Consider the following 55,135-nt stretch of genomic DNA (forward strand, 5'->3'; position numbering starts at 1 on the left):
CTGTTGTGGTGCTGTTCTGAGCTGGTGTGGAACATGAGTGAGCAGCGAAGGAAGATCATCGCAGGATGCGACATGTTCGCTCGGCACAGACGGTAGACTCACACCAGGTTCACGGCGGTCGAAGTACCCTGCCCGAGACGTGACTCTGCGTTTTGACCAGGTCGCGGTCCTTAGGTAGGATCCAACTTTGTGCCCGTGATCCCACGGGCACACGTGTGCGTCTTTACGGTCCCTTCCGGCCTTTCGTGCCGAGTGTTGGGGGCTACAGGCGGCATGTGATGCCTTCCTCCCTGGAGAACCGGCTGCGGGGCCGGAGTGAGTAGCCGCCCCCTTGGCGTGGGGAGCAGGCCGACACGCCCGGGTGCGGGGGTCGGGGAAGCAGTCAAGTTTCAGCAGCTCGCGGAAGCGAGATCGCCAAACCGGCGTTGTCAGACGGGAAGACGGAGTCGCGGTGCCCACTATCCAGCAGCTGGTCCGCAAGGGTCGCCAGGACAAGACGACGAAGAACAAGACCCCGGCGCTCAAGGGGAGTCCGCAGCGTCGTGGTGTGTGTACACGTGTTTACACCACCACACCGAAGAAGCCGAACTCCGCCCTGCGCAAGGTCGCGCGTGTGCGACTGAGCAGCGGGATCGAGGTCACGGCCTACATTCCTGGCGTGGGTCACAACCTGCAGGACCACTCCATCGTCCTGGTGCGTGGTGGTCGTGTGAAGGACCTGCCCGGTGTCCGGTACAAGGTGATCCGCGGCGCTCTGGACACCCAGGGTGTCCGTAACCGCAAGCAGGCGCGTAGCCGGTACGGCGCGAAGAAGGAGAAGTAGAGATGCCCCGCAAGGGTCCCGCTCCGAAGCGACAGCTGATCACCGACCCCGTCTACGGCTCGCCGTTGGTCACCGCACTGATCAACAAGGTGCTGCTGGATGGCAAGCGTGCGCTCGCCCAGAACATCGTCTACGGCGCGCTGGAAGGCGCCCGGGACAAGACGGGCCAGGAGCCGCTGGTTCTGCTGAAGCGCGCCCTCGACAACGTGAAGCCCTCCCTCGAGGTGCGCAGCCGCCGTGTCGGTGGCGCCACCTACCAGGTGCCCGTCGAGGTCCGGGCGACCCGCAGCACCACCCTCGCGCTGCGCTGGCTGGTCCAGTACTCGCGTCAGCGTCGCGAGAAGACCATGACCGACCGCCTGATGAACGAGCTCGTCGATGCCAGCAATGGCCTGGGCGCCAGCGTCAAACGTCGGGAAGACACCCACAAGATGGCGGAGTCCAACCGGGCATTCGCTCACTACCGCTGGTGACACCCGGCGGGGACACCTGAGAGAGACCGAGAGAAGCCGAAACCATGGCTACCACAGCTCTTGACCTGGCCAAGGTCCGCAACATCGGGATCATGGCGCACATCGACGCGGGTAAGACCACGACGACCGAGCGGATCCTCTTCTACACCGGCGTGAACTACAAGCTGGGTGAAGTCCACGAGGGCGCGGCCACCATGGACTGGATGAAAGAGGAGCAGCAGCGGGGTATCACCATCACCTCCGCGGCGACCACCACGCAGTGGGACGATCACACGATCAACCTGATCGACACCCCTGGGCACGTGGACTTCACCGTTGAGGTGGAGCGCAACCTCCGAGTGCTCGACGGCGCGGTGGCGGTCTTCGACGCCAAGGAAGGTGTCGAGCCCCAGTCCGAGACGGTGTGGCGCCAGGCCGACCGCTACAACGTCCCGCGGATCTGTTTCGTCAACAAGATGGACAAGATCGGTGCGGAGTTCCAGCGCTGCGTCGACATGATCTCTGACCGTCTCGGGGCCACCCCGCTGGCCGTTCAGCTTCCGATCGGTGCCGAGGCGGACTTCAAGGGCGTCATCGACCTGATCCACATGAAGGCCTACGTCTGGAGCGAGGAGGCGTCCAAGGGCGAGGCGTACGACGTCATCGAGATCCCCGAGACGCACGCGGACGCCGCCCGCGAGGCCCACAGCAAGCTGGTGGAGTCGTTGGCTGAGGTCGACGACGAGATCATGGAGCTGTACCTGGAGGGTGAGGAGCCCACCGCCGAGCAGATGGTCCCCGCCATTCGTCGGGCGACGGTCACCAGTTCCGCCGTGCCGGTGCTGTGCGGAACCGCGTTCAAGAACAAGGGTGTGCAGCCGCTGCTCGACGCGGTCGTGGCGTTCCTTCCCTCGCCGCTGGACATCGAGGGCATCACCGGGCACGACCCCAAGGACGAGTCCGAGGAAGCCTCGCTCGTGCGTAAGCCCAGCGAGTCCGAGCCGTTCTCCGCTCTGGTCTTCAAGATCATGAGCGACCAGCACCTCGGCAAGCTGACCTACCTGCGCGTCTACTCCGGCGTGCTCGAGGCCGGCACCCAGGTGCTCAACAGCGTCAAGGGGCGCAAGGAGCGCATCGGCAAGATCTACCGGATGCACTCCAACAAGCGCACCGAGATCGAGCGGGTGGGCGCGGGCGACATCGTCGCGGTCATGGGTCTGAAGGACACCACGACGGGCGAGACGCTCTGCGACCAGAGCGCCCCGATCGTGCTTGAGTCGATGACCTTCCCGGCGACGGTGATCCAGGTCGCGATCGAGCCCAAGACCAAGAGCGACCAGGAGAAGCTCGGTACGGCGATTCAGCGCCTGGCCGAGGAGGACCCGTCGTTCCAGGTGCAGACCGACGACGAGACCGGTCAGACGGTCATCGCCGGCATGGGCGAACTCCACCTCGAGGTTCTGGTGAACCGCATGCGGGACGAGTTCAAGGTCGAGGCCAACATCGGTAAGCCGCAGGTCGCCTACCGCGAGACCATCCGCAAGAAGGTCACGAAGGTCGAGTACACCCACAAGAAGCAGACGGGTGGATCCGGGCAGTTCGGCCGGGTCATCATCGACCTCGAACCGTTGGCCGCCGACGGTGAGGGTGACACCAGCGGCTACGAGTTCGTCAACAACATCACCGGTGGTCGCATCCCGCGGGAGTACATCCCGTCGGTCGACGCCGGATGCCAAGAGGCGGCCGAGTTCGGCATCATGGCCGGATACCCCATCGTGGGGGTCAAGGTCACGCTTCAGGACGGTCAGTACCACGACGTCGACTCCTCGGAGCTGGCGTTCAAGGTCGCTGGCTCGATGGCGTTCAAGGAAGCGGCCCGCAAGGCGAGTCCCGCCCTGCTGGAGCCGGTGATGGACGTCGAGGTCACGACGCCCGAGGAGTACATGGGCGACGTGATCGGCGACCTGAACTCCCGCCGGGGGCAGGTGCAGTCGATGGGCGAACGTGCCGGTGCACGGATCGTCAAGGCGTTGGTTCCCCTGTCAGAGATGTTCGGCTACGTGGGTGATCTGCGCAGCCGCACGCAGGGACGCGCGCAGTACACCATGCAGTTCGACTCCTACGATGAGGTCCCGTCCAGCATCGCGGAGGAGATCATGGCGAAGGCGCGCGGCGAGTAGCCGACGCCCGCCAGTCAGGGAGCAAGCTCGTACGCCAAACGGCGTTAGATCCAGTAGGAGAAGTGCAGTGGCGAAGGCCAAGTTCGAGCGGACAAAGCCGCACGTAAACATCGGGACCATTGGTCACATCGACCACGGGAAGACGACGCTGACTGCGGCGATCAGCAAGGTCCTGCACGACGCGTACCCGGACCTGAACCCGCAGACGCCCTTCGACGACATTGACAAGGCCCCCGAAGAGCGCGAGCGCGGGATCACGATCTCCATCGCTCACATCGAGTACCAGACCGAGGCGCGGCACTACGCTCACGTGGACTGCCCGGGTCACGCGGACTACGTCAAGAACATGATCACCGGTGCCGCGCAGATGGACGGTGCGATCCTCGTGGTCGCCGCCACTGACGGCCCGATGCCGCAGACCCGTGAGCACGTGCTGCTCGCCCGTCAGGTCGGCGTTCCGTACATCGTTGTCGCCCTGAACAAGGCCGACATGGTGGACGACGAGGAGATCTTCGAGCTCGTCGAGCTCGAGGTGCGGGAGCTGCTCACCGAGCAGGACTTCCCCGGCGACGACCTCCCGGTGGTCAAGGTTTCCGCGCTGAAGGCCCTCGAGGGCGACGCGGACGCGGCCCAGGGTGTCCTGGAGCTGCTCAACGCCGTGGACGAGAACGTCCCGCAGCCCGAGCGTCCCGTGGACCAGCCGTTCCTCATGCCGATCGAGGACGTCTTCTCGATCACCGGCCGCGGCACCGTCGTGACCGGCCGCATCGAGCGCGGTATCGTCAACGTGAACGAGACCGTCGACATCGTCGGCATCAAGGAAGACAAGCAGACCACCACCGTTACCGGTGTTGAGATGTTCCGCAAGCTGCTGGACCAGGGTCAGGCGGGCGACAACGTCGGCCTCCTGCTCCGCGGCACCAAGCGTGAGGACGTCGAGCGCGGCCAGGTCGTGATCAAGCCCGGCACGACCACCCCGCACACCGAGTTCGAGGCCCAGGTTGTCATCCTGTCCAAGGATGAGGGTGGACGGCACACGCCGTTCTTCAACAAGTACCGGCCGCAGTTCTACTTCCGTACCACCGACGTCACCGGCGAGGTCACCCTCCCCGAGGGCACCGAGATGGTCATGCCCGGGGACAACACCTCGATGCACGTCCAGCTCATCCAGCCGGTGGCCATGGAGGAGGGCCTGAAGTTCGCCATCCGTGAGGGTGGTCGGACCGTGGGCGCTGGCCAGGTCACCAAGGTCATCAAGTAAGACGGCGCATTGGCGGTCGGACCGCGTGGACGGTCCGACCGCCCGTCATGAACGACGACATCGGGCTGGGGCCACCGCGAGCCTTAATCACGCGGTGGCACTTAAGACACTGAAGCGAAGGACGGCAAGGCCACCATGGCGGGACAGAAGATCCGCATTCGGCTCAAGGCCTACGACCACGAGGTCATCGACAGCTCGGCGCGCAGGATTGTCGAGACTGTCACGAGGACCGGCGCACAGGTCGCTGGCCCGGTGCCGTTGCCGACGGAGAAGAACGTTTACTGCGTTATCCGCTCACCGCACAAGTACAAGGACTCGCGGGAGCACTTCGAGATGCGCACGCACAAGCGGCTGATCGACATCATCGATCCGACGCCCAAGACCGTGGACTCCCTCATGCGGCTTGATCTCCCGGCGGGCGTCGACATCGAGATCAAGCTGTAGGGGACGCACAGACATGGTCATGACAAAGCAGATCAAGGGCATCGTGGGCGAGAAGCTCGGCATGACCCAGGTCTTTGACGAAGACGGCAAGGTTACGCCCGTGACCGTGCTGAAGGCCGGTCCGTGCGTCGTAAGCCGAATCCGTACGCAGGACGCGGACGGTTACACCGCGGTCCAGCTCGGGTTCGGCAACGTCAACCCGCGCAAGGTCAACAAGCCCCTCGGCGACTACCTGCGTCGGCACGAGCTGACCCCTCGGCGTTACTACGTCGAGGTGCGTACGGGTGACGCGGAGGAGTACAGCCTCGGTCAGGAGCTGACCGCGGACCTGTTCGCCGCCGGCGACAACGTCGACGTCACGGGCAAGAGCAAGGGCAAGGGTTTCGCCGGTGTGATGAAGCGCCACGGCTTCCACGGCCTCGGCGCGTCGCACGGTACCCAGAAGAAGCACCGTTCCCCGGGTTCCATCGGGGGATGCGCGACGCCTGGACGCGTTTTCAAGGGAATGCGGATGGCGGGCCGCGCCGGCAACGAGCGCACGACGGTCCAGAACCTGCAGGTGCACTCGGTGGATCCGGAAAAGGGCCTCATCGTGGTCAAGGGCGCCGTTCCCGGCCCCAACCGCGGTCTGGTCGTGGTTCGCACCGCGGTGAAGGGGGCGAGTAACTGATGGCGGCCATCGAGGTCACGACGCCTGAGGGTGCGGCCGGCCGTACCGTCGAGCTGCCCGCTGGGATTTTCGAGCAGCAGGTGAACATCCCGCTGATCCACCAGGTCGTGGTGGGCCAGCAGGCCGCGGGCCGGCAGGGCACGCACTCCACCAAGACCCGCGGCGAGGTCCGCGGTGGTGGCAAGAAGCCGTACCGGCAGAAGGGCACCGGTCGCGCCCGCCAGGGATCGATCCGCGCACCCCAGTTCACTGGTGGTGGCGTGGTGCACGGTCCCAAGCCGCGCGACTACACCCAGCGGACCCCCAAGAAGATGAAGGCGGCCGCGCTCCGGGGCGCGTTGACGGACCGGGCCAACCACGGCCGGATCCACGTCGTCACCGAGTTCGTCGGCGAGGACGTCACCGCCAAGCGCACGCAGACGGCACTGCGCGTTCTGCGGGAGATCACGCAGAACAAGCGGATCCTGGTGGTGCTCGAGCACGAGGACCAGGTCAACCGGCTCGCGCTGCGTAACCTCCCCGAGGTGCACCTGCTGGACGCCGACCAGGTGAACACGCAGGACGTGCTGCTCTCCGACGACATCGTGTTCACGGAGAAGGCGTACGAGTCGTTCCTGCGCCACTGTGAGAAGCGCGCCGGTGGCGTGCGCGAGGAGGCTGCGCAGTGAGGATCGTCGACCCCCGGGACATCATCATCGAACCGGTGATCTCGGAGAAGAGCTACGGGCTGCTGGACGAGAACAAGTACACGTTCATCGTCCGTCCCGACGCCAACAAGACCCAGATCCGTCTGGCTGTCGAGAAGATCTTCGAGGTCAAGGTCACCAACGTCAACACGCTTAACCGCCCCGGGAAGCGCAAGCGCACCCGGTTCGGGTTCGGGCAGCGTCCCGGTACCAAGCGCGCGATCGTGAGCGTGGCAGAGGGCGACCGAATCGACATCTTCGGCACCTGATCCGTCAGGTCCGACTGAGTGTCCCAGAAAGGAATGCGCGAAGAAGATGGGCATTCGCAAGTTCAAACCAACGACGCCCGGGCGGCGTGGCGGTAGCTCCAGCGATTTCGTGGAGATTACCCGCTCCGAGCCGGAGAAGTCGTTGGTCCGTCCGCTCCACTCCAAGGGTGGGCGTAACAACAACGGCCGTATTACCGCACGGCACCAGGGCGGCGGGCACAAGCGCGCCTACCGCGTCATTGACTTCCGTCGCGACGACAAGGACGGCATCCCGGCGAAGGTCGCTCACATCGAGTACGACCCGAACCGTACCGCGCGGATCGCGCTGCTGCACTACGTCGACGGCGCCAAGCGCTACATCCTCGCTCCGGCCGGGCTCGGCCAGGGCGACAAGATCGAGAACGGCCCCCAGGCTGACATCAAGCCGGGCAACTGCCTGCCGCTGCGCAACATCCCCACCGGCACGATGATCCACGCGGTGGAGCTGAAGCCGGGTGGCGGCGCCAAGCTGGGCCGTTCGGCCGGATCCTCCATCCAGCTCCTCGCCAAGGAAGGCGCGTACGCGACGCTGCGGATGCCCTCCGGCGAGATGCGCCAGGTGGAGATCAAGTGCCGCGCCACCGTGGGACAGGTCGGCAACGCCGAGCAGTCCAACATCAACTGGGGCAAGGCCGGCCGCATGCGGTGGAAGGGCCGTCGGCCCACCGTCCGTGGTGTTGTCATGAACCCGGTGGACCACCCGCTCGGTGGTGGTGAGGGCAAGAGCTCCGGTGGGCGTCACCCAGTGAGCCCGTGGGGTAAGCCCGAAGGCCGTACCCGGAAGAAGGGCAAGCCCAGTGACCGGCTCATCGTGCGTCGGCGTAGCAAGAAGAAGCGGTAAGGAGCACGTCCGATGCCACGTAGCCTAAAGAAGGGACCCTTCGTTGACGAGCACCTTTTGAAGAAGGTGCAGGTTCAGCTTGAGAAGGGCAGCAAGAACGTCATCAAGACCTGGTCACGCAGGTCCATGATCATTCCAGAAATGATCGGTCTGACCATTGCGGTTCACGACGGCCGCAAGCACGTCCCCGTGTTCGTCTCGGAGACCATGGTCGGCCACAAGCTCGGTGAGTTCGCTCCGACGCGCACTTTCCGCAGCCACGTTAAAGAGGACCGCCGCAGCCGCCGATAGGTGGCCGTCGACGGACGTCGAAACAGTTGCCATCCCCCCACGGGGGACGAGTTTTGCGAGGGAAGAGCGATGGAAACGAGGGCACAGGCACGGTTCGTCCGTGTTACGCCCCGAAAGGCCCGCCGTGTGGTGGACCTGATCCGCGGGCTGCCCGCAGACGAGGCACAGGCGGTGCTGCGGTTCGCGCCACAGTCAGCGAGTGAACCGGTGGGCAAGGTGCTCGCGAGCGCCATCGCCAACGCCGAGCACAACGACGAGCAGGACCGCGACAGTCTGGTGGTCAGCCGCGCCTGGGTGGACGAAGGTCCGACCCTGAAGCGGATCCAGCCGCGAGGCTTCGGTCGTGCTTTCCGGGTGACCAAGCGAACGTCACACATCACCGTTGTCGTCGCGTCGCCGGACAGCGAGACCGTCGGGGCCTCGTCCACTACGAGCAAGGGAAGGACCCGATAGTGGGGCAGAAGATCAACCCGCACGGGTTCCGGCTGGGCATCACCACCGACTTCAAGAGCCGGTGGTACGCCGACAAGCTGTACAAGGACTACGTCAAGGAGGACGTGGCGATCCGCCGCCTCCTCACCCGGGGCATGGAGCGCGCCGGAATCTCCAAGGTGGAGATCGAGCGCACCCGCGACCGGGTTCGGGTGGACATTCACACCGCCCGTCCCGGCATCGTGATCGGCCGTCGGGGAGTCGAGGCGGACCGGATCCGCGCCGACCTTGAGAAGCTGACCAAGAAGCAGGTCCAGCTCAACGTCCTTGAGGTGAAGAACCCCGAGATCGACGCTCAGCTCGTCGCTCAGGGTGTCGCGGAGCAGCTGTCAAGCCGGGTCTCGTTCCGACGGGCTATGCGTAAGGCAATCCAGGGCGCGATGAAGGGTGGCGCCAAGGGCATCCGCGTTCAGTGTGGTGGACGCCTGGGTGGGGCTGAGATGTCCCGCTCGGAGTTCTACCGCGAGGGACGCGTGCCCCTGCACACCCTCCGTGCCGACATCGACTACGGCTTCTACGAGGCCCGTACGACCTTCGGGCGTATCGGCGTCAAGGTGTGGATCTACAAGGGCGAGGCCCCGCAGACCCGCGCCGAGCGCGAGGCGGCCCAGGCGGCACAGCGTGCCGCCGGCGGTCCGCCGAGCGGTGGCCAGCAGCGTCGTGAGCGTTCGTCGCAGCGTCGTCGTCGTGGTGGCCAGCAGGGCGGTCAGCAGGGTGGAGCCCCGGCTCAGGCGAGCCAGGGATCCGGCCAGCAGGCGTCCGCTCCTGAGGCCGCGGCGAAGCCGTCCTCCGAGGGAGAGGGGAGCTAGACATGCTGATTCCCCGGAAGGTCAAGTACCGCAAGCAGCACCACCCGAGCCTCAGGGGCCGGGCCAAGGGCGGTACCACCATCAACTTCGGTGAGTTCGGCATTCAGGCGCTGGAGTCGGCGTACGTCACGAACCGCCAGATCGAGGCCGCGCGTATCGCCATGACGCGACACATTCGTCGTGGCGGCAAGGTCTGGATCAACATCTTCCCGGACCGTCCACTGACGAAGAAGCCGGCCGAGACCCGCATGGGTTCCGGTAAGGGTTCTCCCGAGTGGTGGGTCGCGCCGGTCAAGCCCGGACGCGTCATGTTCGAGCTGTCGGGTGTTCCGGAGTCGGTGGCCAAGGAAGCGCTCCGTCGCGCGATGCACAAGTTGCCGATGAAGTGCAAGTTCGTCAAGCGCGACACATGGGAGTGAGTGCAGTTCCCATGAATCGTGAAGCACAGTCAGGCAAGTTCGCACAGTGTGAAGTGGAGGCGTGATGGCCAAGTCCCAGACCGCCGAGGAGCTTCGGGACCAGTCCTTGGAGGACCTGGTCGCCAAGCTCAAGGAGTCGAAGGAGGAGCTGTTCAACCTCCGCTTCCAGGCAGCCACAGGCCAGCTCGACAACCACAGTCGGCTGCGTATCGTGCGCAAGGAGATCGCCCGGATCTACACGGTCATGCGTGAGCACGAACTCGGCATCTTGCGACTGGCCGGCGAGTCGGCTGAGGAGACGAAGGAAGAAGCAGCCGAATGAGTGACACCGGTACCGCCGAGGTTCGCAATTACCGCAAGACGCGTGAAGGCTACGTGGTCAGCGACAAGATGGACAAGACCGTTGTCGTCGAGGTCGAGGACCGTGTGAAGCACGCGCTTTACGGCAAGGTGATCCGGCGCACGAAGAAGTACAAGGCTCACGACGAGGCGAACACCTGCGGCGTGGGCGACCGGGTTCGCCTCATGGAGACCCGCCCGATGTCCGCGACCAAGCGCTGGCGCGTCGTGGAGATCCTGGAGAAGGCCAAGTAGCCCAAAGCAAGCATCAGGAGCAGACGTGATTCAGCAGGAGTCGCGACTCAAGGTCGCCGACAACACGGGTGCCAAGGAGATCTTGACCATCCGTGTCCTCGGCGGCTCGGGCCGGCGCTACGCGGGCATCGGCGACACCGTGGTCGCGACGGTGAAGGACGCCTTGCCCGGCGCCGGAGTCAAAAAGGGCGATGTCGTCAAGGCCGTCGTGGTCCGGGCCGCCAAGGAGCGGCGCCGGCCGGACGGCTCCTACATCCGCTTCGACGAGAACGCCGCAGTCCTCATCAAGGATGGTGGGGACCCGCGGGGAACCCGTATCTTCGGTCCCGTCGGCCGTGAGCTGCGGGACAAGAAGTTCATGCGCATCATCTCGCTAGCGCCGGAGGTGCTCTGACCATGTCGGGTTTGAAGATCAAAAAGGGTGACGAGGTCATCGTCATCGCCGGCAAGGACAAGGGAGCCACGGGGACGGTCGTCAAGGCCCTTCCCCGAGAGGACCGCGTCGTTGTCGAGGGCGTGAACATCATCAAGAAGCACAGGCGAGCGAACCGCGCGGGCGGGCAGCAGGGTGAGGTCATCACCCGCGAGGCCCCGATCCACGTCAGCAATGTCGCGATCGTGGAGGACGGCAAGCCCACGCGCGTCGGTTACCGCTTCGAGGAGGACGGGACCAAGGTCCGTATCTCCCGCCGTACCGGTAAGGACATCTGATGACGGTAACAGCCGACGACAGGGCCGCCCCACCGGTACCGCGGCTCAAGGAGACGTACCGCAACGAGATCGTTCCCGCGCTGCGGGACGAGTTCGGCTACGCCAACGTGATGCAGGTTCCCGGGATCGTCAAGGTCTCGGTGAACATGGGTGTTGGTGAGGCCGCCCGGGACGCGAAGCTGATCCAGGGCGCGGTCGCCGACATCTCCCTGATCACCGGGCAGAAGCCGCGGATTAACCGCGCGCGTAAGTCCATCGCGCAGTTCAAGCTGCGTGAGGGCATGCCGATCGGTGTGAACACCACCATCCGGGGCGACCGGATGTGGGAGTTCCTCGACCGCCTCCTCAGCCTTGCGCTTCCGCGAATCCGGGACTTCCGGGGGTTGTCGCCCAAGCAGTTCGACGGTCAGGGCAACTACACCTTCGGGTTGACCGAGCAGGTCATGTTCCACGAGATCGACCCGGACAAGGTCGACCGTCAGCGGGGCATGGACATCACCGTCGTCACGACGGCGACCACCGACGAGGAGGGGCGCAGCCTGCTCCGGCGGCTCGGATTCCCCTTCAAGGAAGCCTGAGGGGAAGAGTATGGCGAAGAAGTCACTGATCGCGAAGGCGAACCGGAAGCCGAAGTTCTCCGTGCGCGCGTACACTCGTTGCTCGCGGTGCGGACGGCCCCGTGCGGTTTTCCGCAAGTTCGGGCTGTGCCGGATCTGCTTCCGGGAGATGGCCCACCGCGGCGAGCTGCCGGGCATCACCAAGTCCAGCTGGTAGCTGGCAGCCGGCGCCCCAGCCGGACACAGACAGAATCAACCGGGTGTTCACCGCGGTATGGCACGAGCGATCGCTCGCGCCCGAACGCGTGAACATCCATGACTACACCGCAGGTCCGCCTCGTGCTAGCGCGGGGGAACGGTTGTGACCGGGAGTGAGATCCCGCAGCGGAAACCGCGGTGAGGAAGGGCCAATCGGCCATGACGATGACCGACCCGATCGCAGACATGTTGACGCGTCTGCGCAACGCGAACTCGGCGTATCACGAGACCGTGAGCATGCCGTTTTCCAAGATCAAGGCGCACATCGCCGAGATTTTGCAGAAGGAGGGCTACGTCCAAGGGTGGCGGACCGCCGAGGCGCCCGTGGGGCAGAACCTTGTGGTCGACCTGAAGTACGGCCCCACCCGGGAGCGCTCCATCGCCGGACTGCGCCGGGTCTCCAAGCCGGGGCTGCGGGTGTACGCGAAGAAGGACAACCTGCCGCGCGTACTCGGCGGCCTGGGCGTTGCCATCATCTCGACGTCCGGTGGACTGATGACCGACAAGCAGGCGAAGAAGAATGGCGTGGGCGGCGAAGTCCTCGCCTACGTCTGGTGAGGGAGGGATTGTGTCGCGTATAGGTAGGCTGCCGATCCCGGTTCCCTCGGGTGTCGAGGTGACGGTTGACGGGCAGCACGTCAAGGTCAAGGGCTCCAAGGGCGAGCTCTCGCACACGGTTGACCATCCGATCATCGTTGAGGTGGAGGACGGCACCATTCAGGTGAGCCGTCCGGATGATCTTCCGGCCACTCGCTCGCTGCACGGGCTGACCCGTGCGCTGCTGGCGAACCTGATCCAGGGTGTGTCCCAGGGCTTCACCAAGACCCTGGAGATCACCGGCGTGGGTTACCGCGTCGTGTCGAAGGGCTCCGGACTGGAGTTCTCCCTGGGCTACAGTCACACGATCCCGATGCAGCCGCCGGAGGGCATCACCTTCCGGGTGGAGAAGCCGACGCTTCTGCACGTGGACGGGATCGACAAGCAGTTGGTTGGGCAGGTCGCGGCCAACATTCGTGCCCTGCGCAAGCCTGACCCGTACAAGGCGAAGGGCGTGCGCTACCAAGGCGAACGGATCCGCCGCAAGGCCGGGAAGGCTGGTAAGTAGGCATGTCGAAGTCCGTGAAAGTGGGGAGCTCCGCTTCCCGCGACGCAGCCCGGGCACGGCGCCACCGGCGGGTCCGCAAGAAGGTGGCCGGTACGCCGGTCCGTCCGCGTCTGGTTGTCACGCGTTCGCTGAGGCACATGGTGGCCCAGGTCATCGACGACGTTGCCGGCCACACGCTGGCTTCCGCCTCGACGATGGACACCTCCCTTCGTTCTGCGACGGCGGAGAAGACCGACAAGGCCCGGCAGGTTGGGGAGCTCGTCGCCGAGCGCGCCAAGCAGGCCGGAGTCACCACGGTCGTGTTCGACCGTGGAGGCCACAAGTACCACGGCCGGGTCGCCGCAGTCGCCGATGGGGCGCGCAGTGGGGGGCTGGAGCTGTGAGCGGAGTTAGCACCCCCGGGCAGGAACTGCCCGTTGACGAGATGAGGGATCACTGATGGCTGCAGCACCGCGGCGCGGCGCCGGCGGCGAGCGGCGGGAGCGCCGCGACGATCGCCGCGGCGGCTCCGCCGACAAGGGTGTCTCTTACATCGAACGTGTTGTGAAGATCAACCGCGTGGCGAAGGTCGTCAAGGGCGGGCGTCGCTTCAGCTTCACCGCACTCGTGGTGGTGGGCGACGGTGACGGGATGGTCGGTGTCGGTTACGGCAAGGCCAAGGAAGTTCCCGCCGCCATCGCCAAGGGTGTCGAAGAGGCCAAGAAGAACTTCTTCAAGGTCCCGCGGATCCAGGGCACCATCACCCACCGGGTCCAGGGCGAGGACGCCGCCGGAGTCGTGCTCCTGCGGCCGGCCGCTCCCGGTACCGGTGTTATCGCCGGTGGTCCGGTGCGTGCGGTTCTGGAGTGCGCGGGTATCCACGACATCCTCAGCAAGTCGCTGGGGTCGTCCAACCCGATCAACATCGTGCACGCCACCGTCGCCGCCCTGCGGGGTCTGAGCCGTCCGGAGGAGATCGCGGCCCGCCGTGGTCTTCCGCTGGAGGAGGTCGCCCCGGCCGCCATGCTGCGCGCACGCGCGGAAGCGAAGGCGGTCTAGCCATGGCGCAGTTGAAGATTACGCAGGTCCGTTCCTCCATCGGTGGGCGGCACAACCAGCGCGAGACGCTGCGGACGCTCGGCCTCGGGCGTATCGGCAAGTCCGTCACGCGTGAGGACCGTCCCGAGGTGCGCGGACAGATCAACGTCGTGTCACACCTGGTCGACGTCGAGGACGTGGCCGGTGACAGTGCGGAGGGAGGTCGCTAATGAGTGAGAGTCCGCTCGACGAGCCGCTCAAGCTGCACCACCTGCGTCCCGCCGAAGGAGCCAAGAAGGCGCGGATCCGTAAGGGTCGCGGCGAGGCTTCCAAGGGCAAGACCGCTGGCCGCGGAACAAAGGGAACCAAGGCGCGGTCCACCGTGCCGGTCGGTTTCGAGGGTGGCCAGATGCCCCTGATCCGGCGGATCCCGAAGCTCAAGGGGTTCAGCAACCACCTGTTCAAGGTCACCTATCAGGTGGTCAACCTGGACAAGATCGCTGAGCTCTACCCGGACGGTGGCGAGGTCACCGCGGCGGGGCTGGCGGAGCGGGGCGCAGTGCGCAAGAACCACCGCGTGAAGATCCTGGGGACCGGGGACATCTCGGTCGCGGTCCAGGTCAACGTGGACGCTGTGTCGAACTCGGCCCGCGAGAAGATCACCGCTGCGGGTGGCAGCATCGCGGAGTCCTAGGCATGATCCACCCTCTGGACGCCGGCGGCTCACCCTGATTGAAGGGTGCAGAAGCCGGCGTCCAGTCGTATGGGCTGCTAGGGTCGGTTCGATGGTTCCTAACTCCCCCGCACTCGGCACTTCCGGTGCCCGTGGTGTGGGGTGTGGGTGATCCATCGATCCAGCACCCCGGAGGCGTGGGCGGCCACTCACGCTGACCGTGTCCCCATGGCCAGGTAACTCAAGGTAATGAGAGCCCCCGACGATCCCGGATCGGCCGCGATGCCGTCAGGCGATCCCGTAGCCGGTGCCGCACAGGAGGAGACGTGCTAGGTGCGTTCGTCCGTGCGTTCAGCACGCCCGACCTGCGTAACAAGCTGCTGTTCACCCTGTTTATCCTGACGCTGTTCCGGCTCGGCTCCGTGGTGCCGGCCCCTGGGATTGACTCGGTCGCGATCAGCCAGTGTGTGTCCGACGTCCGAGCCGCGGACGAGACGGGGCTGTACTCGCTCCTGCACATGTTCAGCGGTGGGGCGCTACTACAGCTGTCGATCTTCGCGCTGGGCATCATGCCCTACATCACCTCCAGCATCATCCTGAACCTGCTGACGGTGGTGATTCCGCGCCTGGAGGCGCTGAAGAAGGAGGGCCAGAGCGGCCAGGCCAAGATCACGCAGTACACGCGTTATCTGACGCTGGCGCTCGCCGTCCTGCAGTCCACCAGCATCGTGGCGACCGCCCGAACGGGGCAGCTCTTCGGTGGCGCACAGGGGCCCTGTAACCCGCAGGACTACATGCCGTTCCTCGGCACGCCCAACGAGCTGATGGCCACCATCACCATCGTGGTCGTGATGACCGCCGGAACCGCCGTGATCATGTGGTTCGGCGAGCAGATCACCCAGCGTGGGGTCGGCAACGGCATGTCGCTGCTGATCTTCACCGCGATCATCGCGATCTTCCCCGCCGAGATCAGCCGGATGTGGGCGGAGGAAAGCCCCTGGATGTTCGGCATCATCATCGCCGCGGGCCTCGCCCTGATCACCGGTGTGGTGTTCGTCGAGCAGGCGCAGCGCCGGATCCCGGTGCAGTACGCCAAGCGGATGGTCGGGCGCCGGATGTACGGCGGCAGCTCCACCTACATCCCGCTGAAGGTCAACCAGGCGGGTGTGATCCCGGTCATCTTCGCCTCGGCGATCCTCTACCTGCCGCAGCTCTTCCTCGGGTTCGTGGGGCCGGAGTCCGACGGCTGGTTCGCCCGGACCCTGACGACCTACTTCAACCCCGCCGACACGCACCCGGTCTACCTGACGACGTTCTTCGTGCTCATCGTGGGCTTCGCGTTCTTCTACGTGTCGATTATCTTCAACCCCACTGACGTCGCCGACAACATGAAGAAGTACGGTGGATTCATCCCGGGTATTCGTCCGGGGCGACCCACTGCCGAGTACCTGGAGTACGTGCTCGCGCGGCTGACGACCCCTGGTGCGCTGTATCTGGCGTTTATCGGTGTGTTGCCGATGGTGGCTTTGGGGGCGTCGGGAGCGTCCGCCAACTTCCCCTTCGGTGGCACAAGCATCCTGATCATGGTCGTTGTGGGGCTGGACACGGTGAAGCAGATCGAGAGTCACCTCCAGCAGCGGAACTACGAAGGTTTTCTGCGATAGTGCGAGTTGTACTGGTAGGACCTCCAGGGGCCGGCAAAGGCACCCAGGCACAGATCATCGCCGAGCGGTTGGCGATTCCGAAGGTGTCCACCGGCGACATCTTCCGGGCCAACATCAGCGGCGACACCGCGCTTGGGCAGCGGGCGAAGGCGTACATGGACAAAGGAGACCTCGTTCCGGACGAGGTCACCAACGCCATGGTGCGCGATCGCCTCGCGGAGGACGACGCGAAGAACGGGTTTCTGCTCGACGGGTTCCCCCGCAACGTGCAGCAGGCCGAGACGCTGGACACCATGCTCAGCGACCTCGCGACCGAGCTGAACGCCGTGCTGGAGCTCGTCGTCGACGAGGACGAAGTCGTCCGGCGTCTGGAGGGGCGGCGCACGTGCCGTAAGTGTGGGCACGTGCACCATCTCGACTACGACCCGCCGAAGACCGAGGGCGTCTGTGACGTCTGTGGCGGCGAACTCTTCCAGCGCGACGACGACCGTCCCGAGACGATCCGCCGCCGCCTGGAGGTCTACCGGGAGCAGACCGCTCCGCTGGTCGACTTCTACGACCGGCGTGGGCTCCTGGTGCGGATCGACGCGATCGGCGCGGTCGAGGATGTCACGCGTCGCGCGGTGAAGGCGCTGGGCGTGGGCGAGGCCTCCTGATGTTCCGCAAGGGGCGGTCCAAGGTCGAGGTGAAGACCCCAGCGCAGATCGACCTGATGCGGGCCGCTGGGCGGGTCGTCGCCGCCACGCTCGACACCCTGCGGGCCGAGATCCGCCCGGGCATGACCTCACTGGAGCTGGACCGGATCGCCGAGGACTCGATTCGGTCCGCTGGGGCGGTGCCGTCGTTCAAGGGCTACCACGGCTTCACCGGGTCCATCTGCGTCTCGGTGAACGAGGAAGTCGTCCACGGCATCCCCAGCCAGAGCACGGAGTTCCGGGACGGGGACCTGGTCTCCATCGACTGTGGCGCCATCCTGGACGGCTGGCACGGGGACTCGGCGATCACCGTCGCGATCGGCGGCGGAACCGAGGCCGAGCGCGTCGCCATGTCGGTGTGCGAGGAAGCCATGTGGCGCGGTATCGCCGAGATGCGTCCCGGGAAGCGCCTCGGGGACATCGGCCACGCGATCGAGACCTACATCCACTCCCAGGGCGACTTCGGGAACGTGGAGGAGTTCGGCGGGCACGGCATCGGGACGCAGATGCACATGGAGCCGCACGTGCTCAACCACGGCAAGGCCGGCAAGGGGATCAAGCTCCGCGAGGGCATGTGCCTCGCGATCGAGCCGATGGTCACCATGGGCACCGAGGTCGTGGTCCAGCTCGACGACGGCTGGACCGTCGTGACGCAGGACGGTGCGAAGTCCACGCACTTCGAGCACTCCGTCGCCATCACCGCGGACGGACCGCGTGTGCTCACCGCACGCGCGGAGAACCGCCAACGCATCAGCGAGCTCGGGTTCGTCGACTCCGGCTGGTGACGTCACCCTCCACCAAGGTCGTGCGATGTCGTGACTTTGGTGGAATTGCGTGACCCCCTTCCAGCGTTGAAGATGGCGTTATGAACAACCCCGACGTGCGTGCCTCCGACGCCGACCGCGACCAGGTCGCCGAGGTGCTTCGGGAGAACTACGCACAGGGGCGGTTGGACGGCGAGGAGTTGCAGGAGCGCCTCGAGGTCGTCTACGGGGCACGGACGCTGGCGGACCTCGTGCCGCTCACGCGTGACCTTCCCGCCAGCGACCTCAGTACCGTCGGTCGGGAACTGGAACCGCGGCCCGCCGCGGGGCCCCTGGCCCGTCAGGAATCCTCGGTCCTCCGCCACCCCGCCGTGGTGGTCCCGTGGACGGTGTGGGGCGGCGTCAACCTCATCAGCTTCTCGGTGTGGGGGATCCTCGCCCTGTCGCTGGAGGCGTCGCTTCCACTGTGGTGGATCTGGACGCTGGTGCCCGGTGGGATCGCCGTGGCGATCAGCACGGTGCTCTTCGTCGTCATCCGTGGCGCCACCCGCGACAGGCCGGCCGACTGAGGGTGGTCGTGGCGGGTCGAGAGCAGTGGTAAGAGCGGGGTAAACTGGATCCGCTCACACCCGGGTTGTTGGGTCAGCATGCCCAAGTGGCATGCCGTGGAGCCGCGGTCTACTTGCGTCGAACGCCAACGCCCCGCTGTCAAGCCGCTGCCCACCTGTAAGGCCCTGTCGCTGACGGGGGCATGCCGGGGTGCAGCGAAGAGTCGTAACCAGACCAACGAAGCGCGGAGGATATGGCTAAGAAGGACGGCGCCATCGAGATCGAGGGCTCCGTTATCGAGTCCTTGCCCAACGCAATGTTCCGAGTGGAGCTCGACAACGGGCACAAGGTTCTCGCCCACATCAGCGGCAAGATGCGGATGCACTACATCCGGATCCTTCCCGATGACCGTGTGGTCGTGGAACTCAGCCCGTACGACCTCACGCGCGGACGCATCGTGTACCGCTACAAGTAGTGCCCGCAGTCGTCGGCCCGCGAGGGTCCGGCGAGTGCCGGCCTCATCGAGTCCGGAGTGACCATGAAGGTTAAGCCGAGCGTGAAGAAGATCTGCGCGAAGTGCCGCGTGATTACCCGTCATGGGCGGATCCGCGTCGTGTGCTCAGATCCTCGGCACAAGCAGCGTCAGGGCTAGACAGGCCCGTCGGCGCGCAGCGTACGGCGGACACGTCACACGCTGAGGTGTCTGACCGGCGCATCACCGAGATAGACGTTAACCAACGCGCGAGTCCCGTCGAGAGTCCACCACGGACACACCCTCGGTCGGAGGCCGAGGCCCCGCCCTTTGGGCAGCGGGGAACTCGACGGGGAAGACCTCCGCAACGAACCTAAGGAGAACGGCCCATATGGCACGCCTTTCCGGCGTCGATCTCCCTCGCGAGAAGCGAGTCGAGATCGCACTCACCTACATCTTCGGCATCGGGCGTACGCGCTCGGTCGAAACGCTGAAGGGTACCGGGGTTGACCCCGACACGCGGGTGCATCAGCTCACCGAAGACCAGTTGATCGCACTGCGGAACTGGATCGACAGCAACTACCAGGTTGAGGGCGATCTCCGTCGCGAGGTGCAGGCGGACATCCGTCGCAAGATCGAGATCGGCTGCTACCAGGGTGTTCGGCACCGCCGCGGTCTGCCGGTGCACGGGCAGCGTACGCAGACCAACGCTCGCACCCGTAAGGGCAAGAAGAAGACCGTGGCCGGCAAGAAGAAGGTCGGCAAGAAGTAGCAGCCTGATCAGCCCTGGGGTGAGTGAACCCCCGGGCCGGGTACCACATCTTTAGGAGTTTGAGGCAATGCCGCCAAAGGGCCGCCAGGCGACCACCGCGCGTAAGGTGCGCCGCAAGGAAAAGAAGAATGTCGCGCATGGGCACGCGCACATCAAGAGCACCTTCAACAACACCATCGTGAGCATCACCGACCCCAGCGGCGCGGTGATCTCGTGGGCCAGCTCCGGACAGGTTGGCTTCAAGGGCTCGCGTAAGTCCACCCCGTTCGCCGCCCAGCTCGCCGCCGAGGCCGCCGCGCGTCGTGCGCAGGAGCACGGCATGCGCAAGGTCGACGTCTTCGTCAAGGGGCCGGGCTCGGGCCGTGAGACCGCGATCCGTTCGCTGCAGGCGACCGGACTCGAGGTTGGCTCCATCCAGGACGTCACGCCGGTGCCGCACAACGGCTGCCGTCCGCCCAAGCGTCGTCGCGTCTAGGGACGTCGACGCGTCAGTCCCGTTCACGCGGGGCCGATTCATACCAGTGACCGTCATATAGCGGGCGGTCGTGGGAGAGGAAAAGAAACATGCTCATCGCTCAGCGTCCGACTCTGACCGAAGAACTGGTCGGTGACCACCGGTCCCGGTTCGTCGTGGAGCCGCTGGAGCCGGGTTTCGGCTACACCATCGGTAACTCGCTTCGCCGTACGCTGCTGTCCTCGATCCCGGGGGCGGCGGTGACCAGCATCCGCATCGAGGGTGTGGAGCACGAGTTCACCTCCGTCGAGGGCGTCAAAGAGGATGTCACCGAGATCATCCTCAACCTCAAGGGGTTGGTCGTCAGCTCCGAGCACGACGAGCCGGTGCTGATGTACCTGCGCAAGCAGGGGCCGGGCGTCGTGACCGCCGCGGACATCGCTCCTCCGGCCGGGGTCGAGGTCTACAACCCCGAGCTGCCCATCGCCACGTTGAACAGCAAGGGCAAGCTGGAGATGGAGCTGACCGTGGAGCGGGGCCGGGGTTACGTCTCCGCCGCGCAGAACAAGCAGCCCGGGCAGGAGATCGGCCGGATTCCGATCGACTCCATCTACTCGCCGGTGCTGCGCGTCACCTACAAGGTCGAGGCGACCCGTGTCGAGCAGCGGACCGACTTCGACCGGTTGATCCTGGACGTGGAGACCAAGCCGTCGATCCGTCCGCGGGACGCGGTGGCGAGCTCCGGCAAGACGCTGGTCGAGCTGTTCGGTCTGTGCCGGGAACTCAACGTCGACGCCGAGGGCATCGACATGGGACCCTCTCCCACGGATCAGGCTCTCGCGGCGGACCTCGCGCTGCCGATCGAGGACCTCAACCTCACGGTGCGTTCCTACAACTGCCTCAAGCGGGAGGGGATCCACTCCGTCGGGGAGCTGGTCGCTCGCTCCGAGCAGGACTTGTTGGATATAAGGAATTTCGGCGCGAAGTCCATCGAGGAAGTCAAGCAGAAGCTTGTCGACATGGGGCTGTCGCTCAAGGACTCACCCCCCGGGTTCGACCCGGTCAGCGTTGCCGACTCCTACGAGTCCGAGGACGACGAGGACGAGGCGTACGTCGAGACCGAGCAGTACTAACACACCGACACCGCGGGCTCTGCGCCGCGGGATCGTCCCGACCCGGATCGTGTGACCGGGGGCGACGAGCACAAGGAGAACTATGCCCACCCCAACGAAAGGCCCGCGCCTCGGAGGCGGTCCCGATCACGAGCGGCTGATGATGCGCAACCTCGCGACATCGCTGTTCGAGCACGGCCGGATCAAGACGACCGAGGCCAAGGCCAAGCGCCTTCGTCCCTACGCCGAGAAGCTGATCACGCTCGGTAAGCGTGGCGACCTGCACGCTCGCCGGCAGGTCCTGACCAAGATCTCCGACAAGAGCGTCGTGCACGAGCTCTTCACCGAGATCGGGCCGCGTTACGCCAACCGGACCGGTGGCTACACCCGTATCACCAAGGTTGGGCCGCGGAAGGGCGACAACGCCCCGATGGCCGTGATCGAGCTGGTGGAGGCCGGACCGGCCGGTGCGACCGCGGGGGCCCAGGCCGCCGCCCGCGCCGCCGCGGCGGAGACCGCCACCAAGCCGGCCGAGGCTCCCGCGGAGGAGGTCGAGGCCACCGAGGTCGCCGAGTCCACCGACACGGCTCAGGCCGAGGAGCAGGCGGCCGAGAGTGCCGCCGAAGGCGCGGACACCGACGAGGCGCAGAAGGACAAGAGCGACTCCTAGGATCGCGCTGGTCTCAGCGAGTGAATGTGATCGGATGCCCGGTCCCCATGTCGGGGCCGGGCATCCGGCTTGTGTGGGCGGGGAGTTGACGGTGGGAGAGACGACGGAGGCTGGCACGGCCGAGGAGCCGGCTCTGGTGCGCCTGCGGCTGGACATCGCCTACGACGGCGCCGAGTTCTCCGGATGGGCGGCCCAACCGGAACGGCGCACCGTGCAGGGCGTGCTGGAGAAGGCCCTGGCGCGGGTATTGCGCATCGACCGGCCCCAGCTCACCGTGGCGGGGCGGACCGACGCCGGGGTGCACGCCCGGGGCCAGGTCGCGCACGTCGATGTTCCAGCGGAGGTGTGGGACGCTCAGGAGGGCAAGCTGACCCGACGTCTGGCCGGGGTGCTGAAGCCCGACGTGCGGGTCTGGTCCGTCGCTGCCGCACCGGCCGGGTTCGACGCCCGGTTCTCCGCGCTGCGCCGGCGCTACGTGTACCGGGTGGGAGACGCCCCCGGAGGGGTCGATCCCCTGCGCCGCCACGACGTGTTGTGGCATCGGCGCCCGCTGGACCTGGAGCGCATGAACCAGTCCACCACCGCGCTGGTGGGTGAACACGACTTCGCCGCCTTCTGCCGTAAACGAGAGGGCGCGACCACCATCCGGGAACTCCTCCGGTTGGAGTGGCGCGAGGCCGGCCCCCACCGCTACGACGCCACGGTGGCCGCGGACGCGTTCTGCCACAACATGGTGCGCGCCCTCGTCGGTGCGATGCTCATGGTCGGCGATGGCAGGCGTGAGCCGGACTGGCCGGGGGAGGTGCTCCGGGCCGGCGTCCGGAACTCCGGCGTCCACGTCGCCCCGGCGCACGGCCTCACCCTGGAGGAGGTCACCTACCCCGGCCCCGGTGACCTCGCGAGCCGCGCCCAGGAGACCCGCCGGGTCCGTACGTTGGACGCACCGTAGTCGGGCCCGCCGCTCCCACCATCAGGATTTCTCCACCCTCTCCGCTGGAGCGGACCCAATCCGCACCGTTGTCGAGACTCGTGCGTAGCTGAGCGTTCCGATCACCAGGCCGACGCCCCACACCAAGTAGGCGGGCACGGAGACCCAGAAGAAGGGTTCCGGCAGATCCAGTCCGCCGGACGGAGGGAAGGGGTTTCGGCCCTGCAGTCGCTCCAGCACCATCTGCCCGGTCATCACGCCGAAATAAGCGACCATGGTCACGCCGAGCACGGAGCCGCAGCCGATCAGGAGCCGGCGCGGAACCCGGCGGCCTCGCAGCAGAGGGACCCACGCCGGCCAGATCCTTCCCCACCGGTGCACGAGGGCCAGGGGTAGGAGGATGCCGGCGAGCAGGAATCCGACCTCGAACACGATCATGCTCGGGCCGCCGGTGAGCGGGTTGGTGTCCAGGCCGACCACAAGTTGGGCGGCCAGTCGGACCAGGCACGCGGCGACCGCGGCGTAGCCGACGGCGACGACCCAGCCTGGAGTCTCCCGTGGCGGTGGTCGATCTCCGAGGTCCCCGTGGGTGGCGTTCCAGAAGCGCCACGTGTGCAGGGCGACGAGAGACGCGGCGACCACACAGCCCAGCCGGCTCAGTGCGCCCAGCGGTTGGAAGTCCATGCCGAGCCCTGGGAGAACACCGCTGACCAGGTCCAGCAGGATGAGCGCGGCCGCGCCCATGAGTGTTGCCGCGATACCGGCCCCCGCTATGGCGACTGTCAGTCGGGAAACCCGTGCCGGGCGGCCCCGCTGCAGAAGGAACTGCGCCACGACAGCGCCGATGGCGAGAACGAGCACGACGATTCCCGAAGACCCGGTGAGCATCACCAGGTCGGGCCCCATCGCCGACATCGGCACGTCGACCACAGTCAGCCCGAGGCGCGCCACGGCGTAGCCGGCCAGCCAGACCACGGTGAGGACGGTCAACCAGCGCCGGGGACGAGCTGGGCTTCCGAGGGTTCCGGGAACTGCCGCTGCGGTGGACATGCCGTGACGGTAACCAGGCGAGCACCGCCGACACCTCACCCGCAAGAGGGAGTTCGCGCCCCACGCGGGGGAGAAGCTCACGCTTCACGGGAGGTGGGTGCCTCGACAACGAAGAACAGGAAGATGGTCTTGGTCGAGAGAGCGTCGAAGTCCGCCGGGAAGTGCTCTCGTCCGGCGGGGTCGAGTCGCGGCTCGCTGATGGTGGATATCCGGAAGCCGGCGGTGGTGAAGGCGTCGATCATCGCGTGCAGGGGGCGACGCCAGAACATCATCGGTACACGCTGTCCGCCGAACTCCCAGTCGAAGTAGTAGCTGGTGGTCGCGTAGTAGTCGGGGCGCGGTTCCTGGATCGTGTAGGCCACGAACGGGTGGTCCACGGACGCGATCAGCCGACCTCCCGGCCTGAGCACCCTGCGCAGCTCGGCCAGGGGCGGCGCCCAGTCCTCCAGGTAGTGCAGCACGAGTGACGCGACGACGTCGTCGAACGTGTCGTTCCCGAACGGCAACGGCTCGCGCAGATCGGCGACGTGCAGCGCGGCGTCGTTCCCGAGCCGTTTCCGCGCCAACGCCAGCATCCCGGAACTGACGTCGATCCCGGTGACGTCCGCACCCCGGTCACCCAGCTCAGCCGCCAGGCTCCCGGACCCACACCCGACATCCAGGATCCGCCGCCCGGCCACGTCCCCAGCGAGATTCACCATCGCGGGCCGCTCATAGTAGGCGTTGACCAGGCTGGTCTCATTCTCCGCCGCGTACGCCTCAGCGAAGCTGTCGTAGTCGTTCACCGGTCTTGGGTCGCTCCTGGACGCGTCAGTCACACCTGCCATCGTCGCAGCCACGGGACCACCCGCGCACCTGCCGTCGAGCCCCCGCACACGAGAAGTTCTTCAAAGGTCACGCTTCGCGTGGCGTTCTCTCTTGTGGCGGCTTCGGTGCCGTGGGTGTGTGGTTGGGGGCCTGGTGGGGGGTGGCCGCCCCGCCGGAGGGGTGTGGTGGGGCGGCCACCGGGGTGCCCCGTGCGTCGGGTCGGTGTGACGCGCGGGGGGTTTGTTAGGTGGTGGGGTGGTTGTGGGTGGCGAGTCGTAGCGCTACCTGGTCCTCGCTGCCCAGTGGGTATACGGCGTCGGCGACGCGCCAGTGGTCTCCGTGCCATTCCGCTAACGGGCTGTTGTGGAGGTGGTAGGTGCGGATGTGGGTTCCGTTGGGGAGCTGCTGCCAGCCCATGTAGACGTCGCCGTGTTTGAGGAGTTCGTTGAGCAGGCGATCCTTGGGGGGCATGTTCACCGCTCGCGTCCTCTCTGTGCGGGGATGAGGCGGGGGAGGTGGGCGGTGACGGTGCAGTGGTCGTGGTGGGTGATGGTGGTCCAGGTTTCCGCCATGGCGGCGACCAACTGGAGTCCGTGGCCGTGTTCGGCGAGGGGGTGGGGGCGCCTGCCCCATTGGGGTGTGGTGTGGGTGTCGTTGCCCTGGTCGGTGACGCTCACCAGTGCGCGGGTGGGCTGGATTTCTGTGGTGACGGTGAAGGTTCCGCCGAGATCTCCGCTTCGGGTGTGTAGGAGGGCGTTGGTGGCGAACTCCGACACCACCAGCACGGCCTCACCGATCGCGTGGGGCTCCACTCCGCGGGCGGAGAGTTCCGTACGGACCCAGGCGCGGGCCAGTGCCACGCTCCCTGGCAGGCCAGCGAACCTCTTCGTGGTCATGACGTCACCCCCACCACGGGCAAGGGACCGGTCGCGAGGATCGACGTCACGGTCGAGGGGTGGTCCAGAGTGGTGCCACAACCCCGACACCAGGCATGCGATGGGCGACGGAACAGGTAGGGACGCACCCGCGAATGACGGCGACGCGCACCACGCGAAGCCGGGGGTACAAGAAACCCGCCACCGCGGGTTAGGGTTCTCGCTGGCATCAGTCCTCCTAAGACTGGTGTCCACGCCCCCGGACGTAACTTCGTCGCGGGGGCCTGTCAGTGAGTGACCTTAGGTGCGATGGGTCCGCTGACCATGTACTTGAGTGAAGGCAGAAACCCGTACTTTTGTGCGGGTTAGGTGATCCCTGCGCGCGCAGCAAGGGCACGGAGTTGGGGAGTGGAGCGTTGATGCTCTCGCCTGAGCAAAGTTGTCAGAAGTTCGGTCGAATGCGCGCCGTAGCGGATGAGCTCCGGGGAGAGCTGTTCGGCCTCCAGCAGTGTGTTCACCGCTGCGGCATCCATGCGTTTTTGCGCGTAGGCGCGGGCGAGGTCTAGGTGGACCTGCGTGCGACGCCCCACTAGCCCGGGAGGAAGGGACGTCACCGCGATCCCCTCGCCTTCGCGAATTGCCATTTCGTGTTCACCAACCGTGACCGCAGTAGAAATGGTGTGAATCTGCACATTCGTCGGTCCGAAAGCGGTGCCGTGCAGATTCGCATCCCGTCCAAGACGATTGGCGGCTCGACGTGCTTGGGAGAGTAGTCGCGGCACTGCCGCTCTATCGAATTCGGCTGCCGCTGCGGTGGCTGCAGCCAGATGCAGTCCGCCATACACGCTGAGCTCTTCAGGGCGGTCCCTGTGCATCCGGCGTTCAAGAGCGTGCGCCGCGCCCATCGCCAGTTCCGCGGCTTCGCCCGGTCGCTTGCGGGAGATGAAGATATAGCTGAGCCGGTAGGCGCCCACCGCGCTGAGTAGAGGGTCCTCGGCGCTCTCCGCAGCGAACATTGCCCGGTCCGCCGCCTGCCACGCAAGGTCAGTGACCCCCACGCGTCGGAGAACCGCGGCGGTCGTGTTGTACACCATGGCGCGTGTGGAGCAAATAGCAGGATGATCTGTGCTCCGGCTGTGGGCCGCTGCTTCCACCCGTTGAATGAGCCTAGGCAACCGCCGTCCGACGTCCTCGTAGCGCGTCGCTTGGTATGCCGCATAGGTCCAGTCCGCCTCGCGGCGCAGGCCTTCGGCGTTAACCGGTTGTGTGTCGGATTCAGCGAGTGTCGCTTCTAGGCCTGAATATCGCATCATCGCACGTTCGATTTCTTCGACCGCAGCGAATCGCATATCTCGCTCGTCGCCTTCCGTTCCCGTTAGATCCGCGATATCGACACGAAGGACCTCGGCAATCCGCGTCAGTACGGTATGGGAATCCACCTTGCGTTTGCCGCGCTCCACTTGGGACAACCAGGACTCCGAACGACCAATCAAGCCAGCCAGAACTTCCTGCGAGATACCGCGCCGGCGTCGGTTACGCCGAATCATCTGGCCCCTGCTGACGGTGTCCATATGCCCGTCCTCGTCTCAGCTACGTCGCTGTGGTCCGGAGTGTGTTGATGAGGGTTTCCCAGGGGGGGATTCGTCGGTGGTAGGGCGCGGTGGGGTCGTGGATGAGAGTGACGGAAGGGATGGCTCTGAGGGTGTTGAGTGAGTTTTGGAAGGCGGGGTGGGATGCGAGTTGGGGTTTGCAGTGGGGGACCACGATTGTGGGGACGTCGTAGCCGACGAGCTCGCACAGGAGGCCGATGGCGAAGCAGTCCGCGATGCCCTGGGCGAACTTGTTGGTGGAGTTGAATGTGAGGGGACATGCCACCACAGCGTCGGCTGGCGGCAAGGACGAGCCGGTTCCCGGCATTCGATAGTCCACGCGGACCGCTTGCCCGGTGATCTCCTCAAGAGCGTCCATGTCGTGGAACCGGGTCCCATTAGGTGTTGAGACCACGCCCACCCTGTAACCCTCAGCCTGAACAGCCCTCACCAACGACACCAACCCCTCGGGGGCAGGCGCGCCAGAGACCACCAGATACAGCGTTCTCACCCCCATACCCCGAAGTATGGCCCCTCCCGGCCATACGCGCGATCCACTCTCCACAACCGGACAGGACAAGCGATCCGCCGACAGAGAGGCAAGAACTGGCGGAGAATGGCGAAAGCGCAGTCCCGAAGCCGCCACGCCCCGCGTGACCTTCTCCCTCGGTGGCAACTCCGGTTCGCTCCGCACCCTCTCGACGGCCTGGTGCCGGGTTTCCTGCTGGCGTCCGTCGTGGTCGGACGACTACGGTCTCCCCATGCCGTCGAACACGAACTTCGTGTGTCTGCCTTGTCGGCGCGTCGTTCGGGGGGCGTTGTGGCCGAAGCGGACGCGGGTGTGTCCCACGTGTGCTGAGCCGATGGTGGACGCGGGGCCGCAGGTGGCGGTTCCGCGGCGATTGGACCGGTCAGGGTGGCGGGTGTTCGGTGCGGTGCTGGAGGCGGGGGTGACGTTTCACTCCACCTGTGGGTGCTGCGGCGACGGCCCGGGGTACCGTCCGCGCACGCCACGGGAGTTTCGGGACTGGATCCGGGACGACGAAAGCTAGGGTCCGTTTCCCCTTGATCCCCCGCGTCGGTACGGTTCCGGCATGGCCAATCCCGCGCGTCGCCCCCTGCTCTTCCTGGATGTCGACGGAACACTCCTCCCACTGGGTGGGGCGCAGCCGCCGACGACCCCGGACCTGCTGGGGCAGTGGCAGCACATCTTCAACCCACAACTCGCCAAGCTCGTCCCGGGGCACGGTCCTCGGCTTCTCGCGCTGCCGTGCGAGCTCATGTGGGCCACCGCGTGGATGCACGAGGCCAACGAGGTGATCGCCCCGATGCTTGGCCTCCCCGAACTCCCCGTGTGCGACCTGCCGGAGGTCCGGGTGGGCCAGGACGACGAGACGCTGCACTGGAAGACCCAGGCCCTCGTCGCGGCCGCGGCCGGCCGTCCCTTCGTCTGGGTCGACGACGAGATCAGCGACCACGACCGCGCCTGGGTGGCGGACAACCACCAGGGCGAGGCGCTCCTCCACCGGGTCGAGTCCTCCGTCGGCCTCACCGACGACGACTTCACCGCCCTCACCGTCTGGCTGGAGTCCTCAGCCGGCTAGTCCGCCAGCGCCCGGTCCCCCAACGGGGTGAAGGGCACGGTCAGGAACTCCTCACTCAACTCGGCGAGTGCGTCGGCGCCCTCGTCGGGGTCCTCGGGGTCGGTGGCCAGCGCGAACACGTGGTACCGACCCCACGTCAGACCGCTGGCCGCACCGCCCGCGCTGTCGGTCTCCGCGGCGGGGGAGTCCTCCGGACCGGCGAGCCCCGTGAACCACTCTCCGGCGTCGATGTCCTGCGCGTCAGCCGCCTCCGCGGCGGCCGCGTCGGTCGGGAAGGCCGCCACTCCGACCGACACCGCGGTGTCACCCGCTTCGTCGGCGTAGACCCCGCGCACCACCTGTCGGCACTCGGTCTCCTCCAGGACCGCGGCGAACGCCCCGTTGCCCGCGTCGGCGCAGGAATCCGCGTCGTCGCTGTGCAGCAGCGAGTAGGAGTCCCCGCTCTCGGTCTCGACGGTCTCGGGGAACAGGTCGTCGGTGGACAGTGCCGAGGTGTCGGTCTCCTCGTTCGCGACCAGTGTCACGTCGTACCCGGTCTCCGCCGCCGGAGGCTCGGAGCTGGAGGCGCTGCTGCCGATGAGGAACGCCGTGGTTCCCGCCACCCCGAAGAGCGCGACGCCGGCACCGACCAGGATCACCCACCGCCAACGCGACGGCCGGTGGAGTTGTTGGAGTTCGGCGAGGTCGTACGTCGCCGTCCCTCCCGACGGCCGAGGAGCCCCGGGCTGGTTGGAGGCGTGCGGTCCGCTGGGCGTGTGGGGGAGTGCCGGCGGAGGTGTCGCGCTCAGGTGGAAGCCGACGGGATTCCCGCCAGGCCGACGCCCTGCAGGGGGAGGCGGTGGTGGTGATCCCGGGGTGGGAGACGCCTGGGGTGGAGGAGGTCCGCCAGCGGCCACGTGCGGCCCGGTCGCAGGGCGTTGCGGCCCCGACGGTGGCGTGCCGGGCGGCGGCCCCTGGACATGTGGTGGCCCCTGCGGCGGACCGGGTGGCGGGCCACCCATGGGGGCGTGTCCGGGGTGCGGGCCGGACGGATGGTGCCCGGGCGGAGGTCCGTGCGGCACCTGAGGACCTGACGGGGGATGCTGTGGTCCGGTTGGCACCGGCCCCGCCATCCCCGGCTGGCCCGGCATCGGGCCCAGAGGCGGCGGTTGCCCCGGCGGCGGTCCCGGAGGAGGCCCGGCGTTTGCGGGCGTATTGGGGCCCGTCGTCGGCGCCGGGGGGTAGCCGGGGGCGAGTAAGTCGGGAGGTGGTTGGGGCGGACGGGGCTGCCCCTCCGGCATGTTCTCTGGCGTTTGCGGTTCGATGACGGATCTCCGGAGATGCAGACGGCACGGTTGGGGGAATCTCGTCGCTGGGCTGGGCCGATACTGTGTCGACCAGCGCCCGTCAGAGGATAGCTCGAGTGGCCGAAGCACTCCCGAGGACAAGGCATAATGGCGTGAAGGAGAATCATCGAACGCGGTGTGGCTACCAATAGCCGCGGGACCAACGGGTTAGGATCCTGGGGCCGTTTTGACCTGCGACGCCGTTAGTCGGTAGGATTCTTGGTCGTTGTGCGTTGAGCTGGGCCTGAACTGTCTCACCAGTCTGGGAGGCAGCGCCACTGCCAAGCGCTCAGCGCATGCGGTGCGTCCGCGACCGGACACCGTGATCCAGTGAACGCGCGTCCCCATCAGCATGACGATGGAACGCGAACTCAAGACGAAGGCTAACGATCGTGCGCACATTCAGCCCGAAGCCCAGCGACGTTCAGCGTCAGTGGCACGTCATCGACGCTTCCGAGGTCGTGCTCGGGCGGTTGGCCAGCCACGTCGCCACGCTCCTGCGGGGCAAGCACAAGGCCTACTACGCCCCGCACATTGACACCGGTGATCACGTCATTGTCATCAACGCCGACAAGGTGGTGTTGACCGGCAATAAGCTGGAGCAGAAGCGTGCCTACCGCCACTCCGGTTACCCGGGTGGTCTGCGCTCCGTCTCCTATGGCGAGCTGATGGAGAAGAACCCCGAGCGGGCGGTGGAGAAGGCCGTTAAGGGCATGCTCCCCAAGACCTCCCTGGGTCGGCAGATGGCCAAGAAGCTGAAGGTGTACTCGGGCACCGAGCACCCGCACCAGGCCCAGCAGCCGGTCCCCTACAACATCACCAAGATCGAGCAGCCCGCGCAGTAGGCGGGGCGCCACTATCAGCACGAGGAGTACCGTGGCCGAGCCCACCGGCACCGAAGGGGTCGTTGACGACGCTTTCGCGGACGACAGCGAGTTCCCCGCCCAGTACACGACCGAGACCCCTGACGAGCCGGGGCACGGAATCGTTCCCGCCGCGGCCGGCCCTTCCGTTGGCACCGGCCGGCGTAAGCAGGCGATCGCCCGTGTCCGTATCGCTCCCGGCTCCGGTGAGTGGAAGGTCAACGGCAAGCCCCTGGAGGCGTACTTCCCGGACAAGGTCCACCAGCAGGTCGTGAAGGAGCCGCTGGTCGCCCTTGGTTTCGAGGAGGGCTACGACGTCTTCGCGCGGCTCACCGGCGGTGGCTCCAGCGGCCAGGCCGGCGCGCTGCGCCACGGCCTCGCCCGCGCGCTGAGCTCGCTGGACCCGGAGCACAACCGCCCGCCGCTCAAGAAGGCCGGATACCTCACCCGCGACTCGCGGGAGATCGAGCGTAAGAAGGCCGGTCTGAAGAAGGCCCGTAAGGCGCCGCAGTACTCCAAGCGCTAGTTGCGCCTGGCGCCGTGTCGGCGGATCCCCCAGGATCACCACACGCCGGTTCCGCGGCGGCAGAATAGAAGCGATCATTCCGCACGGACCGCCACCACCGTGGCGGCCCGTGCGGACGTGTTTTCGGGGCCTGCTGGCCGGTGACGGTTCTTGCAGTGGGTATGTGTCGGGAGAAGGGACGGCGGATCATTGGGCCTCTTCGGGACTGATGGCGTACGCGGTGTCGCTGGTCGAGACCTGACAGCGGATCTGGCGCTGCGGCTGGCGAACGCCGCCGCGAACGAGCTCGCCGGATCCGAGAGACCCGGCGGCCGTGCCCTGGCCGTGGTCGGGCGAGATCCGCGCGCGTCCGGAGAGTTCCTCGAGGCGGCCGTGACCGCGGGCCTGTCCAGCGCGGGCGTGGACGTCATCCGCGTGGGCGTGCTGCCGACCCCGGCCGTCGCCTACCTCACCGGGGTGCTGGAAGCGGACCTCGGTGTGATGATCTCCGCCAGCCACAACCCGGCACCCGACAACGGCATCAAGTTCTTCACCGCCGGCGGGCACAAACTGCCCGACGCCGTCGAAGAGGCCATCGAGGCCCGCATGGAGCTCCCGCCCGACTACGTGCGGGGCGGGCACGTCGGACGGGTCAGCGACTCCGGCGACGGGGCCGACAAGTACGTCGCCCACCTCCTGCACGCCGTGCAGCAGCCGCTGGCGGGCCTGCGCGTCGTCATCGACTGCGCGCACGGAGCCGCGAGCGACGTGGCGCCGCGTGCGCTGCGCCAGGCCGGCGCCGACGTCGTCGTGATCGGCGGTACGCCGGACGGCCTGAACATCAACGAGGACTGCGGCTCCACCCACCTCGGCCTCCTGCAGGCGGCCGTGACCCGCGAGGGCGCCGACGTCGGGCTCGCCTTCGACGGCGACGCGGACCGCTGCCTCGCCGTCACCGCCGACGGAAGTGTCGTCGACGGCGACCAGATCATGGCTGTACTGGCCGTGGAGATGCAGGAGTCCGGCCAGCTCACCCAGGACACGCTCGTGGTGACGGTCATGTCCAACCTCGGGCTGCGCCTGGCCATGCGCGAGGTGGGGATCCGGGTGGTCGACACCCCCGTCGGCGACCGCTACGTTTTGGAGGCCATGCGCCAGGACGGCTACGCCCTGGGGGGTGAACAGTCCGGACACGTCGTCCTGCTGGAGCACGCCACCACCGGTGACGGGATTCTCACCGGCATGCGACTCCTGGCCGCCATGTCCCGGCGCGGTATCCCGCTCGGCGACCTGACCAAGGTGATGACCCGGCTTCCCCAGGTCCTGATCAACGTGCGCGGTGTCGACAAGAGCCGCGTCGACACCGACCCCGGCGTGGCCCGCGCCATCGCCCAGGCCGAGTCGGAGCTGGGCCAGACCGGACGAGTGCTGCTCCGTTCCAGCGGAACCGAGCCCCTGGTCCGCGTGATGGTGGAGGCCGCGGCCCACGAACACGCCCAGAGCGTCGCCGAACGCCTGGCCACCGTGGTGCGCACCGAACTCGCCCTGGACTAGGGAGTCGGCCGAACTCGCTGTTCCAGGAGAGCGCGCCCCATCAGGATTTCTGCACCCCCACCGGGATTACGGCACATCCAACCGGTGGGGTGCACTTCGACCCGCTAATTCGGGGTCGACAACACCCACCTGAGGTCGAGCTCCACGCTGATGCCCGGGGCTGCCGGAGCTCTCCTCGTCCCCGAAACCACCGAAGCCGCAGGTCTACTACCACGCCGACACCGCACGGTCGGTGTGTGTCGTGTTCGGTTCGGTGTCGGGCGAGCGACACGCACGGGAGCTACGGCCGGGTAGAGAAGCGTTCTGGGGGACCGGCTCAGCCGAGGTCGCCTGTGGCGTGGAGTTGGTCGAACAGGACCTGGTCCACAGGGGCGACCCGTGGGCGGTCGGCGTAGCTCAGCCACTCCATCTCGGCGATCTCACCCTGTGGTGTGGGATCGCCGTCGTGGTCGGCCGTGTAGCACGCCATCCGCACCACCGCGTCGCTGCCGTACCCGTCGGCCGGAGCGTCGAAGGTGCCCACGTGGACGGCGGTGCCCCCACGCAGGTTGACCCCCAGCTCCTCCTTGACCTCCCGGAGCAGGGTGTCGAGGTCGCCTTCGCCGGGTTCCCGCTTCCCTCCGGGGATGTAGAAGAGGGTCTTCCCGCGCGACCGTGTTCCCAGGATCCGTCCTTCCAGCAGCGTCACCCACGCCACGGTGTCGACCAGTATCGCCATCGCCACCCCTTGTTTCCCCTGTCGGACGCTCGCCATTGAAGCATGCCGACGCACCGCGCCCGACAGTCCCGCTCACGGGCCGGCGGAGAGTTCGCCCTGGTGTGGTACGTGGCACCAGGGACGAGTCCGGTCACCGTAGGAATGGGCGCCGACGAGCATCCCACCACCCAGACCGCCGAAGGCGAGCCCCCCGAAGAGCGTCATCCAGGTGACTCCGGCGGGTGAGGTGAACGGTTCGGTGGCCCGCGGGGCGGGCAGCGCCCCCAAGCCGGTCAGCGACGCGTAGGTCACCAGGACGACCCCGTACAGGGCCAGGCCGACGCCGAACATCCAGGCCGGGAGCAGAAGCGTCAACCGCGGCACCCTGGAGCCCCCGAGGAACGGCACCCAGCGGGGCAGCACCTGGCCCCAGCGGTGGACCAGCGAGAGCGGCAGCAGGATCCCCAGGGTGGAGGCGAGCACGGTGACATCGACGCCGAGCGCGGCCAGCGCGTCGACCAGCGGCGAGTGCCCCTCGTTGACGGCCTGCCAGGCCGTGGCGGTCACCCCGAGCGCGTCCCCTCCCAGGGTCCAGACCGACTTGGTCACGGCCCAGGGGAGCAGGCCACCCAGGAGGAGGTACACGGTCAGCAGGGTCTGACGGCCCGCCGTGGAAGCCCCGGGGTAGCGCAGCCGCGCATGCCCGGCTTCCGGGTGCTGACGACCGCAGCGGACGCAGTTTCCCCGGGCCCGACGCCAGTGGACGAGCGCGGTGGGCACCAGTAGGCACACGACCAGGGTGTGCAGCACCACCTGGAGAGAGCCCGCGACGCTGTCGACTCCGGCGCCCGCGACCAGTGTCACCAGGTGGGCGGGCAGGCTCAGCATCCCGGTGGCGAACGCTGGGATCGCCGCCGTCGTCACGATCGGCACGAACCATCCGCCCGGTGGGTCCGCTCGTCGAACGGCGGCCAGACAAGCGCCCGCCGTCCCGGCCGCCAGTACGGCCAGTGCTCCCAACGCCCACGGGGCATAGTCGAGCGAGGGCGACCAGGGGACTAGGCTCCCGGCGCCCATCCAGCCCAGTTGCGCGACGGCGAGGACGACGCAGCAGACGACCGCCAGGCGCGGTGCCCAGTGCGGCCACGTCCGTTGTACCGATGCGAGACGCGTCGCCCCGTTCGAGTTCCCCACGGTGTGCCCCGATCAGTTGGCGCGGGCGTGGTCAGCTACGCCGGCGCCGGTTGTAGGCGTAGGCGACGACCAACAAGAGGAATGGCCACGCCGCGAGAGGGCCGTAGGTCCAGAAGACCTCGCCCGCCTCCTCACGCTCAGGCAACGGCGTGCGGTCGGTGACGCGCTCGCTGTCGGTCATCACCGCCAACGAGGAGTCGGGGTTGATCTCGGTGATGGTGTTGGCTTGGTACACGGCGAGGACCACCAGCCCCAACAGGACCAGAGCTCCCGTGACCGCCGGAACGACCGCTGCCCTGACCGGAACACTCCGCCGACCCACACCGGGCACCCAGTCGGGAAGGCGTTCCCCCCACCGGTGGACGAGGCCCAGCGTGAGCAGCCCGAGCCCCACCGACACCACGGAAAGCATCAGCATGTACCAGCGCGGAGTCCCGTCCACCGTGAGGTCCCCGCTGAACGCCCCCACCGCGCGCCACACCGCCGAGGGCAGGACGCACACCGGCACCGCGTACGCCGCCACGACCTCCCACCACGGAGTCCCGGGAACCACTCCGTGTATCAGCCGGCCGCCGCCATCCGACTTTCCCGTACCAGAGGAAACCCCGTGCGCCATGACTCTCTGCCCTCCCGCTGGACGTCGGCCCCGGACCGGCCGCGATCGCGGTCCTCATGCTGCTCCGCGCCAGCCCCCCGCGCTTCCCCCGGGAAGGGGATATGCGCCGCGACAAGGACCGTTCCAGCGCTCAGGCCGGATTGAAGGTCCGCCGAGCCGCGGTCACGTTGGGACGTCACGATCCGCCCTCGTGGTGGGCATCCAAAGCCCACGCTCGGTCACCCCAAGCGCCGCGCGCCCCGCACCAAGCGGCAGGAGCCGTCCCGACGTCCGATGGACGTCCGGCTCCCGACTCACGACACCTCGCCCCAACGGCCGCCCACACATGAGGGTGAGCCCGCCGTCACCAGGCGTCTGACCCTCGGTCGCATCCGCGCGGCAACGTCGTGGCCGGTCACTGACCGGCGTTGTTGTCGCCGCCGAGGAGAGCCGGAGCGGAGGACGGTCCCCGACCAGGCCGACGCTGTCTTCCGGTCGCTGGACGGAACACTCCGAGGGGCACGCGGACGCGTGGCCGGTGCGCCTGGCCGTCGGCGCTCGGTCGCTCGCGTCGCGGCGGTGTGCTGGGGTGACATCCTCCGGTGCGGGTGGGCCGACACTGGCTCACGTCTCATCGCGCGTAGTCTCGACCCCAGCGTCCGCCGAGCCTCACGGCGCATCCGTGGTCGGAGTGCGAGTGGACGCGGCGTTGTGCCAGGGCTCCGAGATCGGGGGCGTGCTACGCACACTGGTGGTCTGGCGGTTGGGAGGCGGCAGCGCTGCGAGGCGCCCGTGTGGTTCCGCAACACGCGACCGTTCGCCGGGGACACGTCACAGGTGTTCGGGCGGACGACCGGTCGAACGATGATTCGTCGAGTCCCTTATGGCATACCTGGCGACCGATTCCTCCATCTCCCTCCGGTGGACGGATTCTGAGGATCGTAGTTCCCCACTACTGGCGCCGGCCGCACTAGTAGTGGGGGCGCGCCAACAGAGGAGCGAGGTCGTGCCCCCTTCGGCCGCTGGGAATCGCCTCAGCCTTCTCCCGATTGGCCGTCACCCGGCACCACCCACCGTCGGTGGCGGCTGGGGATGCCGTGGAGTGCCCGGTCGACGCAGGACTCCTGCGTCACTGCCGGGCGATGGCGGGTGCGCCTCCGCGTAGGACGTACTTCTGGATCTTTCCGGTGGCCGTCTTCGGGAGTTCCTCCACGAACTCGACCTGGGTTGGTGCCTTGAAGTGGGCGAGGTGGTCCCGGGCGAAGCCGATGATGTCCTCGGTGGTGGCGGTGTGGCCGGGGCGGAGGACCACCGCGGCGCGGGGGGTCTCTCCCCAGCGTTCGTGCGGGACTCCGACCACGGCGACCTCCTGCACGGCGGGGTGGCGCAGCAGGACACCCTCCACCTCGATGGAGGAGATGTTCTCCCCGCCGGAGATGATGACGTCCTTGATCCGGTCCTGGATCTCGACGTAGCCGTCGGGGTGGGTGACCGCGGCGTCACCGGTGTGGAACCAGCCGTCGCCCATCACCCGGTCGGTGGCCTCGGGGTCGTTGTAGTAGCCGGCCATCACGACGTTTCCGCGGACCACGATCTCGCCGAGGGTCGTGCCGTCCCACGGCACCTCGGTGCCGTCGTCGGCCCGGACCTTGAGCTCTCCCGAGGTGATGAGCTCGACGCCCTGCCGGGCCTTGAGCCGTCCGCGTTCCTGTACCGACAGACCCTGGTGTTCCGGGCGTGACTCGCACACCGTGATGAACGGCGTGGTCTCGGTCAGTCCGTAGATGTGGGTGACGGTCCACCCGAACCCGTCCTCGAGACGTTCGATCGTCTCCGACGCCGGCGACGCCCCCGCCGTCACGACGTGGACTCCGGACGGGACGGAGCCCCGCACCTCCTCCGGGGTGTTGGCGAGCGTGATGAGCACCGTCGGCGCGGCGCAAAGCCAGGACACCCGCTCGGTGCGGATCAACTCGAAAACGCGGCGCGGGTCGACGGCGCGCAGACACACGTGTGTGGCCGCGGCCGCGGTCACGATCCAGGTGTAGGTCCAACCGTTGGCGTGGAACATCGGCAGCGTCCACAGGTACCGGTCGCCGATGCCCATCCGCAGGTGCAACAGGGTTCCCACGACGTTGAGGTACGCGTTGCGGTGTGTGATCATCACGCCCTTGGGGCGTGCGGTCGTCCCGCTCGTGTAGTTGATGGTGAGCAGGTCCGTCTCCGCGATCTCCGGGGCGACGAACGTCGGGGCCGCCCCCGCGAGCAGAGCCTCGTAGGACTCCCACCCCTCGGCTTCCCCCTCGAGCGCCACGAAGCGTTCCACCCCGGGCATCTGGTCCCGTACCCCGTCCACGGCGGCGAGCTGGTCGGAGTGCACGCACAGCACCTTGGCGCCGGAGTGGTTGACGATGTACACGAAGTCCGCCGGGGAGAGGCGGTAGTTCACGGGAACGAGCACGGCGCCGAGCTGCGGCACTCCGTAGAACGACTCGAGCTGCGCGTGGGTGTTGGGCGCGATGTAGGCGACGCGGTCTCCCTTGGCGACGCCCATCGACTGCAGGGCGGCCGACCAGCGGTCGCAGCGGGAGAAGAACTCCTCGTAGGTGTAGCGGAGGTCCTGGTCGACGACGGCCTCCCGTTGTGGGTATAGCCGCCGCGTACGTCGAGCGAATTCCAGCGGAGTGAGCGGTGTTTCCATGGACGCCTTCTCCCCACTTTCCCGAACCGGGACCACCGAGGCCGATGAGGTCGAACCTACGGTTCTGGTTCCGGAACGGCAAGACCCCGCTCCGGCATGGTTCTCGGAACGGGGTCATCGCTGTGTGGCGGGCCGGGTCCGGCAGCCGCCGGCTACTCCACGGTCACGCTCTTGGCGAGGTTGCGCGGCTGGTCGACGTCGTTGCCCTTGGCCAGGGCCAGCTCACAGGCGAAGATCTGCAGCGGAACCGTCGCCACCAGAGGCTGCAACAGCGTCGGCACGTCGGGGAGCTCGATGAGGTCGTCGGCGTAGGGCCGGACCGACTCGTCGTCGGCCTGCGCGATCACGATGGTGCGCGCCCCGCGGGCCCGGATCTCCTGGATGTTGGACACGATCTTGTCGTGCAGCACGCCGCGCCCCTCCTCGGAAGGGACGACCACGACGACGGGCAGCCCCGGCTCGATCAACGCGATGGGCCCGTGCTTGAGCTCACCGGCGGCGAAGGCCTCGGCGTGCATGTACGCCAGCTCCTTGAGCTTCAGCGCGCCCTCGAGCGCCACCGGGTAGCCGACGTGCCGGCCGAGGAACAGCACCGTCTCACTGTCGGCGAGGGACCGCGCCAGGTCACGGGTGGGCTGCATGGTGTCCAGCAGTCGCTCCACCGAGTCCGGCATGGCCGCGAGCTGCTCGATGATCGTGCGGATCTCGTCGCCGTACTTCAGCCCGCGCACCTGGGCCAGGTACAGGCCCACCAGGTAGCAGGCCACGAGCTGGGTGAGGAACGTCTTGGTGGCGGCCACCCCGACCTCGGGTCCCGCGTGGGTGTACACCACGGCGTCGGACTCGCGGGGGATGGTGGAGCCGTTCACGTTGCAGATCGCCAGGACCTTTGACCGCTGTTCCCGGGCGTGGCGCATCGCCATCAACGTGTCCATGCTCTCGCCCGACTGGGAGATCGCGATGACCAGCGTCTGCGGGTCGAGGATGGGGTCCCGGTACCGGAACTCGCTGGCCACGTCCACGTCGCACGGGATACGGCACCAGTGCTCGATGGCGTACTTGGCGATCAGCCCCGCGTGGTAGGACGTCCCCGCCGCGATGATCACGATCTTGTGGATGTCGCGGAGGTCGGCGGGGGAGAGCCGCATCTCGTCCAGGGACAGCGTGCCGTCCTCGCCCAGCCGCCCCAACAGGGTGTCGGCCACGGCGCGCGGCTGCTCCATGATCTCCTTGAGCATGAAGTACTTGTAGCCGCCCTTCTCGGCGGCGGACGCGTCCCAGTCCACGTAGTACTCGTTGCCCTCGACCTGGGTGCCGTCGTAGTCGGTGACGCGCACCGAGTCGCGCCGCAGCTCCACGACCTGGTCCTGGCCGAGCTCGATCGCGTCGCGTGTGTGGGCGATGAAGGCCGCCACGTCGCTGGCGATGAAGTTCTCACCCTGACCCCGCCCCACGACCAGCGGCGAGTTCCGGCGGGCCGCGACCACGAGGTCGGGGTCCTCGGTGCTGACGGCGACGAGGGTGAAGGCCCCCTCCAGCTGCCGGCACGTGCGTCGCATCGCGGCGGCGAGGTCGCCGTCGCCGGCGCTCTGCAGTTCGTCGCTGAGCAGGTGCGCGGCGATCTCGGTGTCGGTCTGGGAGTGGAACTTGCTGCCCCGCTCCTCCAACTCCACCCGCAGCCGCGCGAAGTTCTCGATGATGCCGTTGTGGATCACGGCGACCCGGTTGGCGTTGTCCACGTGTGGATGCGCGTTGACGTCGGTGGGCGCGCCGTGGGTGGCCCAACGGGTGTGACCAATGCCAATCCCGTCGGCGGGCGGCGGGCTTTCGGCGAGCGCGTCACGGAGGTTCTGGAGCTTGCCGGCCCGCTTCTCCGTGCGCAGGTTTCCGTCGGCCAACACGGCCACCCCGGCGGAGTCGTATCCGCGGTACTCAAGGCGGGAGAGGCCCTCGACGATAATGTCTAGCGCCGGCTGCGGCCCGACGTAACCCACGATTCCACACATGTGCGCCAGAGTAGCCAATAGGTGAAGGTCCTGTGGCCTCTCAACTGGGTATTCAGTCACAGTGTCGCACCCGCGCGCGTGCGCGGAAGTCCGATCCCATCGGAGCGCGCCTGGTGGGGCGCTGTCTGTCCGGATGGGGGGTGTCAGTTATGGTTTCGGGCGTGTCACAACCGACGCGCAACGGGTTTGCCTCACCATACGTCGAGCTCGACCGCCCCGCGTGGGCGTCGCTGCGAGCCGCAACACCTCTGTCGCTGACAGAGGCCGACCTCCAGGATCTCCGGGGGCTCAACGATCCGATGTCGCTGGACGAGGTCCGCGACATCTACCTGCCGTTGTCCCGCCTGCTGAACCTCTACGTCGCCGCCACACGTGCCCGACACGAGGCCGTTCGCGGGTTCCTCGGTGAGGACGACCGGCCCGCGCCGTTCATCATCGGCATGGCGGGCAGCGTCGCGGTGGGGAAGTCGACGATCGCGCGGTTGCTGCGGTCCCTGCTGGCGCGGTGGCCGGACCACCCCAACGTGGAGCTCGTGAGCACCGACAACTTCCTCCACCCGAACCAGGTCCTGACCGAGCGCGGGCTCATGAGCCGCAAGGGCTTCCCGGAGAGCTTCGACCGCAGGGCCCTGGTGCGGTTCGTGTCCGAAATCAAGGCGGGGAAGCCACGGATGGACATCCCCGTCTACTCGCACCTGGCCTACGACATCGTGCCGGGACAGACGCAGGAGGTGCACCGCCCCGACATCCTCATCGTCGAGGGCATCAACGTGCTCCAACCCCCGCCGATCGGGAGGCTCGGCGTCGCGGACTTCTTCGACTTCTCCATCTACGTCGACGCCAAGGTCGAACACGTGCGCACCTGGTACCTGGAACGCTTCGAGGCGCTGCGACGCACCCGTTTCTCCGACCCCCGCTCCTACTTCCACAACATGGCCGAGTTCGCCGACGACGAGCGCGCCATGCGGTTCGCCCGGCGCACCTGGGCGACGACCAACGAGGTCAACCTGGTCGAGAACATCGCGCCGACCCGCGGCCGGGCCACGCTCGTGCTCTACAAGGACGCCGACCACCAAGTGCAACGCGTGCGCCTGCGCAAGACCTGACCCTCCCTCCGACAACGCGCCGACACCTGGCCGGGGAGCCCTCCACCGCGCCCACGGGCCGGCATGCTGGGACGGGACACGGCGAGGATCCGGGAGGGCGCATGCGCGAGGCACATTCCGTTGACGTGGTGCGGGCCGCGGAGGGCCAGCTCATGGCACGGCTCCCCGAAGGAGCGCTGATGGCCCGGGCCGCCGCCGGGCTCGCGGTGGCCTGCGGTCGGGTGCTCGGCCGCGTGTCCGGCGCGCGCGTCACCCTTCTCGTGGGAAGCGGCGACAACGGCGGGGACACCCTGTTCGCCGGCGCCCGGCTCGCCCGACGCGGCGCCGCCGTCCGGGCGCTGCTCGCCGGCAGCCGCGTGCACACCGGTGGACTCGCCGCGTTCCGCGGAGCCGGAGGCCGGGTCGTCGACCTCGAACACGCCCAGACGACGATCGACACAGCCGACCTCCTCGTGGACGGGCTGGTCGGCATCGGAGGACGGGGCGGCCTCCGGGCACCGCACGCCGACCTCGCCCGAGCCGCGAACGCGGCCACGGCGCCGGTGGTCGCGGTCGACCTCCCCAGCGGGATCGACGCCGACACTGGCGAGGTCGACGGGGTCGCGGTGTGGGCGGACGTCACCGTCACCTTCGGCACCCACAAGCCGGGACTCCTGATCGACCCGGGAGCGGAACACTGCGGGGTGGTGGACCCGGTCGACATCGGACTGGGGCCGTGGTTGCCGGACCCCCGAGTCGTGTCACCAACAGCCCACGACGTGGCTGGGGCCCTGCCCCGGTTGGCGCCGGAGACACACAAGTACACGCGCGGCGTGCTGGGCATCGCCGCAGGCAGCGGATGGTTCCCCGGAGCCGCGGTGCTCGTCGTCGGTGGAGCGTTCCGCGCGGGGGGAGCCGGACTCGTCCACTACACCGGAGACGCCGACGTTCGGGCCGAGGTGCTGCGCCGGTGGCCGGAGACGGTGGTGGGGGAGCCCGGTGCGACCTCGGCCGTCCGCGCCACGGCGTGGGCGGTGGGCTCCGGGCGAGGAACCGACGGTGACGCGGAGGAGGAACTGGCGGAACTCCTGGCGGAAGACACCCCCGTACTTCTGGACGCCGACGCCCTCACCGTCGTCGCCCGCCACCCCACACTCGTCACCGAACGCGTCGCCCCCACGGTCCTCACCCCACACGCGGGAGAGCTCGCGCGGCTGCTTCCGGGAACCGAGCGCGAGGCCATCGAAGCCGCCCGCCTCGCCTACGTGACACGCGCCGCCGAGTTCTACGGAGCGACCGTCCTGCTCAAGGGCTCGACAACAGTCATCGCCGACCCAGCGGGACCGGCGATCGTCAACCCGACCGGAACAGCGCTGTTGGCCACCGCGGGCAGCGGTGACGTCCTGTCCGGAATGATCGGGTCATTCCTGGCGGCCGGGATGGAGCCCCGAACGGCCGCGATGTCGGGCGCGTTCCTCCACGGGCTGGCCGCCCGGCTGGTTCGTGACGGTGCTCCAATCTCGGCATCGGACCTCTTCGAAGGAACGTCCTTGGCCATCAACACGGTCAATGCCGCCGCTAGGACGTGAACTTGCCGATCGTCGCCGCGAACCGCTCCGGATCCCACATCCAGTCGTAGGTCTTGGGGTTCCCCCACCCGGTGATCCAGAGGTCGCAGAGCTCCGGGCTCTGCTTCAGGAGCGGGACGAGGTCTCCCTTCAGGTGTGGCGGAAGCGCCCCGGACCAGAAACCCGTCACCATCTCGGAGAAGGTGGCAGCGTGCTGGCCCTGCTGCTCCCAGAACGTCTCGAACGCGGCCTTGCCCCACTCGGGGGTGAACGCCTCACCCTCCGGCACGCTCTGGATCGCGTCGAAGTAGGCCTGGGAACACATCACCGAGTTGCCGACGCCCTGCAGACTCCGAGGATCGGTGGACACCACGACATCGGCGAGCCCAAGAACCCAGCCACCGCCGGGCAGCCGACCGACGGGATTACGGACCCGCGGCTTCACTTCGACCGAGATGGCCGCGTTTCGGTCGGCCAGTGTGGCGTTCGCGGCCCGTTCGGCCAAGTCGGGTAGGTGGGTGGCGAAGCGTTGCCGCATCACATCCCAGATCTCCTGGCTGCTGGCATGACGCGACAGCTCGGAGCGGCAGTCGAGTGGCTCGCCGGGATGCGCGGTAACACAGACGCAGAAGGCGGCGCCGTGCGCGGTGAGCTGGGGAGCGGAGTAGACGTTTCCGCTGTCCTGGAGGGAAACCGACTCGACGCCGAACTGGTTTCGGTCGTCCACCGGATCTTCGTAGTCGAACACCGTCGCCTGCGTGACGACCACGGGTGCGGCACCACTCTCCCGGTGGGGATCGTCATGGAACAGTTCCCCGAGTTCTCCACCGCCGACCGCGACGACGACCAGGTCGTACATGCGGGTGAAGTACTGGAGGTCGCCGACCGTGGCACCTGTGATCACGACCCGGCCGCCGCGGTCCTCGAAGTACTCCAACCAGTCCGACATCTTCAACCGGTTGTCAACGGCGACCCCGGCGCCGTCGTTGCTGTGTCCACCGAACGCGATTTCGGGACCGCTCAGGGGCCGTACCGAAAGGTGCGCGCCGGGCAGTTCTGTTGGATCCCCCCAGTGGTGGAAGAAGAGGCTGTCCTGACGCTCCATCGAGTAGACCTCTGGGAACGTGATGGCCAGGGGTGCCGGGCGACCAGCCCGGAGTTCTCCGCTGGATCTCGCCGTCATCATGGTGACTTCGTGTCCCGCGGCAAGCAGTTTGTGAGCGAGAGTGAGCCCGCTGTAGCCGGCACCCACGACAAGGATCTTGCGCATTCGTGCTCCTCCTGCACACCCGGTGGCGTTCTCCCGTTGCCGAATTGAGGGACTATGCTTCCACACGTCACCGATTCGCACTGCGGAAAGAGCGAATTATCTGCCCTCTTCCTCATATGTGAAGTTCTGGACTCGAACGCTCGGGGTGGTTTCCCGAAAACGACCTGTTGGTGTGGATGCCAGATCCCGGTCGCGTGGCGACGACCAGCGCGTTCCCATAAATGATCTTGTGGGTGGTGGGTAGCGTCACTTTCTGGTTTTCGTCACCTACAGAATCAGGATGTGTTGGCGACCCAAAACGCGGTTCGACCGTGCGCCTTGACCTCGACGAAGCGTCGCTCCAACTGGCCGTGGATATCGGGCGCCTGCGGAGTGGTGCCCCCTCAGGTTGGCGCGGTAGAAGTTCACGGGTGCCTCCGCGTTAGCCCCCCACGCCCACCAGCGAAACGCGTTCCCGAAGACCGAGGCGCCCCCTTTCCTCCGGTCGTCGGTCGGTGCTGGGTGGGGAATGGGTGGCCACTCCCGTGGGTGAAGGGTTCGCGATAACGTGGGCGAATCACCCCCAATGTCCGAGGAACGTGATGCCTGAGCAGGCCATGCTCGCGCGGGATCTGGTGCTGCGCGTTTGTGCCAGTTCCACGGAGTTCGACCGTGGGTGGCTCAAGGAGGGGCGTAAGGCGGTCGTGCCGTTCGACGCCGCGAGGGATCGCGGTCTCGTCGATGGGATCGTCGCCGCGGGACACGCGATGGGCGTCGACCGGCTGCTCGTGTGTCGCACGCGTGGGGAGTTCGCTTACGAGCCGGTGACACAGATCGAGGTGCGTACCAGCGCGCTCCTGGGACTGATTCGCAGTTGGGGACGTGAGCCGACGGACTTCCTGGTGGTCGTCGAGGATCAGTCCTGCGCGGTCCTGGTCACCGCGAGTCGGCTGACGGTCGTCGCTGGCGAGGTGGACTTCGTACGGGCGGTCGTCGGCGACGACCTGGCGGCGGCACGCGCGGAGTTCGCCGAACACGCGCGGGCCAGCCGGGAGAGCAACCTCGAGGACGCCGCCGAACTCTACGGGTGTACCAAGCGTGGGCCCGCACACGCCCGGAACCGGACGCCGGCTCCCGACTCCGCGGAGCGTGTCGTCGCCGGCGCCGCCGCCCGACGGTCGTCGTCGCCGCGGCGGGCCGCCCTGTACCGCTCCACACGGGGGTTGCTCGGATGGGTGGCGCTCGCCGTGTTCGTCGCTGGCGCCGTCGCGATCGACGAACTGTCGATGGCCCTGCCCCTCACACTCGGCATGCTGTGGCTGTTGGTCCAGCTCGCGTGGCTCGCGCGCTCGCGCACGCTGAGTTTCGCGGCGCTGCCCCGGATGATGGCGCTCGGCGCCCTGTGCGTGGTGCCGGTCGCGATGGTGGAACGGGCCCTCGCCGGGGTGATTCCCGGACTGTCCTACGACGATCCGTATGCCTACGCCTACATCGCGGTCCCCGTCGAGGAGGTGGGGAAGCTCGCGCCCGTGCTCTTGGTGTGGCTGTTCGCCCGACGGCGGTTCCAGCGGTTCGCCGCGGTGGACTACCTCCTCTTGGCCGCGGCCTCCGGCGCCGGATTCCACCTGGTGGAGCAGGTGGCCAGACACGTCTCCGCCGACGGGGTTCTGCCGGCGATGCCACCCGAGCTGGGCCTCTTCACGTTCCTTCCCGGCGGAGTGGTGCTCGCCGAGCATGGTGTTCACTTCTCGGGCCACGCAGTGACCACAGGGCTGGTCGGCGTCGCGTGCGGGATCGCCCTCGTGGGGTGGCGACGCTACGGGCTCGGGCTGTGGCTGTTGCCACCCCTCGCCCTGTGGATCGCCGCCCTCGAGCACATCAACGTCAACGCGGCGACGATAGCGGTCCTGCAGCCAAAACCCGCGACCGTCGTCATGTACGCCGCGATCGGGAACGGTCGATGGACACCGGCGATCCTGGTGCTGCTGATCCTCGTGGCGGTCATCCTGGACTACCGCGTGTCACACGGTGCGGCGCAGGATGTTCCCCCACTTCCTGGTGAGCCGCCCCTCGGCCGCGCCGCCCGCTGGGCCTACGGCCGCGCCATCCGGTTGACGGTTCGCGTCCCCGGCGACATCGCCCCCGTGTTCCGACGCCTCGCCCTCGACTGGGCGTGGGCACCGGTCGTCGTCGTCGACACCGCGCGCAGGATCACTCACGAACTGATCGTGCAGCTCGCCGCGGCCCGTTGCGGTCCCAGTGCGCAGTGGGACTGCTGGCGTTTCCTCCGAGCGCGGAGGGAGCACGCGATGGGCGCCACTCGCGCGGGTGGTCGTCCGTGGCGACGCTCGCCCGACTCGGAGGACCTGACCGAGCAGGCGACGAGCCTCACCCTCCGCCTTGGTGTCGCGACCGCGGCCGCCGCGCTCGGCGCCGGAGTCCTCCTCGGGGGGTTCGAGCCCCTCGCGGGGCAGGGCGCGGCCCCGGCGGCGTACGCGGCGATCGCCACCGACACGCTCGCCGGATTCGGCTCCGGCCTGGCGGGGGCGGACCAGTGGTGGGCCGTGGCGATGCCCGTCGCCCTCCTGATCCTGCTGACCAGCGGCTGGGGATTGCCGCACGCGTCCCCTGATCCCAGCGCCCTCCTCCGCGCGCCCCTGCGCCGAACCTTCTCCCTCCTCGGTCAGTTCGCCCCCGGCCAGATCCCCTACACCACAGCCGCCCTCGTCGGTCCTGTCACCCCCCGCCGCCTCACCTCCCTCCTGCGCGCCCCCGACCGGGCCACCACCCCCTCCGATCACGAGAACCACTACCCGTGAACCCTGTGGACGTGTGTCGTCCGGGCGCGGACGGATCCGTCCTCCCACGCCCGGTGGTGGCGTCGCGTGGGACGCGCCGCTCCCATTTCCTTTCTGTATGGCGCCCAAGAACGTCGCGCTTCGTCCGGTTGCATCCTGGGTCGGCGGGTGCCTGCCGATTGCGGTGGTTCGGTCAAGCGGCGGCGTCGTTCGCGTGACTGAGGGACGCCGCGCTCACCGTCCCTGAGTCGCCCAGTCCGTGGCTCCGCCAGATCGTCGCGGGCCGCCTGGGCCAGGCCCGTCCGTCCCCCAGCTCCGAGCGGGGGCTCCCGATGGACGTTGCGCCTTCGTATGGGGCTGGGGTGGTCGGTGCGCTCGACGGCGCGCGCCATCGGCGACCGAACTCCTCCCCCCGTTGACGCGGGCTGAGCTGGCGGGACAGGGCTCGGCGCGGTGCCAGAATGGAGGCATGTCCATGCCGAACAGTGCATCTGAGCGCACGACGGAGTCCGGGCCGGTGGTCGCGGGGCAGGCCGAGGCTCGGATTGACCTGGGTGCCATCCGATCCAATGTCGGTGAGCTGGTTCGGCGTGCGTCCGGGGCCGCTGTCATGGGGGTGGTGAAGGCCGACGGCTACGGGCACGGGATGGTGCCGGCGGCACGGGCCATGCTCGCGGGGGGCGCCACCTGGTTGGGAACCGCGTTCGTCGACGAGGCGCTCGCGGTTCGGGCGGCGGGCATCACGGCGCCGACCGTCGCGTGGATCGTCCCGCCGGGGACCCCGCTGGATCAGGCCGTCGCGGCGGACATCGACCTGGGAATCAGCGTCATCGCGTCGATCGATGACGCTGCGGAGGCGGCGCGGCGCGTTGGTCGACCGGCCCGGGTCCACCTCAAGGCCGACACCGGATTGGCGCGCGGTGGGATCAGCCCGCGGGACTGGGCGCATGCCGTCGAGGCGGCGGCGGACGCGGAGCGGGCCGGGCACGTTCGGGTGGTCGGGGTCTTCTCGCACTTCGCGTGTGCCGACGAGCCGGGTCACCCGTCCATCGCGCGGCAACTGGACGCCTTCCAGCTCGCGTTGAAGACGGCCGAGAAGGGCGGGCTCCGCCCGGAAGTCCGGCACCTGGCGAACTCCGCGGCGACGCTCACCCTCCCGGAGAGCCACTACGACCTCGTGCGCCCGGGGATCGCCGCCTACGGTCTGCACCCCATCCCCGAGCTGGACGACGGCGCGTTGCGGCCGGCGATGACGCTATCCGCGCCGCTCATGCTGACCCGCTCCATCGACACCGGCCAGGGGGTGTCCTACGGATACCGCTTCGTCGCGGAACACCCGACACGGCTCGGTCTGGTGCCGCTGGGCTACGCCGACGGCGTCCCACGGGCCGCGACCAACACCGCCGAGGTGAGCGTCAACGGTGCCCGTTTCCCGATCGCGGGAACCGTGTGCATGGACCAGTTCTGCGTCGACCTCGGTGACCAGCCGGTGGAGGCCGGCGACCGCGTCACTCTCTTCGGGCCGGGGGAACAGGGGGAGCCCACCGCCCAGGAGTGGGCCGACCGGTTGGGAACCATCCACTACGAACTGGTGACCCGCGTCGGCGGCCGGGTGGCCCGTCGCTACGTCGGCGGTTGACCGCACGCGCGCCGTGGGGCATGGACAGGTGGGCCGTAGCTCGTGAATCGACGAGGATCTCTGGTCGCGTTCGTGTCCGTCGCCGTCGTGGGCGCGATGGCCTGGGGGGAATGGGCGTGCTGGCGGGCTTCGAGACAGGAGTACCCGCGACGCCCGCCGCCGGCCGGCGACCGCGAGGCCATCGTGGTGCTCGGCTATCCCAGCGGGGCCGGCGACTGGCCCGGCCTCGTGCAGCGCTACCGGGCACGCGTCGCCGTGCGTTCTCGCGCCCCCGAGGCGAGCCGGAGCGTGTTGGTGTTCACCGGCGCCGGCTCTCGGCGGGGCGCCCGGCGCTCCGAGGCGTCAGTCATGGCCGAGTACGCGGTTCGCCACCTGGGGGTGGACCCCGCGGACGTGGTCCTGGAGGAGCGGGCCACCACTACGTGGGAGAACATCATGTACTCCCTGCCGCTGGTCGGGTCGTTCCCCGTCGTGAAGGTCGCGTCGAACACGTTCCACGCGCGCAAGGCGCGACGCTACCTGTGGCGCCAAGCTCCCGCCGTCGCCGTCCGGCTTCGACGGACCCGCGATCACCGGTTCGGGGAACTGTTCCCGCTCAAACCGCTTCTCGCGCTGTATCGCCGATGAGGGAGCGATCTCAGGAGGGTGTCCGAGGAGGTGTGGAACCTGCCTACCCTGGATGACGTGTCCAGTGTGGAAACCCGCACCGCGGAGACCGACACCGCGATGCGTGACCTTGGTCGGGAACTCGCCGAACGCCTCCGCCCCGGCGACGTCGTCGTGTTGTCCGGCCCGCTCGGTGCCGGCAAGACGACGCTCACACAGGGGATCGGTTCCGGCCTTGGGGTGCGCGGGCCGATCACCTCCCCGACGTTCGCTCTCTCCCGACGTCACCCGTCCTTGGTCGATGGCCCGGCACTGGTGCACGTCGACGCCTACCGGCTCGGGGACCCCGACGAGCTGGAGGACCTGGACCTGGACGCGACCATGCCGGACTCGGTCACCATCGTGGAATGGGGTGAGGGCGTGGCGGACCACCTGGGTTCGGAGCGCCTCGAGGTCGGCATCGTTCGCCACTCCGACGACACGCGCACCGTGACCCTCACCGGCGTCGGAGCCCGCTGGGCCGACACCCCCGCGACGCAGGAAAGGTGACCCGAGTGCTGCTCCTCGCGTTCGACACCGCCACCCCGGCCGTCACCGTCGCCGTGTGCTCGGTGGACGGCGGCGACGCCACGGTCCGTGCCGAGCGGACTTCCGTGGACGCGCGGCGGCACGGTGAGCTGCTGGCCCCGAGCATCGCCGACGTGGTGCGCGCGGCCGGGGCCACCATGACCGACCTGACCCACATCGCCGTCGGGATCGGACCGGGCCCCTACACCGGACTTCGGGTCGGGCTCGCCACCGCCCACGCGCTGCGTGACGCGTTGGGCATCCCGTGCGTGGGCGTGCCCACCCTCGACGCCCTCGCGAAGTCGTCCGGGCGCACGGAACCGTTCGTCGCCGCGACCGACGCCCGCCGCAAGGAAGTCTTCTGGGCGCGCTACACCGACGCCGACACCCGGGTGGGGGACATCGCCGTCGACCGACCCGCCGATGTGGAGACCGGAGGGTTGCCCGTCATCGGAGCCGGCGCGGCGCTCTACCCGGAGACCCTCGGAGCCGGGCAGGATTCGTGGGAGCCGACGCATCCGACCGCGGCCGCGCTGGGAACCTTCGCCGTGGAGCGTCTGGTCACCGGGGCCCCACTGCCCGAGCCACATCCGCTGTACCTGCGACGCCCCGACGCACAAGTTCCCGGGGCCACCAAGAGAGTCCGACAATGGCAGCAGCAATGACGCCCGTCCCGGCCTACCGACTGCGCCCCATGCACGCCGACGACCTCCCACGCGTGCTGGACCTGGAGCGCCGGCTCTTTCCCGCCGACTCCTGGAGCACCTCCATGTTCCGCGACGAGCTCCGCGCGGACGGCCGCTACTACCAGGTTGCCGAGATCGTCGACCCCGAACCCGACCAGCCCGCGGTGATCGGCTACGCCGGCCTGCGCTACGTGCCCCCCGAGGGCGACGTCCAGACCATCGCCGTCCACGAACGCTGGTGGGGATCCGGAGTGGGCACCGCCCTGCTGACCGCGCTGCTCACCGAGGCCGAACGGCTCGCGGTGACCGACGTGTTCCTCGACGTGCGCTCCGACAACCCGCGCGCGCAACGGCTCTACCAGTGGTTCGGGTTCACCGAGATCGGCGTCCGGCGGGGCTACTACCGAGATGGTGTCGACAGTGTCGTGATGCGTCGACAGCAAGCGTCCGTGGGCGCCGTGGACAACGATCGAGGGGAAGACTAGCCATGACCGGCGAACCACTGGTGCTGGGCATCGAGAGCTCCTGCGACGAGACCGGGGTCGGGCTCGTCCGCGGCTGCACCCTGCTCGGTGACGACGTCGCGTCAAGTGTGGACCAGCACGTCCGGTTCGGTGGAGTCGTCCCCGAAGTGGCGAGCCGCGCGCACCTGGAGGCGTTGCCCGCCACGATGGACCGGGCGCTGGGCCGCGCCGGTGTCACCCTCCGCGACGTCGACGCGATCGCCGTGACCGCGGGCCCCGGCCTGGCGGGGGCTCTGCTCGTCGGGGTCTCGGCGGCGAAGGCCTACGCCCTGGCCCTGGACAAGCCGCTGTACGGAGTGAACCACCTGGTGGGGCACGTCGCCGTCGACCAGCTAGAACACGGACCGTTGCCCAAGCCGGTGGTCGCGCTGCTCGTCTCCGGCGGGCACACCTCCCTGCTGCTGGTCCGCGATCTCGCGACCGATGTCCGGCTGCTCGGTGAGACGGTCGACGACGCCGCCGGTGAGGCCTACGACAAGGTGGCGCGCCTACTCGGGCTGGGCTACCCCGGCGGTCCACGCATCGATGGCGCCGCGCGAGAAGCCGTGGGCGCCAGTCTCCGCTTCCCCCGCGGCAAGTGGGGCGACGGCACCTACGACTTCTCGTTCTCCGGCCTGAAGACCGCGGTCGCCCGGTGGACGGAGGACGCCGAGGCCCAGGGGTCCCCGGTTTCCGTCCCCGAGGTGGCCTCCGCGTTCCAGGAGTCCGTCACCGATGTTCTCACCCGCAAGGCCGTCGACGCCTGCCGCGACCATGGCGTCGAGCACCTGGTCATCAGCGGGGGCGTCGCCGCGAACTCCCGTCTGCGCACCCTCGCCGAAGAACGCGCCGAGGCGGCCGGCATCCAGGTGCGTGTCCCCAGACCGGCCCTGTGCACCGACAACGGCGCGATGATCGCCGCCCTCGGCGCCGAGGTGGTCGCCGCGGGCCTTCCCCCGTCTGCCCTGGACCTCGCCACCGACACCTCGCTCCCGGTCCAGCAGGTCCTCGCCGCGTAAGACGCGCGGTCCGGGGCCCCGTTTCGAGAGTTCCTCCCCTCATCGCTCCGCGTGAGCTCGCGCGCTGGGGGTGAGGCGCCCGACGATGGCGGGGGCCTCGTACGGCCGGACGAGTACTGGTACTGCCCCGTCTTCCCGGATGCGGCGACGACGTACGAGTGAACTCACTGGGACGGCGGAACGACCTCCGCTCGGTAGGGAACGTGTGGTCACCTGCCGCGATCGCGCTGGCCGACGAGAAGGGCACCTCGGTAGTGACGTGCGGGCGATCGCCGCCGGGCCGTGCGTGGAGGCGATGTCGCTCCATAACCACGTATCCGGCAGGGACGGCCTCGACGGGATGGTGGACGCTGTGGAGATCGCGCCACAGAGCCGGAGGCCGACTGGAGGACGGCCATGCCCCTGCTCGGGTCGCCTCGGCCTACGTCGGGTCGCCATCCCGAGGCCGTGGGCCCGCTGGACTCCCGCGGCGAACACGCCGGCGACCCTGCCCCCCACCACGGCGCTGTCCCCGGTGCCCTGCGTGACGGCGGGTTCTCCGTCCCGATGGCGGCGCACGCCGTCGCCGCGATCGACAGCCAACTCCGTGGCTTCGTGGTCCAGGAGCTGAGTCCGCCGTTCGCCACGCCGCCGAGTTCGACACGGTGGCCGTCGGTGTCGCGCGGGGCCTGCCGGCGGGCGCGCACCGGCATCCGCCCTCACGCCCGACGCAACACCCCAGCGGGGCGAGCGGTGACGACGGGGCTACCTGACACACGAAGAAGGGGGGATGGACGAATGGTCGTCCATCCCCCCTTCGTGTCATGCATGGGGGAATGAGGAGATCAGTCCTCGTCGTCGTCCTCTTCGACGGCGCGACGGGCGGCGTTCTTGGCGACCTTCTTGCCGTCACGGCCGGGACGCAGGAGCGCCTCGGCGAGGGCCAGCATGGTCTCCTCGAGCGCCGCGAGGCGCTTGGTGATGTCGTCGTGCGACGTCTCGACGGCGTCGCTCACCGTCTCCTCGAACTCGTGCCGGTCGGGACGACGGCGCAGCTCCTCCAGCAGTGGGTCCAGCGTGTCGCCCAGGCGGCGGTCCAGCCCGTCGAAGCGGTCGGAGTGGTCAACGACCGGCCGGTCCTCCAGGACGCTGAGCCGCCGGTGCACCTCGCTGACCTCAAGCGTGGCGGGCAGTTGGCCCAGGCGCTGGCTGAGGGACTCCAGCCGGTCGTCCAGCGCCTCAAGGCGGCCGTCCACGCCCTCGAAGTGCCCGTGCACGCCCTCGAACTTGCCCTCGATCCCGCCGGTACGACCGTCGAGACCGTCCAGCCGGCCATTCACCGCGTCGATCTTGCCTTCCAGGCCCTGGAAGCTGCCCTCCCAGTGGCCCTCGAAGGTGTCCACGCGCTCGCTGAGCTTGGTCATCGCCGTCTCGAAGTTGGTGCTCAGCGATTCCCGGACCCGCTCGGTGCGGTCGGTGATCTCGGTGAGGTGCTGGTCGACCCGCGTTCCCACGGCCTCGCGGTCCTGCTCGAACCGTTCGGTGAGGGCCTGAGCGGAGGCATCCACCATCTCCCGCACCTCGGTGATCCGGGCCTCGGTCGACTCCGTGAGTCGCGCGACCGCGGAGGAGGCTTCGCTGACGACCGCCTCGAGTGCGTTTCGCTGCTCGTCGGAGTGGGTCGTGAGCGCCGTGACGTGCTCGGAGATCGCCGTGGCCAGCGAGTCGTGCCGGTGGTCGGTGTGCTGGCGCAGTTCCGCGCGGGCGACGTCCAGCTTCTCCCCGAACTCGGTGCGCAGCTCGGCGATGGAGTTCGCCATGTCGCCGGCCCGGCTCTGGGTCTCGGTGGAGAGCGTGGTCAACGCGTTGCTGGTGTCGCTGACCGCGGCGGTGACCTCGGCGTGGTTCTCCTCGGCCTGGGTGGTGAGACGCTGGGCGCTCTGGTCCACCTTGGCGGTGAGCTCCTCGTGCCGCTCGTCGGCGCGGGCGGTCGTGGCCTCGTGCTGTTCCCGCGTCCGCTCGCTGAGGGCGGAGAGGGAGGACTCCAGCGCGGTGGCCCGCTCGGTCAGGGCCTCGACCGCGGTGTCGAGCTGCCCGGCCCGGGCCTCCAGCGTGCTCTGGAGGGTGTCGACCCGTGAGGTGAGGGCCTCGAGCTGGTCGGCGGTGCGCTGGTTGGCCTCGGTGATGGTCTCCAACCGGCCCAGCGCCGTGTCGAGGTTCTGGGTGACGCCGTCGATTCCGCCGCGCATCGCCGGAAGCTCCGACAGCGGCGCGATACGTTCACCGACACGGTCAATGTGCTCGGCGAGGGTCTCCGCCCATTCCGGGGGCCGACCAGTGAGTTCCTCCAACTGCCCCTGAACGGTGGTCACCGCCTGGGCGAGTGCGGAGAACTCGCGCTCCCGAAACTCGCGCAGCAGCCACTCCACGCCTTCGAGGCGCTGGCGCATCTCCTCGGTGACGGCGCCCTGCGACTGCTGTTCGGAGAGCTGGTCCTGCGCGGCGCGGGAGAGAAGATCCCGCATTCGGTCGGAGATCCCGGTCTGTTCTCCCCCGTTGAGGAAGTTCTGATTCAGGTGGTCCACCGAGGTGCTCCTTTTCGGTGTTGCGCCTCCCACCCACCGGGCTCACGTGGATGGGTGGATCGATCGCCGCCCGGAGGGCCGTTCCGGGGCGGAGGCTCCATGACGCGCGCATCCCTGGGGGGTTCCCTGCGGCGCGATGTGGAGGCGGTTTTTCCGCGCAGCCCAGACCAGTGTGCTGGCACGGACATTCCCAACCGTGAAATCGGTCGGGCACGGACAGTCTAACGATAGGAGCCCGGTGCGATCAGAAGAGGTGACAATGCCGAAATCGGAACGGGGCCACCCATCAAGGACCGGAATGCATTTTTGGTACCTCTCGAATGCCGCTTCCGCGCCCAGACGGGGACAGCTCTCGTCCGCTAAACCGTCGTGACCTCGTCACACAGGATGCTGATTGGTCGATCGCCGACACGCGTCAGGACAACGACGACGGAATTCGGGCCGTCGACGCGGAGCGAAGCGCGCAACTTGTCCACATCCGCGGCGAAGCCGCGTTTCTTAATCGTTACTGTTCCGGCGTGCCGCTCACGCAGCGCCGCGCGCAGCCGTTTGACGGAGAACGGCATGACCGCCGTCACCGCGAAGGCGCGGCACAGGGGCGTGTCCACCAGGGCGTCACCCGTGATGTAGGCGATCCGTGGGTCCAACAGGGCGCCGTCGACCACGGCCGCGGCCTCCGCGACGAGACCCGCGCGGATCACCGCGTCGTCCGGTTCGTACAGGAACCCCTTCACCTCCGCGACCGGCGGATCGCCGAGGGTGGGGTCGGCCGTCAGGGTGACCGGTGCCGAGTCGGCGTCCGGCTCCGCGTGGGA

Annotated in this window: 65 protein-coding genes (2 of these 65 cut by a window edge); 50 read left to right on the top strand and 15 right to left on the bottom strand. The window is 68.0% G+C overall.

Annotated elements, in window-relative coordinates:
- The 37 genes from J4H86_RS19685 to truA form a co-directional block, all read left to right on the top strand.
- Positions 1-20, top strand: the 3' end of a protein-coding gene (locus J4H86_RS19685; protein WP_236539355.1) for a hypothetical protein. Its footprint begins 547 nt before the window's first position; 20 of the gene's 567 nt are visible here — the last part of the coding sequence; the start codon falls outside the window, past its left edge; its stop codon occupies positions 18-20.
- 431 nt (positions 21-451) lie between these two features.
- A complete protein-coding gene (rpsL, locus tag J4H86_RS19690; protein WP_236539356.1) occupies positions 452-823 on the top strand; it encodes a 30S ribosomal protein S12 in 372 nt (123 codons plus the stop codon).
- Positions 824-825: 2 nt separating this feature from the next.
- A complete protein-coding gene (gene rpsG, locus J4H86_RS19695) occupies positions 826-1,296 on the top strand; it encodes a 30S ribosomal protein S7 (RefSeq protein WP_236539357.1) in 471 nt (156 codons plus the stop codon).
- A 44-nt stretch (positions 1,297-1,340) separates the two neighbouring features.
- A complete protein-coding gene (gene fusA / locus J4H86_RS19700; RefSeq protein ID WP_236539358.1) occupies positions 1,341-3,455 on the top strand; it encodes an elongation factor G in 2,115 nt (704 codons plus the stop codon).
- Between the two features lie 67 nt (positions 3,456-3,522).
- Positions 3,523-4,716 (top strand): elongation factor Tu, encoded by a 1,194-nt coding sequence (gene tuf / locus J4H86_RS19705; RefSeq protein ID WP_236539360.1) that lies wholly within the window; start codon positions 3,523-3,525, stop codon positions 4,714-4,716.
- A 135-nt stretch (positions 4,717-4,851) separates the two neighbouring features.
- A complete protein-coding gene (gene rpsJ / locus J4H86_RS19710) occupies positions 4,852-5,160 on the top strand; it encodes a 30S ribosomal protein S10 (RefSeq protein WP_236539362.1) in 309 nt (102 codons plus the stop codon).
- Between the two features lie 19 nt (positions 5,161-5,179).
- A complete protein-coding gene (gene rplC / locus J4H86_RS19715; RefSeq protein ID WP_236539364.1) occupies positions 5,180-5,830 on the top strand; it encodes a 50S ribosomal protein L3 in 651 nt (216 codons plus the stop codon).
- Entirely contained in the window at positions 5,830-6,498 is a 669-nt protein-coding gene (gene rplD, locus J4H86_RS19720; protein WP_236539365.1) for a 50S ribosomal protein L4, read from the top strand. Before rplC ends, rplD begins: the two co-directional genes overlap by 1 nt.
- Entirely contained in the window at positions 6,495-6,785 is a 291-nt protein-coding gene (gene rplW / locus J4H86_RS19725; RefSeq protein ID WP_236539366.1) for a 50S ribosomal protein L23, read from the top strand. Before rplD ends, rplW begins: the two co-directional genes overlap by 4 nt.
- A 46-nt stretch (positions 6,786-6,831) precedes the next feature.
- Positions 6,832-7,665: a 50S ribosomal protein L2 gene (gene rplB, locus J4H86_RS19730; RefSeq protein WP_236539368.1), complete on the top strand. Its 834-nt coding sequence runs from the start codon at positions 6,832-6,834 to the stop codon at positions 7,663-7,665.
- A gap of 12 nt (positions 7,666-7,677) precedes the next feature.
- Positions 7,678-7,956 carry a 30S ribosomal protein S19 gene (gene rpsS, locus J4H86_RS19735; protein WP_236539369.1) on the top strand — a complete coding sequence of 93 codons (279 nt, stop codon included), beginning with the start codon at positions 7,678-7,680 and terminating at the stop codon, positions 7,954-7,956.
- 69 nt (positions 7,957-8,025) lie between these two features.
- A complete protein-coding gene (gene rplV, locus J4H86_RS19740; protein WP_236539370.1) occupies positions 8,026-8,409 on the top strand; it encodes a 50S ribosomal protein L22 in 384 nt (127 codons plus the stop codon).
- Positions 8,409-9,257 (top strand): 30S ribosomal protein S3, encoded by an 849-nt coding sequence (gene rpsC, locus J4H86_RS19745; protein ID WP_236539372.1) that lies wholly within the window; start codon positions 8,409-8,411, stop codon positions 9,255-9,257. The genes rplV and rpsC overlap by 1 nt, the downstream gene beginning before the upstream one ends.
- A 2-nt stretch (positions 9,258-9,259) precedes the next feature.
- Entirely contained in the window at positions 9,260-9,676 is a 417-nt protein-coding gene (rplP, locus tag J4H86_RS19750; RefSeq protein WP_236539373.1) for a 50S ribosomal protein L16, read from the top strand.
- Positions 9,677-9,740: 64 nt separating this feature from the next.
- Complete coding sequence (gene rpmC, locus J4H86_RS19755; RefSeq protein ID WP_236539374.1) at positions 9,741-9,998, top strand: 50S ribosomal protein L29; 258 nt, start codon at positions 9,741-9,743, stop codon at positions 9,996-9,998.
- Positions 9,995-10,270 carry a 30S ribosomal protein S17 gene (rpsQ, locus tag J4H86_RS19760; RefSeq protein ID WP_236539375.1) on the top strand — a complete coding sequence of 92 codons (276 nt, stop codon included), beginning with the start codon at positions 9,995-9,997 and terminating at the stop codon, positions 10,268-10,270. The genes rpmC and rpsQ overlap by 4 nt, the downstream gene beginning before the upstream one ends.
- 25 nt (positions 10,271-10,295) lie before the next feature.
- Entirely contained in the window at positions 10,296-10,664 is a 369-nt protein-coding gene (gene rplN, locus J4H86_RS19765; RefSeq protein WP_236539376.1) for a 50S ribosomal protein L14, read from the top strand.
- Positions 10,665-10,675: 11 nt separating this feature from the next.
- Positions 10,676-10,981: a 50S ribosomal protein L24 gene (gene rplX, locus J4H86_RS19770; protein WP_236544098.1), complete on the top strand. Its 306-nt coding sequence runs from the start codon at positions 10,676-10,678 to the stop codon at positions 10,979-10,981.
- Complete coding sequence (rplE, locus tag J4H86_RS19775; RefSeq protein ID WP_236539377.1) at positions 10,981-11,559, top strand: 50S ribosomal protein L5; 579 nt, start codon at positions 10,981-10,983, stop codon at positions 11,557-11,559. The genes rplX and rplE overlap by 1 nt, the downstream gene beginning before the upstream one ends.
- 10 nt (positions 11,560-11,569) lie before the next feature.
- Entirely contained in the window at positions 11,570-11,755 is a 186-nt protein-coding gene (locus tag J4H86_RS19780) for a type Z 30S ribosomal protein S14 (RefSeq protein ID WP_236539378.1), read from the top strand.
- 200 nt (positions 11,756-11,955) lie between these two features.
- Entirely contained in the window at positions 11,956-12,354 is a 399-nt protein-coding gene (gene rpsH / locus J4H86_RS19785; RefSeq protein WP_236539379.1) for a 30S ribosomal protein S8, read from the top strand.
- 10 nt (positions 12,355-12,364) lie between these two features.
- Complete coding sequence (gene rplF / locus J4H86_RS19790; RefSeq protein WP_236539381.1) at positions 12,365-12,901, top strand: 50S ribosomal protein L6; 537 nt, start codon at positions 12,365-12,367, stop codon at positions 12,899-12,901.
- 2 nt (positions 12,902-12,903) lie between these two features.
- The gene (rplR, locus tag J4H86_RS19795; RefSeq protein ID WP_330932435.1) at positions 12,904-13,284 is read left to right on the top strand and encodes a 50S ribosomal protein L18; all 381 of its coding nucleotides are present in this window, start codon (positions 12,904-12,906) and stop codon (positions 13,282-13,284) included.
- 55 nt (positions 13,285-13,339) lie between these two features.
- Positions 13,340-13,939, top strand: a complete 600-nt coding sequence (gene rpsE / locus J4H86_RS19800) for a 30S ribosomal protein S5 (protein WP_236539383.1) — start codon at positions 13,340-13,342, stop codon at positions 13,937-13,939.
- A 2-nt stretch (positions 13,940-13,941) separates the two neighbouring features.
- Positions 13,942-14,148: a 50S ribosomal protein L30 gene (rpmD, locus tag J4H86_RS19805; protein WP_236539385.1), complete on the top strand. Its 207-nt coding sequence runs from the start codon at positions 13,942-13,944 to the stop codon at positions 14,146-14,148.
- Positions 14,148-14,612, top strand: a complete 465-nt coding sequence (gene rplO / locus J4H86_RS19810) for a 50S ribosomal protein L15 (RefSeq protein ID WP_236539387.1) — start codon at positions 14,148-14,150, stop codon at positions 14,610-14,612. Before rpmD ends, rplO begins: the two co-directional genes overlap by 1 nt.
- Before the next feature lie 305 nt (positions 14,613-14,917).
- Positions 14,918-16,255: a preprotein translocase subunit SecY gene (gene secY, locus J4H86_RS19815; RefSeq protein WP_236539388.1), complete on the top strand. Its 1,338-nt coding sequence runs from the start codon at positions 14,918-14,920 to the stop codon at positions 16,253-16,255.
- Positions 16,255-16,911, top strand: a complete 657-nt coding sequence (locus J4H86_RS19820; RefSeq protein ID WP_236539389.1) for an adenylate kinase — start codon at positions 16,255-16,257, stop codon at positions 16,909-16,911. The genes secY and J4H86_RS19820 overlap by 1 nt, the downstream gene beginning before the upstream one ends.
- A complete protein-coding gene (gene map, locus J4H86_RS19825; protein WP_236539390.1) occupies positions 16,911-17,735 on the top strand; it encodes a type I methionyl aminopeptidase in 825 nt (274 codons plus the stop codon). The genes J4H86_RS19820 and map overlap by 1 nt, the downstream gene beginning before the upstream one ends.
- 80 nt (positions 17,736-17,815) lie before the next feature.
- Positions 17,816-18,283: a DUF1707 SHOCT-like domain-containing protein gene (locus J4H86_RS19830; protein WP_236539391.1), complete on the top strand. Its 468-nt coding sequence runs from the start codon at positions 17,816-17,818 to the stop codon at positions 18,281-18,283.
- A gap of 233 nt (positions 18,284-18,516) precedes the next feature.
- Positions 18,517-18,738 (top strand): translation initiation factor IF-1, encoded by a 222-nt coding sequence (gene infA / locus J4H86_RS19835; RefSeq protein ID WP_017593374.1) that lies wholly within the window; start codon positions 18,517-18,519, stop codon positions 18,736-18,738.
- Between the two features lie 63 nt (positions 18,739-18,801).
- A complete protein-coding gene (gene rpmJ / locus J4H86_RS19840; protein ID WP_236544100.1) occupies positions 18,802-18,915 on the top strand; it encodes a 50S ribosomal protein L36 in 114 nt (37 codons plus the stop codon).
- A gap of 211 nt (positions 18,916-19,126) precedes the next feature.
- Positions 19,127-19,507 carry a 30S ribosomal protein S13 gene (rpsM, locus tag J4H86_RS19845; RefSeq protein ID WP_236539392.1) on the top strand — a complete coding sequence of 127 codons (381 nt, stop codon included), beginning with the start codon at positions 19,127-19,129 and terminating at the stop codon, positions 19,505-19,507.
- Positions 19,508-19,574: 67 nt separating this feature from the next.
- Positions 19,575-19,982, top strand: coding sequence for a 30S ribosomal protein S11 (gene rpsK / locus J4H86_RS19850; RefSeq protein WP_236539393.1), 408 nt, complete (start codon positions 19,575-19,577; stop codon positions 19,980-19,982).
- 89 nt (positions 19,983-20,071) lie between these two features.
- Positions 20,072-21,094, top strand: a complete 1,023-nt coding sequence (locus J4H86_RS19855; protein ID WP_236539394.1) for a DNA-directed RNA polymerase subunit alpha — start codon at positions 20,072-20,074, stop codon at positions 21,092-21,094.
- Between the two features lie 82 nt (positions 21,095-21,176).
- On the top strand, positions 21,177-21,743 hold the full coding sequence (gene rplQ, locus J4H86_RS19860) for a 50S ribosomal protein L17 (RefSeq protein ID WP_236539395.1): 567 nt from the start codon (positions 21,177-21,179) through the stop codon (positions 21,741-21,743).
- Between the two features lie 133 nt (positions 21,744-21,876).
- A complete protein-coding gene (truA, locus tag J4H86_RS19865) occupies positions 21,877-22,692 on the top strand; it encodes a tRNA pseudouridine(38-40) synthase TruA (RefSeq protein ID WP_236544101.1) in 816 nt (271 codons plus the stop codon).
- Between the two features lie 21 nt (positions 22,693-22,713).
- Here truA and J4H86_RS19870 read toward each other — a convergent pair whose 3' ends face one another.
- From J4H86_RS19870 to J4H86_RS19895, 6 genes are all read right to left on the bottom strand, one after another.
- A complete protein-coding gene (locus J4H86_RS19870; RefSeq protein WP_236539397.1) occupies positions 22,714-23,721 on the bottom strand; it encodes a hypothetical protein in 1,008 nt (335 codons plus the stop codon).
- Between the two features lie 77 nt (positions 23,722-23,798).
- Positions 23,799-24,548 (bottom strand): class I SAM-dependent methyltransferase, encoded by a 750-nt coding sequence (locus J4H86_RS19875; protein ID WP_236539398.1) that lies wholly within the window; start codon positions 24,546-24,548, stop codon positions 23,799-23,801.
- Positions 24,549-24,771: 223 nt separating this feature from the next.
- Entirely contained in the window at positions 24,772-25,005 is a 234-nt protein-coding gene (locus J4H86_RS19880; RefSeq protein ID WP_236539399.1) for a hypothetical protein, read from the bottom strand.
- Positions 25,002-25,424, bottom strand: coding sequence for an ATP-binding protein (locus J4H86_RS19885; protein ID WP_236539400.1), 423 nt, complete (start codon positions 25,422-25,424; stop codon positions 25,002-25,004). Before J4H86_RS19885 ends, J4H86_RS19880 begins: the two co-directional genes overlap by 4 nt.
- A gap of 344 nt (positions 25,425-25,768) precedes the next feature.
- Entirely contained in the window at positions 25,769-26,974 is a 1,206-nt protein-coding gene (locus tag J4H86_RS19890; protein ID WP_236539401.1) for a helix-turn-helix domain-containing protein, read from the bottom strand.
- Positions 26,975-26,993: 19 nt separating this feature from the next.
- Positions 26,994-27,509, bottom strand: a complete 516-nt coding sequence (locus J4H86_RS19895) for a flavoprotein (protein WP_236539402.1) — start codon at positions 27,507-27,509, stop codon at positions 26,994-26,996.
- Positions 27,510-28,086: 577 nt separating this feature from the next.
- On the opposite strand from J4H86_RS19895, the gene J4H86_RS19900 reads away from it, so the two are divergent.
- Complete coding sequence (locus J4H86_RS19900; RefSeq protein WP_236539403.1) at positions 28,087-28,596, top strand: HAD domain-containing protein; 510 nt, start codon at positions 28,087-28,089, stop codon at positions 28,594-28,596.
- Here the strand turns inward: J4H86_RS19900 and J4H86_RS19905 are convergent.
- Positions 28,593-29,234, bottom strand: a complete 642-nt coding sequence (locus tag J4H86_RS19905; RefSeq protein ID WP_236539405.1) for a hypothetical protein — start codon at positions 29,232-29,234, stop codon at positions 28,593-28,595. The two genes, J4H86_RS19900 and J4H86_RS19905, sit on opposite strands and share 4 nt — an antisense overlap.
- 1,079 nt (positions 29,235-30,313) lie before the next feature.
- Here J4H86_RS19905 and rplM point away from each other — a divergent pair.
- From rplM to glmM, 3 genes are all read left to right on the top strand, one after another.
- Entirely contained in the window at positions 30,314-30,766 is a 453-nt protein-coding gene (rplM, locus tag J4H86_RS19910; RefSeq protein WP_236539406.1) for a 50S ribosomal protein L13, read from the top strand.
- A gap of 31 nt (positions 30,767-30,797) precedes the next feature.
- Complete coding sequence (rpsI, locus tag J4H86_RS19915) at positions 30,798-31,310, top strand: 30S ribosomal protein S9 (protein ID WP_236539408.1); 513 nt, start codon at positions 30,798-30,800, stop codon at positions 31,308-31,310.
- Between the two features lie 189 nt (positions 31,311-31,499).
- The gene (gene glmM / locus J4H86_RS19920) at positions 31,500-32,843 is read left to right on the top strand and encodes a phosphoglucosamine mutase (RefSeq protein WP_236539410.1); all 1,344 of its coding nucleotides are present in this window, start codon (positions 31,500-31,502) and stop codon (positions 32,841-32,843) included.
- 316 nt (positions 32,844-33,159) lie between these two features.
- Here glmM and J4H86_RS19925 read toward each other — a convergent pair whose 3' ends face one another.
- From J4H86_RS19925 to glmS, 5 genes are all read right to left on the bottom strand, one after another.
- Positions 33,160-33,561: an NUDIX hydrolase gene (locus tag J4H86_RS19925; RefSeq protein ID WP_236539411.1), complete on the bottom strand. Its 402-nt coding sequence runs from the start codon at positions 33,559-33,561 to the stop codon at positions 33,160-33,162.
- Positions 33,562-33,633: 72 nt separating this feature from the next.
- Entirely contained in the window at positions 33,634-34,473 is an 840-nt protein-coding gene (locus J4H86_RS19930; protein ID WP_236539413.1) for a hypothetical protein, read from the bottom strand.
- A 292-nt stretch (positions 34,474-34,765) separates the two neighbouring features.
- On the bottom strand, positions 34,766-35,257 hold the full coding sequence (locus J4H86_RS19935) for a hypothetical protein (protein WP_236539414.1): 492 nt from the start codon (positions 35,255-35,257) through the stop codon (positions 34,766-34,768).
- A gap of 1,201 nt (positions 35,258-36,458) precedes the next feature.
- A complete protein-coding gene (locus J4H86_RS19940) occupies positions 36,459-38,030 on the bottom strand; it encodes a long-chain-fatty-acid--CoA ligase (RefSeq protein WP_236539416.1) in 1,572 nt (523 codons plus the stop codon).
- Positions 38,031-38,182: 152 nt separating this feature from the next.
- Positions 38,183-40,036: a glutamine--fructose-6-phosphate transaminase (isomerizing) gene (gene glmS, locus J4H86_RS19945; protein WP_236539417.1), complete on the bottom strand. Its 1,854-nt coding sequence runs from the start codon at positions 40,034-40,036 to the stop codon at positions 38,183-38,185.
- 149 nt (positions 40,037-40,185) lie between these two features.
- On the opposite strand from glmS, the gene coaA reads away from it, so the two are divergent.
- Both coaA and J4H86_RS19955 read left to right on the top strand, forming a co-directional pair.
- Positions 40,186-41,142, top strand: coding sequence for a type I pantothenate kinase (coaA, locus tag J4H86_RS19950; protein WP_236539419.1), 957 nt, complete (start codon positions 40,186-40,188; stop codon positions 41,140-41,142).
- Positions 41,143-41,243: 101 nt separating this feature from the next.
- Complete coding sequence (locus J4H86_RS19955; RefSeq protein WP_236539421.1) at positions 41,244-42,710, top strand: NAD(P)H-hydrate dehydratase; 1,467 nt, start codon at positions 41,244-41,246, stop codon at positions 42,708-42,710.
- Here J4H86_RS19955 and J4H86_RS19960 read toward each other — a convergent pair.
- On the bottom strand, positions 42,700-43,959 hold the full coding sequence (locus J4H86_RS19960) for a styrene monooxygenase/indole monooxygenase family protein (protein WP_236539423.1): 1,260 nt from the start codon (positions 43,957-43,959) through the stop codon (positions 42,700-42,702). The two genes, J4H86_RS19955 and J4H86_RS19960, sit on opposite strands and share 11 nt — an antisense overlap.
- A gap of 581 nt (positions 43,960-44,540) precedes the next feature.
- Between J4H86_RS19960 and J4H86_RS19965 the strand changes: the two genes are divergently transcribed.
- From J4H86_RS19965 to tsaD, 7 genes are all read left to right on the top strand, one after another.
- Positions 44,541-46,757 (top strand): PrsW family glutamic-type intramembrane protease, encoded by a 2,217-nt coding sequence (locus J4H86_RS19965; protein WP_236539424.1) that lies wholly within the window; start codon positions 44,541-44,543, stop codon positions 46,755-46,757.
- A gap of 454 nt (positions 46,758-47,211) precedes the next feature.
- Positions 47,212-48,375 carry an alanine racemase gene (alr, locus tag J4H86_RS19970; protein ID WP_236539425.1) on the top strand — a complete coding sequence of 388 codons (1,164 nt, stop codon included), beginning with the start codon at positions 47,212-47,214 and terminating at the stop codon, positions 48,373-48,375.
- Between the two features lie 42 nt (positions 48,376-48,417).
- A complete protein-coding gene (locus tag J4H86_RS19975; RefSeq protein ID WP_236539426.1) occupies positions 48,418-49,002 on the top strand; it encodes a YdcF family protein in 585 nt (194 codons plus the stop codon).
- A 99-nt stretch (positions 49,003-49,101) separates the two neighbouring features.
- Entirely contained in the window at positions 49,102-49,530 is a 429-nt protein-coding gene (gene tsaE / locus J4H86_RS19980; RefSeq protein WP_236544102.1) for a tRNA (adenosine(37)-N6)-threonylcarbamoyltransferase complex ATPase subunit type 1 TsaE, read from the top strand.
- Positions 49,531-49,535: 5 nt separating this feature from the next.
- Positions 49,536-50,213 (top strand): tRNA (adenosine(37)-N6)-threonylcarbamoyltransferase complex dimerization subunit type 1 TsaB, encoded by a 678-nt coding sequence (gene tsaB / locus J4H86_RS19985; protein WP_236544103.1) that lies wholly within the window; start codon positions 49,536-49,538, stop codon positions 50,211-50,213.
- A complete protein-coding gene (gene rimI / locus J4H86_RS19990; RefSeq protein ID WP_394356526.1) occupies positions 50,210-50,719 on the top strand; it encodes a ribosomal protein S18-alanine N-acetyltransferase in 510 nt (169 codons plus the stop codon). The genes tsaB and rimI overlap by 4 nt, the downstream gene beginning before the upstream one ends.
- Positions 50,720-50,721: 2 nt before the next feature.
- Positions 50,722-51,756: a tRNA (adenosine(37)-N6)-threonylcarbamoyltransferase complex transferase subunit TsaD gene (gene tsaD, locus J4H86_RS19995; protein WP_236539428.1), complete on the top strand. Its 1,035-nt coding sequence runs from the start codon at positions 50,722-50,724 to the stop codon at positions 51,754-51,756.
- An 824-nt stretch (positions 51,757-52,580) separates the two neighbouring features.
- Here the strand turns inward: tsaD and J4H86_RS20000 are convergent.
- Together J4H86_RS20000 and J4H86_RS20005 are read right to left on the bottom strand one after the other, a co-directional pair.
- The gene (locus J4H86_RS20000; RefSeq protein ID WP_236539429.1) at positions 52,581-54,320 is read right to left on the bottom strand and encodes a hypothetical protein; all 1,740 of its coding nucleotides are present in this window, start codon (positions 54,318-54,320) and stop codon (positions 52,581-52,583) included.
- A gap of 359 nt (positions 54,321-54,679) precedes the next feature.
- Positions 54,680-55,135: the final stretch of a class I SAM-dependent methyltransferase gene (locus J4H86_RS20005; RefSeq protein WP_236539430.1), read on the bottom strand. The gene runs 888 nt beyond the window's last position; the window shows 456 of its 1,344 coding nt (coding positions 889-1,344); its start codon lies beyond the right edge, outside the window; it ends in the stop codon at positions 54,680-54,682.

Origin of the sequence: Spiractinospora alimapuensis, assembly GCF_018437505.1 — a bacterium.
In the GTDB taxonomy this organism is placed as follows: Bacteria; Actinomycetota; Actinomycetes; order Streptosporangiales; family Streptosporangiaceae; genus Spiractinospora; species Spiractinospora alimapuensis.

Excerpts from the sequence above, each read along its gene's own strand:
- J4H86_RS19895 (WP_236539402.1), bottom strand. The coding sequence starts at position 27,509 with ATGGGGGTGAGAACGCTGTATCTGGTGGTCTCTGGCGCGCCTGCCCCC.
- fusA (WP_236539358.1), top strand. The coding sequence starts at position 1,341 with ATGGCTACCACAGCTCTTGACCTGGCCAAGGTCCGCAACATCGGGATC.
- rpsS (WP_236539369.1), top strand. The coding sequence starts at position 7,678 with ATGCCACGTAGCCTAAAGAAGGGACCCTTCGTTGACGAGCACCTTTTG.
- rplQ (WP_236539395.1), top strand. The coding sequence starts at position 21,177 with ATGCCCACCCCAACGAAAGGCCCGCGCCTCGGAGGCGGTCCCGATCAC.
- J4H86_RS19830 (WP_236539391.1), top strand. The coding sequence starts at position 17,816 with ATGAACAACCCCGACGTGCGTGCCTCCGACGCCGACCGCGACCAGGTC.
- J4H86_RS19900 (WP_236539403.1), top strand. The coding sequence starts at position 28,087 with ATGGCCAATCCCGCGCGTCGCCCCCTGCTCTTCCTGGATGTCGACGGA.
- rpmD (WP_236539385.1), top strand. The coding sequence starts at position 13,942 with ATGGCGCAGTTGAAGATTACGCAGGTCCGTTCCTCCATCGGTGGGCGG.
- J4H86_RS19780 (WP_236539378.1), top strand. The coding sequence starts at position 11,570 with ATGGCGAAGAAGTCACTGATCGCGAAGGCGAACCGGAAGCCGAAGTTC.
- rplV (WP_236539370.1), top strand. The coding sequence starts at position 8,026 with ATGGAAACGAGGGCACAGGCACGGTTCGTCCGTGTTACGCCCCGAAAG.
- J4H86_RS19940 (WP_236539416.1), bottom strand. The coding sequence starts at position 38,030 with ATGGAAACACCGCTCACTCCGCTGGAATTCGCTCGACGTACGCGGCGG.
- J4H86_RS19955 (WP_236539421.1), top strand. The coding sequence starts at position 41,244 with ATGCGCGAGGCACATTCCGTTGACGTGGTGCGGGCCGCGGAGGGCCAG.
- alr (WP_236539425.1), top strand. The coding sequence starts at position 47,212 with ATGCCGAACAGTGCATCTGAGCGCACGACGGAGTCCGGGCCGGTGGTC.
- rplD (WP_236539365.1), top strand. The coding sequence starts at position 5,830 with ATGGCGGCCATCGAGGTCACGACGCCTGAGGGTGCGGCCGGCCGTACC.
- rimI (WP_394356526.1), top strand. The coding sequence starts at position 50,210 with ATGACGCCCGTCCCGGCCTACCGACTGCGCCCCATGCACGCCGACGAC.
- infA (WP_017593374.1), top strand. The coding sequence starts at position 18,517 with ATGGCTAAGAAGGACGGCGCCATCGAGATCGAGGGCTCCGTTATCGAG.
- map (WP_236539390.1), top strand. The coding sequence starts at position 16,911 with ATGTTCCGCAAGGGGCGGTCCAAGGTCGAGGTGAAGACCCCAGCGCAG.
- rpsQ (WP_236539375.1), top strand. The coding sequence starts at position 9,995 with ATGAGTGACACCGGTACCGCCGAGGTTCGCAATTACCGCAAGACGCGT.
- J4H86_RS19890 (WP_236539401.1), bottom strand. The coding sequence starts at position 26,974 with ATGGACACCGTCAGCAGGGGCCAGATGATTCGGCGTAACCGACGCCGG.
- glmS (WP_236539417.1), bottom strand. The coding sequence starts at position 40,036 with ATGTGTGGAATCGTGGGTTACGTCGGGCCGCAGCCGGCGCTAGACATT.
- rpsM (WP_236539392.1), top strand. The coding sequence starts at position 19,127 with ATGGCACGCCTTTCCGGCGTCGATCTCCCTCGCGAGAAGCGAGTCGAG.
- rpsE (WP_236539383.1), top strand. The coding sequence starts at position 13,340 with ATGGCTGCAGCACCGCGGCGCGGCGCCGGCGGCGAGCGGCGGGAGCGC.
- rplR (WP_330932435.1), top strand. The coding sequence starts at position 12,904 with ATGTCGAAGTCCGTGAAAGTGGGGAGCTCCGCTTCCCGCGACGCAGCC.
- rpsK (WP_236539393.1), top strand. The coding sequence starts at position 19,575 with ATGCCGCCAAAGGGCCGCCAGGCGACCACCGCGCGTAAGGTGCGCCGC.
- rpmC (WP_236539374.1), top strand. The coding sequence starts at position 9,741 with ATGGCCAAGTCCCAGACCGCCGAGGAGCTTCGGGACCAGTCCTTGGAG.
- rpsG (WP_236539357.1), top strand. The coding sequence starts at position 826 with ATGCCCCGCAAGGGTCCCGCTCCGAAGCGACAGCTGATCACCGACCCC.
- rplP (WP_236539373.1), top strand. The coding sequence starts at position 9,260 with ATGCTGATTCCCCGGAAGGTCAAGTACCGCAAGCAGCACCACCCGAGC.
- rplE (WP_236539377.1), top strand. The coding sequence starts at position 10,981 with ATGACGGTAACAGCCGACGACAGGGCCGCCCCACCGGTACCGCGGCTC.
- J4H86_RS19925 (WP_236539411.1), bottom strand. The coding sequence starts at position 33,561 with ATGGCGATACTGGTCGACACCGTGGCGTGGGTGACGCTGCTGGAAGGA.
- rplC (WP_236539364.1), top strand. The coding sequence starts at position 5,180 with ATGACAAAGCAGATCAAGGGCATCGTGGGCGAGAAGCTCGGCATGACC.
- rpsH (WP_236539379.1), top strand. The coding sequence starts at position 11,956 with ATGACGATGACCGACCCGATCGCAGACATGTTGACGCGTCTGCGCAAC.
- rpmJ (WP_236544100.1), top strand. The coding sequence starts at position 18,802 with ATGAAGGTTAAGCCGAGCGTGAAGAAGATCTGCGCGAAGTGCCGCGTG.
- rplO (WP_236539387.1), top strand. The coding sequence starts at position 14,148 with ATGAGTGAGAGTCCGCTCGACGAGCCGCTCAAGCTGCACCACCTGCGT.
- J4H86_RS19875 (WP_236539398.1), bottom strand. The coding sequence starts at position 24,548 with ATGGCAGGTGTGACTGACGCGTCCAGGAGCGACCCAAGACCGGTGAAC.
- J4H86_RS19870 (WP_236539397.1), bottom strand. The coding sequence starts at position 23,721 with ATGTCCACCGCAGCGGCAGTTCCCGGAACCCTCGGAAGCCCAGCTCGT.
- tsaD (WP_236539428.1), top strand. The coding sequence starts at position 50,722 with ATGACCGGCGAACCACTGGTGCTGGGCATCGAGAGCTCCTGCGACGAG.
- rplB (WP_236539368.1), top strand. The coding sequence starts at position 6,832 with ATGGGCATTCGCAAGTTCAAACCAACGACGCCCGGGCGGCGTGGCGGT.
- J4H86_RS19885 (WP_236539400.1), bottom strand. The coding sequence starts at position 25,424 with ATGACCACGAAGAGGTTCGCTGGCCTGCCAGGGAGCGTGGCACTGGCC.
- coaA (WP_236539419.1), top strand. The coding sequence starts at position 40,186 with ATGGTTTCGGGCGTGTCACAACCGACGCGCAACGGGTTTGCCTCACCA.
- tsaE (WP_236544102.1), top strand. The coding sequence starts at position 49,102 with ATGCGTGACCTTGGTCGGGAACTCGCCGAACGCCTCCGCCCCGGCGAC.
- J4H86_RS19965 (WP_236539424.1), top strand. The coding sequence starts at position 44,541 with ATGCCTGAGCAGGCCATGCTCGCGCGGGATCTGGTGCTGCGCGTTTGT.
- J4H86_RS19855 (WP_236539394.1), top strand. The coding sequence starts at position 20,072 with ATGCTCATCGCTCAGCGTCCGACTCTGACCGAAGAACTGGTCGGTGAC.
- J4H86_RS19960 (WP_236539423.1), bottom strand. The coding sequence starts at position 43,959 with ATGCGCAAGATCCTTGTCGTGGGTGCCGGCTACAGCGGGCTCACTCTC.
- rpsJ (WP_236539362.1), top strand. The coding sequence starts at position 4,852 with ATGGCGGGACAGAAGATCCGCATTCGGCTCAAGGCCTACGACCACGAG.